The sequence below is a fragment of the Pseudomonas antarctica genome, from assembly GCF_900624995.1.
In the GTDB taxonomy this organism is placed as follows: domain Bacteria; phylum Pseudomonadota; class Gammaproteobacteria; order Pseudomonadales; family Pseudomonadaceae; genus Aquipseudomonas; species Aquipseudomonas antarctica.
Map to the genome: position 1 here is coordinate 1 of NZ_UYXQ01000031.1, position 40,730 is coordinate 40,730.

Below are 40,730 nucleotides of genomic sequence, written 5' to 3' on the forward strand. Positions count from 1 at the left end.
AGAGTGGTTGAATCAAAGGCAGGGCAAGAACAGAGCGAAACAAGGGCACGACCTTGGCTAGATAATGAAACCAATGCCAAATGTGGGGCCGGGCTTGCTCGCGAGTGGGGTGGGTCATACAGCTCATGTGTAACTGCCCCACCGCATTCGCGAGCAAGCCCGCTCCCACAATTTTGAACGAGTTCGACTGCCAGCCCCGCAGTGCTCTGCTTTTCTGTGGGAGCTGGCTTGTCGGATCGCCGCACCGCTGCGATGCAGACACCTCAGTCCATCAAGTGCACCGAGTTGATGCCATCGCAGGCAAGCCACACACACATTAGATTGAGTTTCAGCTTCCAAGATCAGGTCGGCTGCCAGGCCGCCTCGGCTCTGTTCTTGATCTAACCACTCAGGTCGGCTACTAGGCCGCCGTGCTCTTGCTTTTGATCTTGATCTTGATCTGAGGCGCCCCGTTAACCACGCTGGCCGAACGCAGGCTTTGGAGCGGGGGTAAACCGGCAGGACGCCGGTTTAGCCGCGATGGGCCAAGGATGGCCCATGGCGGCGGCCCCCGCTCCAAAGCCGAAGTGAGGGCACACCGAGCCTAGGCGAGGTGCCGAGTGGTGGGGCAAGAGCGTTTTGGTTACTTTTGCGCTCTTTCAAAAGTGACCCGCTGTAAGAGCGGAACCCATAGCCGCCGTTACCCAAATAACGGATATGTACCCAGCCCCCCGCGACAACCAAAGCATCCAACCCATAAAAAGATGTGTAGATACCTAAGCTGCGATGGCGGTGAGTCAGCAACACCATTATCGACTGACAGATCGCTATCGCAGGCAAGCCCCACAGGTTTAGATCTCAACCGTCAGGTGGGATTGTGCAAATCTCTGCAATTCAGGATAGAACCGCCGAAAGTCTTCACTCAGCGGCTCATACAAAACCCGTAACTCCTGCATGGCATGCCGCAGTTCCTCGGGCTGTGTCAGACGCCGCGAGATCCCACGCAACACCGGCTCCATGACCGCGAACTCACGGTACGAGCCCAGCCAATCATCCGCTGCCATATACGGCGCAATCTGCGCCAGCCGCCCCGGCAATTGCGGTTCGGCCGCCAGCACACGGTAGACCTGCGAGGTGAAGTGCTCCAGAGGCTGGTTGGCATACAGCGCCCAATCCCGCGCCAGGCAGTGGTCGAAAAACACATCGAGGACAATCCCGGCGTAGCGCTTGCGGGTCAGGCTGAAGCGTGACAACGCCTCACCTACCAGCGGGTGGCTGTCGGTGAAGCGGTCGATGGCGCGATGCAGCTGGATCGCCGACTCGATTTGCGGGCTGAACTGGCCCTGCAGGCGGCCTTTGACGAAGTCGCCATAGAGGCTGCCCAGCAATTGCGCAGGAAGTTGGCCGCCCAGGTGCAGATGTGCGAGATAATTCATGCCGCGCAGTCTACCACTGCCGACCACGTATCGTTATAACCCGATATACCGAAATAGCCTGACCTAAGACCAAAAGCATATTGGTATATCGAGATACAACGATTTAAAGTTCGCCTCATCGCGATATAACGGTTTACGAAAACGAGCATCTGCCATGTTCATCGACCTCGACGAAATAATAAAAGCCCTGGCGCACCCAGTACGACGAGACATTCTCACCTGGCTCAAAGACCCGAAAGTGCAGTTCCCAGAGCAAGTGCACCACCACGAATACGGCATCTGCGCCGGGCAGATCGACCAGCGCTGCGGCTTGTCCCAGTCAACCGTGTCGGCCCACCTCGCCACCCTGCAACGGGCCGGGTTGATCAGCAGCCAGAAGGCCGGGCAGTGGCACTTTTTCAAGCGTAACGAGGAAGTGATCCAAGCGTTCCTCGCGGCGCTCACGACTGAACTCAGCGCTGAAATCATCGAACCGCTGTAACCAAGGAAACGCTAATGCCCCTCTCGCTACTCATACTGGCCCTGAGCGCCTTCGCCATCGGCACCACCGAGTTCGTTATCATGGGCTTGCTGCCCGATGTGGCGGCGGACTTGGGCGTGTCGATTCCCGGCGCCGGCTGGCTGGTCACCGGCTACGCCCTGGGCGTAGCCATCGGCGCGCCCTTCATGGCACTGGCCACCGCCAAGCTGCCACGCAAGGCCGCCCTGGTAGCGTTGATGGGCATCTTTATTGTCGGCAACCTGCTCTGCGCCCTGGCCAGCGACTACAACGTGCTGATGGTTGCCCGTGTAGTCACTGCGCTGTGCCACGGCGCGTTCTTTGGGATTGGTTCGGTGGTTGCGGCCAACCTGGTACCGGCCAACAAGCGTGCTTCCGCTGTAGCCTTGATGTTCACCGGCCTGACCCTGGCCAACGTGCTCGGCGTGCCGCTGGGTACCGCGCTGGGTCAGGAAGCTGGCTGGCGCTCGACCTTCTGGGCGGTGACGGCGATTGGTGTGGTCGCCTTGATCGGCCTGATCCGCTTCCTGCCGGCCAAGCGTGACGAAGAAAAACTCGATATGCGCGCCGAACTGGCTGCCCTCAAAGGCGCCGGCATTTGGTTGTCGCTGACCATGACCGCGCTGTTCGCCGCGTCCATGTTCACCCTCTTCACCTACGTCGCGCCGTTGCTCGGCGACGTCACTGGCGTCTCGCCCAAAGGCGTGACCTGGACGCTGCTGCTGATCGGCCTGGGCCTCACCGTGGGCAACATTGTTGGCGGCAAGCTGGCGGACAAACGCCTGGCGGCCACCTTGATCGGCGTGTTCATCAGCATGGCGGTGGTCTCCACGGTGCTGACCTGGACCAGCGTTGCGGTGATCCCGACTGAAATCACCCTGTTCCTGTGGGCCACCGCCTCGTTCGCCGCCGTGCCAGCACTGCAAATCAACGTAGTGACCTTCGGCAAGGCCGCACCGAACCTGGTGTCCACCCTGAACATCGGCGCCTTCAACATCGGCAACGCCCTCGGCGCCTGGGTCGGCGGCAGCGTGATTGCCCACGGTTTCGGCCTGACCAGCGTGCCGTTGGCAGCTGCTGCTCTGGCAATCCTGGCCCTGCTGGTCACCCTGATTACTTTCCGTCAGAACGGCGATGCCGACCTGGCGCCTGCGACCCACTGAGCAATTCACTTAAAGAGAAGGGTGTTATCCCATGACGACTATTTTTGATCCGATCACACTGGGCGACCTGGAATTGGCCAACCGCATCATCATGGCGCCGCTGACCCGCTGCCGCGCTGATGAAGGTCGCGTGCCTAACGCGCTGATGGCCGAGTACTACGTACAACGCGCCTCAGCCGGCCTGATCCTCAGCGAAGCCACCTCCGTGACGCCGTTGGGCGTGGGCTACCCGGACACTCCAGGCATCTGGTCCAACGACCAGGTACGCGGCTGGGCCAATGTGACCAAGGCCGTGCACGGCGCAGGCGGCAAGATTGTCCTGCAACTGTGGCACGTCGGCCGCATCTCCCACGCGTCCTACCTGAATGGCGAAACCCCGGTGGCACCGAGCGCCATCCAGCCCAAAGGTCACGTCAGCCTGGTGCGCCCACTGGCCGACTACCCAACGCCACGTGCCCTGGAAACCGCCGAAATCGCCGACATCGTTGATGCTTACCGCGTCGGCGCCGAAAACGCCAAGGCCGCCGGTTTTGACGGCGTGGAAATCCACGGCGCCAACGGTTATCTGCTCGACCAGTTCCTGCAGAGCAGCACCAACAAACGTACTGACAACTACGGCGGCTCACTGGAAAACCGTGCCCGCCTGCTGCTGGAAGTGACCGACGCGGCCATCGAAGTCTGGGGGGCCGGCCGTGTGGGTGTGCACCTGGCACCGCGCGCCGACGCCCATGACATGGGCGACGAGAACTTGGCGGAAACCTTCACTTACGTCGCCAGCGAATTGGGCAAGCGTGGCATCGCGTTCATCTGCTCGCGTGAAAAAGAAGCCGGCGACAGCCTTGGCCCACAATTGAAAAAAGCCTTCGGCGGCGCGTACATCGCCAATGAACGTTTCACCAAGGACAGCGCCAACGCCTGGCTGGCTTCGGGCAAGGCGGATGCGGTGGCCTTCGGCGTACCGTTCATTGCCAACCCGGACCTGCCGGCGCGCTTGAAGGCCGATGCGCCGTTGAACGAAGCGCATCCGGAAACCTTCTACGCCAAGGGTCCGGTCGGTTACATCGACTACCCGACGCTGGCGATCTAAAGCAACAAGCTGAAACGAAAAAGCCCCGGCTCGCAGGAACCGGGGCTTTTTCGTTGGGGCCGGGAAACATTCCTTCACAGCATTGCAACAATATCGCTACAAAATACTTAGTCGGCTACCTATCAACCGCCCGCGTGCCCGTATATAAAGTCACCCCACAAATCCTGCGAAGGGACGATTGACTGTCTCTGGTCTTTACTGTTGACACAACTGGATGCAATTACGCATTTTGTCTTAATTGCGTAGGCTGGGGCTCAAGCGCAGCATGTCCAGCCCCGCATCAACCCAGCGTTCGGCGTCCTGATGCAGTTGGAAGCTGTCGGGTACCAGTAGCCACTGGCCAATCAAGCCGTGGATGTAGGCATGGATGCACACAGCTCCACGTGCAGTGTCCAGGTTTTCCGGAAGTTGCCCGCGATGGACCGCATTGCGCAAGGTCAGGCCGATACGCAGGTTGCATTCCAGGCTGTGGGTTTGACGTTGGCGCCGCATGTCACACATTTCATCCGTGAACTCGCACTTATGAAACAGGATTTCGTTGATGCGCCGGGTTTTCGGGTCCAGGGCTACTTGATGATAAAGATGAATCAACAGCTTGCGCATACAGCCCAGCGGGTCGGCTTCTTCCTCGCTTTCACTGGCCCGGGCCAATTCATCCAGGGGCTCGTGCAGCGTGTCGAGCAGTGCCTGCAGCAAATCGGACTTATTGCTGAAATGCCAATAGATAGCACCGCGCGTCACACCCGCCAACGCCGCAATGTCCGCCAGCGTGGTCCGCGCGACGCCGCGGTCATAAAACGCCTGTTCGGCGGCGGCAAGAATTTGGCTGCGCGTTTCCTGAGCTTCCTCTTTGGTGCGACGAACCATGGCAGTAAAACCTCAATCAGAACACGTTGGACGATCGGTAACGCGGCTTTAATAGGCGATAACGATCATCTGAATAATTGTGGGACGACACCGTCATGGGCGCCGAACGTACTAAAATCGAGGCTTTGGCAGTTGCTTTGTCAACAATCCGCGAAGCCTGTCAAGAGTTTACAAACAACCATGAACGTAAGTATATTGCGTAGCAAGCTACTTATCCACTCACGGCTTGATTTTTACCCTTCCACACTGCTTGTGCGCATTGTGCGCGCCTGACCCGAGGATCTTCATGCAACTTAAGCCAGCTGTTACCGCTCTGGTCACTGCCGTCGCCCTGGCATCGCTGCTCAGCGGATGTAAAAAGGAAGAAGCGGCTCCGCCCGCTCAAAACCCTCAGGTCGGCGTGGTCACTATTCAACCGCAAGCCTTTACCCTGACCACCGAACTGCCGGGCCGCACCACGGCCTACCGCATCGCGGAAGTTCGGCCGCAGGTCAACGGCATCATTCTCAAGCGCCTGTTCAAAGAAGGCGGCGACGTGAAGGAAGGGCAACAGCTCTACCAGATCGACCCGTCGGTGTATGACGCCACCCTGAAAAGCGCACAAGCGAGCCTGACCCAGACCAAATCCATCAGCGACCGCTACAAGCAGTTGGTCGATGAGCAAGCCGTCAGCCGTCAGGAATACGACACCGCTGTCGCCAATCGCATGACCGCCGAAGCCAACGTTCAAACCGCCCAGATCAACGTGCGCTACACCAAAGTGTTCGCGCCGATCTCCGGGCGCATTGGCCGCTCCTCGGTCACCGAAGGCGCACTGGTCAGCAATGGCCAAGCCGACGCCATGGCCGTGATCCAGCAACTGGACCCGATCTATGTCGACGTCACGCAGTCCTCGGCTGAAATGCTGAAACTGCGCCGTGACCTGGCAAGCGGCCAGTTGGAAAAAGCCGGTGAAAACGCTGCCAAGGTCAAACTGACCCTGGAAGATGGCACCGCCTACAGCCAGGACGGCAAGTTGGAGTTCTCCGAAGTGTCGGTCGACCAGACCACCGGTTCCGTGACCCTGCGCGCCGTGTTCCCGAACCCTGACCACACCCTGTTACCGGGCATGTTCGTCCACGCCCAACTAAAAGCCGGTGTGAACAGCAAGGCCATCCTGGCGCCGCAGCAAGGCGTAACCCGTGACCTGAGAGGCATTCCAACGGCGCTGATCGTCAACGCCGACAACAAGGTCGAGCAGCGTGAGCTGGTGGCCAACCGTACTTACGGCGCCTACTGGCTGGTGGAAAAAGGCCTGAACGCCGGTGACCGTGTGATCACAGAAGGCTTGCAGTACGTCAAGCCGGGCGTCGAGGTCAAGGTCAAGGCGGCCGACAACGCTAAGCCTGCTGACGCTAGCAGTGCTGCTCCTGCTGCCGCTGCCGGCAAAGGGGAGTAACCCATGTCGAAATTTTTTATCGACCGCCCCATTTTCGCCTGGGTTATCGCCCTGGTGATCATGCTGGTCGGGGCACTTTCGATCATGAAGTTGCCCATCAACCAATACCCGGCTATCGCGCCGACCGCGATCGACATCCAGGTGACCTACCCAGGCGCGTCCGCACAAACCGTGCAGGACACCGTGGTGCAGGTGATCGAGCAACAGCTCAACGGTATCGACAACCTGCGTTATGTTTCCTCGGACAGTAACTCCGACGGCAGCATGACCATCACTGTGACGTTCAACCAGGGTACCAACCCGGATATCGCCCAGGTTCAAGTGCAGAACAAACTGAACCTGGCCACCCCACTGCTGCCGCAAGAAGTGCAGCAGCAGGGTATCCGCGTGACCAAGTCGGTGAAGAACTTCCTGATGGTGATCGGTCTGGTGTCGGAAGACGGCAGCATGACCAAGGACGACCTGTCCAACTACATCGTGTCGAACATCCAGGACCCGATTTCGCGGACCGCGGGTGTAGGTGACTTCCAGGTGTTCGGTTCGCAGTACGCCATGCGTATCTGGCTCGACCCGGCCAAGCTGAACAACTACCAGCTCACGCCGGTGGATGTCAGCGCTGCGATTTCCGCACAGAACGTGCAGGTCGCGACCGGCCAGCTGGGCGGCTTGCCTGCCCTGCCCGGCACCCAGTTGAACGCCACTATCATCGGCAAGACCCGCCTGCAGACGGCCGAGCAGTTCGGCAACATTCTGATGAAGGTCAATACAGACGGTTCACAGGTACGCCTGAAAGATATCGCCCGTATTGAACTCGGTGGCCAGAACTACAGCATCGCTGCGCAGTTCAACGGCAAGCCGGCTTCCGGTATGGCGATCAAGCTGGCTTCGGGCGCCAACGCCCTGGACACCGGCAAGGCCATCCGTGCCACCGTCGCGTCGCTTGAACCGTTCTTCCCGCCAGGTATGAAGGCAGTGGTGCCGTATGACACCACCCCCGTCGTGACCGAATCGATCTCCGGTGTAGTCGACACCCTGGTCGAAGCGATCGTGCTGGTGTTCCTGGTGATGTTCCTGTTCCTGCAGAACTTCCGCGCCACCATCATCACGACCATGACCGTACCGGTGGTGCTGCTGGGTACCTTCGGGATCCTGGCCGCGTTCGGTTTCACCATCAACACCCTGACCATGTTCGGCATGATCCTGGCTATCGGCTTGCTGGTGGATGACGCCATCGTCGTGGTGGAGAACGTCGAGCGGGTGATGGCCGAGGAGCACTTGTCGCCCAAGGAGGCGACGGTTAAATCCATGGGCCAGATCCAGGGCGCCCTGGTGGGTATTGCCTTGGTTCTGTCGGCGGTACTGTTGCCGATGGCGTTCTTTGGCGGTTCTACCGGTGTGATCTACAAACAGTTCTCCATCACCATCGTTTCGGCCATGGCGTTGTCGGTACTGGTTGCGCTGATCTTCACCCCGGCCTTGTGCGCCACCATGCTCAAGCCGATCGACCCGGAAAAACACGGCCAACCCAAACGTGGTTTCTTCGGCTGGTTCAACCGCACCTTCGACCGTGGCGTACTGAGCTACGAGCGCGGCGTGGGTAACATGATCAAGCACAAGATCCCGGCGTTTCTGGTGTACCTGCTGATCATCGTCGGCATGATCTGGCTGTTCATGCGCATCCCTGCAGCGTTCCTGCCCGATGAAGACCAGGGCGTGATCTTTGCCCAGGTACAGACGCCGGTCGGTTCTACGGCTGAACGTACACAGAAAGTCATCGACGATATGCGTGCGTACCTGCTCAACGACAAGGAAGGCGAGCCGGGCGAAGGCAAAGGCGTGAAATCGGTGTTTACCGTAAACGGCTTCAACTTCGCCGGTCGTGGCCAAAGCTCCGGCCTGGCATTTGTGATGCTCAAGCCGTGGGGCGAGCGTGACGCTTCCAACTCGGTGTTCGAGATCGCCAAGCGCGCCCAGGGCTACTTCATGCGGACCTTCAAGGACGCCATGGTATTTGCCATTGTGCCGCCGTCTGTACTGGAACTGGGTAACGCCACCGGCTTCGACGTATTCCTGCAAGACCAGGGCGGTGTCGGCCACGATAAATTGATGGCCGCGCGTAACCAGTTCCTCGGTATGGCAGCACAAAGCAAGATTCTGGCAGGCGTGCGCCCCAACGGCGTGAACGATGAGCCGCAGTACGAGCTCACCGTCGACGACGAGAAGGCCAGCGCCCAAGGCATCACCCTGTCGAATATCAACCAGACCCTGGCGATTGCATTGGGTGGCAGCTACGTCAACGACTTCATCGACCGCGGTCGGGTGAAGAAAGTGTACGTGCAAGGTGATGCCGCCAGCCGCATGTCGCCTGAAGACCTGAACAAATGGTACGTGCGCAGCGACTCCGGGAAGATGGTGCCGTTGTCCTCCATCGCTTCGGGCAAGTGGATCTTCGGTTCGCCGAAACTCTCGCGCTACAACGGTGTAGCGGCGATGGAAGTCCTTGGTACGCCGGCTCCGGGCTACAGTACCGGTGACGCCATGGCCGAAGTCGAGCGTATTGCCAAGCAATTGCCGGCGGGTGTTGGCTATGCGTGGACGGGTTTGTCGTATGAAGAACGTCTGTCCGGCTCCCAGGCACCTGCGCTGTACGCCTTGTCGCTGCTGGTGGTGTTCCTCTGCCTCGCAGCACTGTACGAAAGCTGGTCGATCCCGATCGCCGTCATCCTGGTAGTGCCGCTAGGGGTTGTGGGTGCGTTGATTGCAACCAGCATGCGCGGGTTGTCCAACGACGTGTTCTTCCAAGTGGGCCTGTTGGTGACTGTGGGCTTGGCGGCGAAAAACGCCATCCTGATCGTGGAGTTTGCCAAAGAGCTCCACGAACAAGGCAAAGGCATCGTCGAGGCGGCCATCGAGGCGTCCCGCATGCGTCTGCGGCCGATCATCATGACCTCCATGGCGTTCGTGCTCGGCGTATTGCCACTGGCGATCTCCACCGGCGCAGGCTCAGGCAGCCAGCACGCAATCGGTACCGGCGTCATTGGCGGTATGATCACCGCCACCGTCCTGGCGATCTTCTGGGTGCCACTGTTCTTCGCAACCGTATCGGCTGCTGGCGAGCGTAAAAAGAAAGTTACTCCTGAAACTCCTAAAGAGGCTGGCCAATGAGCAAGTCGCTACTTTCCCTAGCCGTCACGGCATTCGTGCTCAGTGGCTGCTCGCTGATACCTGACTATCAGCGCCCTGAAGCACCGGTGGCTGCCCAGTTCCCGCAAGGGCCGGCGTATTCGTCGGCCCAGGCGCCGGGCCAGGCCGCTGCCGAGCAGGGCTGGAAGCAGTTTTTCCATGACCCTGCCCTGCAACAGCTGATCCAGACCGCGTTGGTGAACAACCGTGACCTGCGTGTCGCGGCGCTGAACATCGACGCCTACGCGGCGCAGTACCAGATCCAGCGCGCCGACCTTTTCCCGGCCGTATCGGCCACGGGCAGCGGCAGCCGTTCGCGCACCCCGGCCAAGCTGTCGCAGACCGGCGAATCGACCATCAGCAGCCAATACTCGGCCGGCCTCGGGATCAGCTCGTATGAGCTGGACTTGTTTGGTCGCGTGCGCAGCCTGAGTGAAGAAGCCCTGCAAAAGTACTTCGCCACTGAAGAAGCGCGGCGCAGCACCCAGATCAGCCTGGTAGCCAGTGTGGCTAACGCCTACCTGACCTGGCAGGCCGACAAGGAACTGCTCAAGCTGACCCAGGACACCCTCGGCGCGTTCGAGCAAAGCTACAAACTGACCTCGCGCAGTAACGAAGTTGGCGTGGCCTCGGCCCTCGACCTCAGCCAGGCGCGGACCTCGGTGGAAAACGCGCGGGTGGCACTGGCGCGTTATACCCGCCAGGTGGCCCAGGACGAAAACAGCCTGACCCTGCTGCTGGGCACCGGCCTGCCGGCGAATATCGCCAGCAAGCCGCTGTCGGATGACCTGCTCAGCGAAGTACCTGCCGGGTTGCCATCGGACCTGCTGCAACGTCGTCCCGACATTGTGCAGGCCGAATACAACCTCAAGGCCGCCAACGCCAATATCGGCGCGGCGCGTGCAGCGTTCTTCCCAAGCATCAGCCTGACCGCCAGTGCCGGCACTGCCAGCCCAACGCTGGGCGGCCTGTTCAAAGGCGGCTCGGGCACCTGGTCGTTTGCCCCGCAGATCAACATCCCGATCTTCAACGCCGGCAGCCTGCGCGCCAGCCTGGACTACTCGAAGATCCAGAAAGAGATCAACGTGGCGAACTACGAGAAGGCGATCCAGACCGGCTTCCAGGAAGTCTCCGACGGCCTCGCCGCGCGGGAGACCTACAAGCAGCAGTTGGATGCACAGCGTGGCTTCGTCGCGGCCAACCAGGATTACTACCGCCTGGCCGAGCGTCGCTACCGCATTGGTGTCGACAGCAACCTGACCTTCCTCGACGCCCAACGCCAGCTGTTCAGTGCCCAGCAATCGCTGATCACCGACCGCCTGGCGCAGCTCAACAGCGAGGTCAACCTGTATAAGGCCCTCGGCGGTGGCTGGAACGCGCAGACCGCGAAGAACGAACCGTTGAAAGAAGAAGCACCGGCACTGAAGTTGTTCTGATCGTGCTGTTGTAGATAAAACCGCTTCCCTCACCGGAAGCGGTTTTTTTTTGCCATTTAATTAGTTTGTTTGTCTGCGATGGCCATAGGTATGTACTCTTTTTTTGGGAGGTATCGTGGGCTCGCTGCGTACATATCCGTTGTTTGAGTGATGGCTTAAATTGGTTCCGCCCTTACGGCGGGTCACTTTTGGAAAAGACCCCGGAATGCCGGCCCAGCCAAAAGTAACCAAAAGGGCTCTTGCCCCACCACTCGGCACCTCGCCTAGGCTCGGTGTGCCCACTCCGGCATCACGAAGCGGGCCGCCGCCATGGGCCATCCTTGGCCCATCGCGGCTAAACCGGCGTCCTGCCGGTTTACCCTCGCTCCAAAGCCTGCGTTCGGCCAGCGTGGTTTAACGGGGCGCCTAAGATCAAGATCAACAGCAGATCAAGATCAAAAGCAGAGCACGGCGGCCTGGTAGCCGACCTGATCTTGGAAGCTGAATTCAATCAACTGTGGGAGCTGGCTTGCCTGCGATGGCATCAACTGGGTGTACCTGATGGACCGAGGTGTCTTCATCGCAGCGGTGCGGCGATCCGACAAGCCAGCTCCCACAGAAAAGCAGAGCACTGCGGTGCTGGCAGCTGAACTCGGTCAAAATTGTGGGAGCGGGCTTGCTCGCGAAGGCGGTGGGTCAGTCAGCTCATGTGTAACTGACCCACCGCCTTCGCGAGCAAGCCCGCTCCCACATCTAGAGTTCGGTACATCAGACAGAGAGTGTGCTGCTCTGCTGTGCTTTTGCCCTGCTTTTGATCTGCTTTTGATCTTGATCTGACAGGCCCCGTTAACCACGATGGCCGAACGCAGGCTTGAATCCGTGGCGGCCCACGGATTCAAGCCTGCGTTCTGGCATGCCGAGCCTAAGCGAGGCACAGAGTGGTGGGGCAAGAGCCCTTTTGGTTACTTTTGGGGCGTTTGCCAAAAGTGACCCGCTGTAAGAGCGGAACCATAAGCCGCCGTTACCGCAGCAACGGATATGTACTCATATCTACATAACCCACCCAAAAACCACCAAGCCCCCCCATCAAGTCTGCACCTTGCTTTCTGCCGAACCTTTCAGGGTAAAATTGGTAACAGATTCTTACAGACCACAGAGGGAGCTTGTCGTAATGATCGTAGGAATCGACCTGGGCACGACCAATAGCCTGGCCGCCGTATGGCGCGGCGATGCCGCCGAAATGGTGCCCAATGCCCTTGGCCAGTTGCTGACCCCAAGCGTGGTCGGCCTGGATGATCAAGGCCGTATCCTGGTCGGCCAAGCCGCCAAGGAACGCCTGCATACCCACCCGCACCTGACCACGTCGCTGTTCAAGCGCTACATGGGCAGTGCCACCGAAGTGCGCCTCGGCGACCGCTCGTTCCGCCCCGAAGAGCTGTCGGCGCTGGTCCTCAAAAGCCTTAAAGAAGACATCGAACGCACCTACGGCCAAACCGTCACTGAAGCGGTAATCAGCGTGCCCGCCTACTTCAGCGACGGCCAACGCAAAGCCACGCGCATCGCCGGCGAACTGTCCGGGCTCAACGTCGAAAAGCTGATCAACGAACCCACCGCCGCTGCCTTGGCGTATGGACTGCACCAGCGTGACAAGGAAACCTCGTTCCTGGTGTTCGACCTCGGCGGCGGCACCTTTGACGTGTCGATCATCGAGCTGTTCGACGGTGTGATGGAAGTACGCGCCAGCGCCGGCGACAACTTCCTGGGCGGCGAAGACTTCGACACCCTGTTGCTGGAACACTTCGTCGACAGCCAGCGCAACGCTCAGGGTTTCCCGCCCACCAGCAGTGTGTTGCAGGCCCTGCGCCGCGAAGCCGAGCGCGTGCGCAAAGCCTTGGGCCAGGACGACAGCGCCGAGTTCGCCCTGCGCGTCGACGGCCAGCAGTGGGCCAAAACCATCACCCAGGCCGAACTCGCCAAGCTTTACACGCCCTTGTTGGAACGCCTGCGCGCCCCCATCGAACGCGCCCTGCGTGATGCACGAATTCGGGTCGGCGACCTCGATGAAATTCTGCTGGTCGGCGGCACCACGCGCATGCCGCTGGTGCGCAAACTCGCCGCAGGTTTGTTCGGGCGTTTCCCGTCCATCAGCCTCGACCCGGACCAGGTGGTCGCCCACGGTGCGGCGATCCAGGCGGCGCTCAAAGCTCGTTCGGCGGCACTGGAAGAGATCGTGCTGACCGACGTCTGCCCCTACACCCTGGGCATCGAAACCTCGAACCAGTACGGCGGCCATATTGAAAGCGGGCATTACCTGCCGCTGATCGAACGCAACAGCAGCGTGCCGGTCAGCCGGGTCAAGAGTGTGGTCACGCTTCACGACGACCAAACCCGCGTGCTGCTCAAAATCTATCAGGGCGAAAGCCGCCTGGTGAAAGACAACATCGAACTGGGCCAGCTGGAAATCCCCGTACCCAAGCGCAAGGCCGGTGAAGTCTCGCTGGACGTACGCTTCACCTACGACAACAACGGCTTGCTCGAAGCCCAGGTGAACATCCCGCTGACCGGCGAGCAGCATTCGCTGGTGATCGAGAACAACCCCGGCGTGCTCAGCCCGCAGGAGATCCAGCAACGCCTGCAAGCCTTGGCGCTGTTGAAGATTCACCCGCGCGACCAGCAGGTCAACACCGTGCTGACCGCCCGCCTCGAACGGCTCTACCAGGAAAGCCTCGGCGAGCTGCGCGAGCAACTCGGGCACTGGGCCGCGCAGTTCCAGCAAGTGCTCGACACCCAGGACGAACGCCGCATCCGTGAGGCCCGCAGCGAACTCACCCGTCAACTAGAGCAACTCGACAACGGGTTCTGGCGCTGAGAGATAACGACATGGACTGTTGGACAGTGTTGCAACTGGCAGACGATGCCGACGAGCGCACCATCAAGCGAACCTACGCGCGGCTGCTGAAAAGCTGCCGCCCGGACGATGACGCCGAGGGTTTCCAGCGCCTGCGCGAGGCTTATGAACAGGCGCTGAATAGCGCGCGCTGGCGGGCCGAGAACGACGACGAAGACGCCCACGTGATCGAGGCGCCAGTGGCCGAACTGGCCCATGCCGACCGCAATGAACGCACGGAATCTTTCGATGTGCGCCCCGTCAGCCCTGCCCCGTTCGACCCGCCAGCCGAGCAGACGCGCGCGCAAGCGCTGATCAACGGGCTGGGCGCTCACAACCTCGACGAGCGCTGGGAACAGGCCCAGCATCAACTCTGCGCCGATGCATTCCAGGCAGCCCTGCTGCGCCACTGTTTCGATGCCCCCGGTGAGCGCGCCAGCATTGCCGCCTGGGCGGTGCAGCACCTGGAATGGCTGACCCCTTGGCAACGTGTGTCGATGAGCCCTTGGCAACACGAAACGCTGAGCGGCGAGCGGCTGCAGGCTTATCGCCAGGCTCTGCAGGAACAGCTGGAGCAAAAGGCCGAGCGCGAGTTCGTCAACCAGCTCAAAGCCTACAATCAGCAACCCTGGCTGCGCGTGTTCGACCTGCAACAACAATGGCAACGCATCGTTCTGCAACTGCTGCATGACAGCACCTGGAGCGTGCCGTTGTTCGAGCGCGTGTGCCAGACCTTTGGCTGGGATGACCAGAAAGGCGTGCACCCAGAGCCCGCGTGGATGTGGCGCACGCTGGTCGAGCGTTGCGAGCAGCAAAGTTTCTACGACAACCTGCTGGAAAAAGCCCAGAACGGGCCACGCAATGCACTCGACACCTTGGCTGCGCGTCTGTTGCTGACGCCGATGTCCACCACCGAACAGCATCGACTGACTTCCCAGTTTGGCGCAGACCAATGGAACGCCTGCCAGCAACTGTCGGAAAAACTCGCCTGGCGTTACCCGTCGTTGCTTGAACGCCTGCCCCAGCCCGATGTGTTTTTCTGGCGCAAGTTTCTGCCGCGTCCAGTCACCCAAAAAAGCTGGGCCAGGGTATGGGGCGGGCTGGCCATCGCCACCTGCCTGGCCTCCATCCACCTGAAAAAAAGCCCGGTGCCGGTCGAACTCGTCATGTTCATGCTGCTGACCTTTCTGCCGGCCACCGTCGCCATACGCGCCACCCAGGCCTGGGCGGCATTCACCTCGTGCTTGCGCGTTGCGGACCTGTGGCTGAGCGAGCGGGTGTTGCCCAAACGCGTCAACCCGCGCCAATACTGGCTGGTGCTGCGCCACGGTGTGCCGCAAGTAGGGATGCTGTGGATGTTCGGCTTTGTGCTGGGGCTGATGGGCATGTTGACCTACTTGGGCATGATTCTGATCCACCTGTTCAGCCACCGGCGCATGGGTGAGGTCGACGAATCCTTTAATGCCAAATGGCCGTGGATCAGCGGCCTGCACTGGAGTTACTGGAGCCCATGGCAACTGGTGTTCCTAGTGGTGATGGTGGTCGTGACGCTCGCCTGCCAGCTGTACCTGCCCGGCTTTCCTTTGACCCGCTTGATTGAGTCTCGACTGTAAGCCGCCCGGTGGCGGGCCAGCCGTTGCAGCGGCGGCCCGTCAACTTGCGTTCGATCATCGCCCACAACCCGCCTTCCCCCACTTTCATCGCGCCCACACCGCCAAGCAACATGGCCGGCACCTGCATAACCCCAATAACAACAGGTCCTACACCATGAGCACTTTGCACCCGCGCCAGCTGTTGCTGGCGACCGCTGTCGCCAGCCTTGCCTTGCCCGTCGTCGCCGAAGAACACGGCTTTCTCGAAGACGCCAGCGCCAACCTCAACTTGCGCAATTTCTTCATCAACCGCAATTACACCAACCCGACCAAAGCCCAGGGCGGCGCGCAGGAGTGGACGCAAAGTTTCATTCTCGACGCCAAGTCCGGCTTCACCCAAGGCACGGTGGGTTTCGGTCTGGATGTGCTGGGTTTGTACTCGCAAAAGCTCGATGGCGGACGCGGCACCGGTGGCACCCAGTTGTTACCACTGGACCACGATGGCCGCCCGGCGGATAACTTCGGGCGCTTGGGTGTGGCGTTCAAAGCGCGGATTTCCAAGACTGAGGTCAAGGTTGGCGAGTGGATGCCGGTGCTGCCGATTTTGCGTTCAGACGATGGCCGGTCCTTGCCGCAAACCCTGCGCGGCGGGCAGATCACCTCCAAAGAGATCGACGGCCTGACCCTCTACGCCGGCCAGTTCCGCGCCAACAGCCCGCGCGATGACAGCAGCATGACGGATATGTCGATGTCCGGGAAAACCGCTTTCACGTCCGACCGCTTCAACTTCCAAGGCGGCGAATACGCGTTCAACGACAAACACACCCAAGTCGGCCTGTGGAATGCCCAGCTCAAGGACATCTACCGCCAGCAGTTCGTCAACCTGATTCACAGCCAGCCCCTAGGCGACTGGACCCTGGGCGCCAACCTCGGGTTCTTCTACGGCAAGGACGACGGCAGCGCCCGCGCAGGGAGCCTGGACAATAAAACCTGGTCCGGGCTGTTCTCTGCCAAATACGGCGGCAACACCTTCTATGTCGGCCTGCAAAAACTCACCGGCAACAGCGCGTGGATGCGCGTCAACGGCACCAGTGGCGGTACGCTGGCCAACGACAGTTACAACGCCAGCTACGACAACGCCCAGGAAAAATCCTGTCAAGTGCGCCACGACTACAACTTCGCCGCCCTCGGCATACCGGGCCTGACCCTGATGAACCGCTATATCAGCGGCAGTAACGTGCATACCGCCACCCTCACCGACGGCAAGGAGTGGGGCCGCGAGACCGAACTGGGCTACACGGTGCAGAGCGGCACATTCAGAGATCTGAACGTGCGCTGGCGCAATTCGACTATGCGTCGGGACTTCAACAACACTGAATTCGATGAAAACCGCTTGATCGTCAGCTACCCCATCAGCCTGCTATAAGCGCCCAGGTCAGCCCAGGTGATAGCCGCGCATTGATTGAGCGCGGCTGTTTTGTAGCAAGTTGCCTCAATTGCAGTAGGAACGTTCAACCCTAATCGCTCGACTGACGGATACCTGCGCCGGCGTCGCAAACGCCGACTCTAAAAACGCTAAAATCCGACAGGAAGGTAACCCCCATGAGTTCAGTAAGGTCGCATCACAGCCACTTCATGGCGCCATCCCCACCCACCGTCAACCGCAACCAACTCACACCGCCCTCCAAACCCCCCCCCACTCAAACCACGACAAAAATACTGGTGGATGACGGCAACCTACGTTCCCGTCAGGTGCTGATCAAAGGTCTCAAAAACCCTGAACGTCCTGAGACGCTGGCTAATATTCTGCTCCTCGAAACGGGCGATAAATCCGACCAGATCCACATCAGCCAACGTCCTGACGGCCAACTGTATGCGCAGGTGAACGGTCGCTACTACGCCTTCAACACGCCCGACGGCCAATCAAATGTTCCGACCTTCCTGCACATCAAAACCGGGGCGGGTAACGACCGTATTACCATCGACCCCAATGTCACTGTGCGTGTGGAGATCGAAGCCGAGGACGGTGATGACTTTATCCAGGCAGGCGGCGGCCACACCAGCGTCTACGGCGGGCGCGGCAATGACCATATTCGGCTTGGCAGCGGCATAGGCTATGCAGAAGGCAATGAGGGCGACGACACGATGATGGGTGGCACTGGCCACGCCGTCATGTACGGAAATAGCGGCAAGGACCGCATGTATGCAGGCAGCGGGCCGGCCAGTAAACACAGCCACCTGGATGGCGGCGCCGACGACGACCAGCTTTACGCAGGCAATGGCCATACAGTGCTCAACGGTGGGCTGGGCAATGACTTATTGGTGGGCCATGACGACACCACTTTTTATACTGGGAAGGGCCAGAACATCGTTCGGGCCAACGCCATCAAGGCGCGTATCTACGCACAAAAAACCGATCGCGTGATGGGCACCCAAGGTTCAACGATCACGCGTGTGATGCCAAACGAAGCGGGCCGACAAGCCTTCAGAGTCATGGGGCCACCCGATTTCATTCAGCGGGTCGAAAACGATCTGGAATTACTGCGCGCATCGCCCCAAGGGCAAAAAATGTTGGCGGCGCTGGATAAGGCGGCGCTGCAAAACGGCGGTCCCGTCAACATCGTACCCTCCGATGGCCCCGGTAATTCCTACCTATTCTGGAGTACCGAGCTGCAAAAACTGGACGATACCCGGCAGCTTGGCGACGGGCCAGATGACCCCAAACGCGGTTATATCAAGGATGGGTTGCCGGGTTCGCGGGCGGACAAAGGTACAATTTTCTATAACCCGTCATCTATCTATGGCACCGACGACCCGACTTCGCCCCTGGTCCAGCTGTACCATGAGATGGCGCACGCCTGGAACGGCGCCAATGGCACACTCCTGCCCGGCGCGAGTGAGCCGACCCTTGCTCATCCTGAGCGCCCTGGCCCACCCAACGACGAACTGCAGGCCGTCGGCCTGGCGAGCAAAGCGGCGCCCTTCGATTTCGACAACGACCCCTCCACCTCTGCGACCACAACCAACCCCGCGCCATTTACTGAAAACACGCTGAACAAAGAAATGGGTAAGGCCCCGCGAACACACTACGCCTGACACCTGAAAGCGGGCTGACGCAGCAGCCCGCCCCCCTTAAGACAAGCGGCAGTATTTAGCGGTGATGACAGGCGCAATCATGCTGTATCGTGCACGCGCCCTTCACCCGGTACACGGACCCCTCGACACGGATGACGACCTCTGAACCCAGGCTGCCATGAAATACCTGACTGTCATTCTGTCGATTCTGCTCAGCGGCTGCATAAGCGCGCCCATTGCCCTAACGCCGCAGACCGAGCAGCGTTTACAGGCCCAGGCCCCCATTCGCTTCTTGCTGACGTTCGATGACGGCCCCAGCGCCTCGGGCTACAACAACCCGAGCCGTTCGGTGATAGCCGATCTTGCGCAGAACCCGATAATGCCGGGAATCAAAGCGGTGTTCTTCCTGCAAACCGAATCCTCCCGCGCAGGCGGCAGCCCTCGGGGGCGCAAGACCATTGCACGTGAATACGCAGCCGGTCACGTCCTGGCTTTCCATACGGCCACGGGGTTTCACACCAACCACCGCTGGCTGAGTGACGCCGAGCTTGAAAGCACCCTTAGCCAGGGCGCAGCGGATATTGCCTCGATCACCGGTGCGCCACCTACACTGGTGCGCCCGCCCTTCTGGAACTACGACAAGCGCACCTTCGCCGCCTACCAGCGCCACGGCATGCATGTATTGCTGACTGACCTGAGTGCCAATGACGGCAAAATCTGGGGTTTCAATGGCAGCCCGCGCCGCCGCGCGAATTTGTATCGGCAACTGTCGGTGGTACGCGAGCGCATTGCCTTGGGCGAGTTACCGACGGTGGACGGCGTGATACCGGTGGTGGTGACCTTCCACGATATCAACCGCTACACCGCGCGGCATTTGCAGGAGTACCTGCAGATTCTGATGGACAGTGCCCAAATAAACGGCATGAAAACCGCGGCCGAGCCGTTCTACACCGACCATGCCACGCTGGAACGCGCGGCGCTGGCGCGCACGGTGAAGGATGTGAATGAAGTGGTGCACTTGCCGGGTGTATGGAGCTGGATATGGGATGCGGACTCCCACTGACACACGCCAACCCCTGTGCGACCGTGTTTCAATTCAGTCTTGGCCAGACTCCACACCCAACTCATCCCACACCGACTCCGCCAGGTGAAACGTTGCATTCGCTGCCGGGATGCCGCAGTAAATCGCACTCTGCATCAGCACTTCCTTGATCTCGGCGCGAGTGACACCGTTGCTGGCGGCAGCGCGCAGGTGCAACTTCAGCTCTTCACTGCGGTTCATGCCGATCAGCATCGCAATGGTGATCAGGCTGCGGGTATGCCGAGGCAGGCCGGGGCGAGTCCAGATATCCCCCCAGGCGTGGCGGGTGATCATTTCCTGGAACTCGCAGTTGAATTCAGTCAAGGCGTTGAGGCTGCGGTCGACGTGCGCGTCGCCCAGCACTTCGCGGCGCACTTGCAGGCCGTCGGCGTAACGTTGTTTCTCGTCCACAAAAAGCTCCTGGTTCAATGAGATGGCTGCCCGATCACCCGAGGCGAACCCACTTGTTGTGATGAATGGGCTTGTTGTGGCCAACGGGCTCGCCACAGGGGTTTAATCAGCCAGCAAAAAAGCCAATACACGGTCGCTGAACTCAGCCCCGGCCTGGACGTTGGACAGGTGCGCCGCATAGAACTCGGCGTACTCGGCGCCCTGCACATGGTTCTGGATAAAGCGTCCACCGGCGGGCGGCGTGACGGCATCTTCCGTGCCTGCAATCACCAGCGTCGGCACTTTGATCAATGCCAATTGCTGACGGAAATCCGCATCACGCACCGCGGCGCAGTTGGCCGCGTAACCTTCAGGACTAGTCGCTGCGAGCATGTCGGTAATCTGCTTGGTCTGGTGCGGGTTGGCGGCGGCGAAATCGGCGGTGAACCAGCGCGCAATCGACGCATCGCGCAACGCCACCATCGCGGCCGGGCCATCGCGCAGGACCGTCTCGATACGTGGGTTCCACACCTCAAGCGTGCCGATCTTGGCCGCGGTGTTGCACACCACCAGCCGCTGCACACGGTCACCCGCGTGAATGCCCAACCATTGGCCGATCAAGCCGCCCATGGACAGCCCGCAAAAATGCGCGCGCTGGATATCCAGTGCATCCAGCAGCGCGATCACGTCGCGGCCAAGCTGCTCAATGCTGTACGGTCCCTCGGTGACCAAGGATTGGCCATGGCCACGGGTATCGAAACGCAACACGCGAAAATGCGCGGTAAAGGCCGGCATCTGGATGTCCCACATATGCAGGTCGGTCCCCAGGGAATTGGACAACACCAGCACCGGTGCGTCGAGCGGCCCGTCCAATTGGTAACGCAATTCGCCCTCGGCGAGTTGTACAAAAGCCACAGCGGTCTCCTTACGCGGTCAATGCAAAATGGTCGGCCACCGCGCGGGTGACCCACGTGTGTGCCTGGCCCAGGTAGTGGGCCGGGTCAAGCAGACGGTCAAGTTCAGTCGCTGACAGTTCAGCGGTGACTTGCGCTTCGTCCGCGAGTACCGCGCGCAAATGTCGCCCCTCGGCGACGGCGCGCTTGCAACATTGCTCCAGCAGATGGTGCGCTGTTTCGCGGCCCAGACGTTGGGCAAGCACAATGCTGACGGCTTCGGCCAGCACCAGGCCTTGGGTCAGATCGAGATTGCGCGCCATGCGTTCAGGGTCAACTTCCAGTCCCTCACTCATCAGCAACGCGTGCTTCAAGGCGCCGGACACCAACCGGCAAATGTCCGGCAAGGTTTCCCATTCAGCGTGCCACAGGCCCAGGCTGCGTTCGTGCTCCTGGGGCATGGCGCTGTACATCGTCGCCACCAATCCTGGCACGCGGGTGGCCGCGCTGATCAGCACGGCGGCGCCCACCGGGTTACGCTTGTGCGGCATGGTCGACGAACCGCCCTTGCCTGGCGCCGACGGCTCGAACACCTCCGCCGCTTCAGTCTGCATCAGCAGGCTGATATCACGCCCCACTTTGCCCAGGCTGCCGGCAATCAGGCCGAGCACGCTGGCGAACTCCACCAGCCGGTCGCGGTGGGTGTGCCAAGGCTGCTCGGGCACACTCAGTTGCAACTCCGCGGCCAATGCTTCGGCCACCGGCATGGCGTGTTCGCCGAGCGCCGCCAGGGTGCCGGACGCGCCGCCGAATTGCAGCACCAGCAAGCGCGGCTTCAACTCGCCAAGGCGCTGGCGACTGCGCGTCACCGCGCCCAACCAACCGGCGATTTTCATTCCCAGGGTCACCGGTGTCGCGTGCTGCAACCAGGTACGTCCGGCCAACGGCACGCGCGCATAGCGTTGCGCCTGCACGGCGAGAATCTCGCCCAACTGCGCCAAGTCCGCTTCGATCAACGCCAAGGCGCTGCGCAGTTGCAGCACCAGGCCGGTGTCCATCACGTCCTGGCTGGTTGCACCCAGGTGCACATAACGTTCGGCACCGGCGTCTTCGCTGGCGATCAACTTGCCCAGCGCCTTCACCAGCGGAATCGCCGAATTGCCCGCCGTGGCAATCGCCACGCCAAGCGCATCCACGTCGTACAAAGACGCCAGGCACGCCTGGGCAATCGGTGCGACGGCGGCCTGGGGAATCAACCCGACCTGGGCCTCGGCCCGGGCCAGCCCCGCTTCAAAATCCAGCATGCCCTGCAAACGTCCCCTGTCGCAGAACACCTCGGCCATGCTGTCAGCGGTGAAGTAAGCGTCGAACAGTTGGTTGCTCGTGCGCAGTGTCATAACTCATCCCTTACAGATCGTGATGCAAGTACGCCGCCTCTTTCGGCAGGCGCAAGCTGAACAGGAAGGCCACCGCCATCATTACGGTGACGTACCAATAGAAGGCGTTTTCCATGCCGATGGATTTAAGGCTCAGCGCGACGACTTCCGCCGAACCGCCGAACACCGCATTCGCCACCGCATAGGCCAGGCCCACGCCCAGTGCACGCACCTGAGGCGGGAACATTTCCGCTTTGACCAGGCCGCTGATGGAGGTGTAGAAACTGACAATCGCCAAGGCCAGGGTGATCAGCACGAAGGCCAGGAACGGGCTGCTGATGGTTTTTAACGTCAACAGGATCGGCACTGTGAACAGTGTGCCAAGGCCGGCAAACCACAGCATCGAATTACGCCGGCCGATCTTGTCCGCCAACATGCCGAACAACGGCTGCATGCACATGTAGAGGAACAGCGCGCTAGTCATGATGTAGCTCGACGTCTTGGCGTGCATGCCGACGGTGTTGACCAAATACTTCTGCATGTACGTGGTGAACGTATAGAAAATCAGCGAGCCACCGGCGGTGTAACCCAGTACCGTAACGAATGCTTTACCGTGGTCGCGTAACAACGCGACGATGCTGCCCGCGTCCTTGTCCTCGCGCATTTCCTTGCTGGAGGTTTCTTTCAACGTGCGACGCAGCAGCAGAGAGATCACCGCCGCGATGGCGCCGATCACAAACGGAATCCGCCAGCCCCAGGCACGCAGTTCGTCTTCACTGAGGATCTGTTGCAGGATCACGACGACCAGTACCGCCAGCAGTTGCCCGCCGATCAGGGTCACATACTGGAACGAAGCGAAGAAGCCACGCTGGCCCTTGAGCGCGATTTCACTCATGTAGGTGGCGGTGGTGCCGTATTCGCCGCCCACCGACAACCCTTGGAACAAACGCGCCACCAGCAGCAAGGCCGGGGCCCAGGCGCCGATGTCTTTGTAAGTGGGCAAAAAGGCGATGACCAAGGAACCGGCGCACATCATCAGCACCGAGATCATCATCGAGCTCTTGCGCCCGTGCTTGTCGGCCACCCGGCCAAATAGCCAGCCGCCGATAGGACGCATCAGGAACCCGGCGGCGAATACGCCGGCGGTGTTCAGCAGTTGGACCGTGGGGTCATCCGACGGAAAAAACGCCGGGGCAAAATAGATCGCGCAGAAGGCATAGACATAGAAGTCGAACCATTCGACGAGGTTGCCGGAGGATGCGCCGACAATTGCAAAAATCCGTTTGCTGCGTTCTTCTCCGGTGTAGTGAATCGTTTTTGTTGTCATGTTTTTTCACTCAGTGGGAACGGTTATAGCCTAGACATACTTTGCAACAATCACGTTCCGCAAGCAGACTTTTCGATAATTGATGATCGTTCCCACGCTCCGCGTGGGAACGATCAGATCTCAAGCCAACTCAATAGTCGAAGAACACCGTTTCCTTATCGGTGCCCTGCAAAATCACATTCCACTGGAACACCCCGTCCGCATCCTTCTTGGCAATCAAGGTGCTGCGCCGTTCAGTTGGCACACACGCCAGCAACGGGTCATCCCCATTCAACGCCTCACCGTCAAAATAAATCCGCGTCAGCAAGTGCTTCACCAACCCGCGTGCAAACACCAGCACCACCAGGTGCGGCGCCTGGGTGGTGCCCGCCAGCCCCGGCACGCTGCCCGGCTTGATGGTGGTAAAGCGAAAACGTCCTTCGGCATCCACCGGCACCCGGCCAAAGCCCTCGAAGTTGGGGTCGACGGCTTTGTCCTGTTCATCTTCCGGGTGGTCGTATTTGCCGGCGGCATTGGCCTGCCAGACTTCAAGCATGGCGTCGTTGACGACATCACCGTTGCCGTCCACCACTTGCCCGCTGATCGCCACGCGCTCGCCGAGGGTAGCCGACACGGTGAGGTCTTCGCGGTTCAGCCAAGTCAGGCCGATGTGGTAATACGGCCCAACGGTGTGGGACGTGGTCGCATAGAGTGTCATCTCATTTCTCCATCGGCGTAGCGTCGCGGCCGCGCAGGACGATGTCCCAGCGGTAGCCGAGGGCATAGGAAGGAATGGTTTTTTCCAGGTCGAAGCGGGCGATCAGGCGCTGCTTGGCCGAGGTGTCCGGCACGCAGTTGTAGATCGGGTCGTATTCCAACAGCGGGTCGCCGGGGAAGTACATCTGCGTGACCAGGCGCGTCAGCACGCTCGGGCCAAACAGCGAAAAGTGAATATGCGCCGGGCGCCACGCGTTGGGGTGGTTGCCCCATGGGTAGGCGCCGGGCTTGATGGTCTGGAACTGGTACCAGCCATCGGCGTCGGTGACGGTGCGCCCGGTGCCGGTGAAGTTCGGGTCCAGCGGCGCGTCATGCAGGTCGCGCTTGTGGTTGTAGCGGCCGGCAGCGTTGGCCTGCCAGATCTCCACCAGAATGCCCGGCACCGGCAGGCCATTCTCATCCAGCACACGGCCGTGAATGATGATGCGCTCGCCTTGCGGCTCGCCCTCATGTTGGGCGGTGAGGTCATTGTCCTTCTCGTTAACCCGTTCGGCGCCGATAGTCGGGCCGGTGATTTCCGACAAGGAATGCGGCAGAAACACCAACGGCTGGGACGGCGAACGCAGGTTCGTCGACTGATAGGCCGGGTGCAGGTAATCAGGTTGAGTACCCGCTTGCGGGCGCCGGTATCCGGGCTTGTCACTCATGGAGCAATCCTCTCTTATTAGATGCGTTCAATCGCCAGGGCCAAGCCTTGGCCGACACCCACACACATGGTCGCCAAGCCTTTGCGGCCAGCGGTTTTTTCCAACTGGTGCAAGGCCGTCAACACCAACCGCGCGCCGCTCATGCCCAGCGGATGGCCGAGGGCGATGGCGCCGCCGTTCGGGTTCACCTGGGGCGCGTCGTCGGCGATGCCCAACTCACGCAGCACCGCCAGGCCTTGGCTGGCGAAAGCTTCGTTGAGCTCAATCACGTCAAAGTCGGTGACCGCCAGACCGAGGCGCTCCACCAGTTTGCGCACCGCCGGCACCGGGCCGATGCCCATCACACGCGGCGCGACCCCGGCGCTGGCCATACCTAGCACTCGGGCGCGGGCGGTCAGGCCATGTTTTTTTACCGCGTCGGCGGACGCCAGAATCAGCGCCGCCGCACCGTCATTCACGCCCGAGGCGTTGCCGGCGGTGACGGTCTTGTCGGGGCCATTCACTGGCTTGAGTTTGGCCAGCGCTTCCAGGCTGCTGTCGGCCCGCGGATGCTCATCCTGATCGACCACGGTTTCGCCTTTTTTATGCACGACGCGCACCGGCACGATTTCCTCAGCGAAAAAACCGGCGGCTTGCGCGGCGGCAGCACGTTGCTGGCTGCGCAGCGCAAAAGCGTCCTGGTCGGCACGGGACACGTTGTAGTCGTCGGCGACATTATCGGCGGTCTGTGGCATCGCATCCACGCCGTACTGGGCCTTCATCAACGGGTTGATAAAACGCCAGCCGATGGTGGTGTCTTCCAGTTTCATGTTGCGTGAAAACGCTGCGTCGGCCTTGCCCATCACGAACGGCGCACGGGACATCGACTCGACGCCGCCGGCAATCGCCAGCGCCATCTCGCCGCTGGCGATGGCGCGAAAAGCCGTGCCGATGGCGTCCATGCCCGAGGCGCACAAACGGTTGAGGGTGACGCCGGGAATGCTCTCCGGCAGGCCCGCCAGCAACAGCGCCATGCGCGCGACGTTGCGGTTGTCCTCGCCGGCCTGGTTGGCACAGCCGAGGAATACTTCGTCGACGGCGCTCCAGTCCACCGACGGGTTACGTGCGATCAGCGCCTTGATCGGCAAGGCCGCCAAGTCATCGGCGCGCACCGTGGACAGGCCACCGCCAAACCGGCCGATGGGCGTGCGGATGGCATCGCAGATAAATACGTCACGCATCAGGCGGCTCCTGGCGCTTGGCCATGGGCGGCAGCGGTGCGAGCTTCGAGATCACGCAGGGCCGTCAGTTCGGTTTCAGTCGGTTCATCGGTGATGCTTACGTGGTCTGCAAACCGAATCGCCCAACCAGTGGCCGCGACCACTTGCTCGCGCGTCACGCCCGGGTGCAGCGCGGTGACCACGAATTCATGGCTGCCCTCCTCCGGCTCCATAATGCACAGGTCGGTAATAATCCCTACGGGGCCCGCGCCCGGCAGGCCCAGGCGTTTACGTGAGTCGCCGCCTTCGCCGTGGCCGACCGAGGTGATGAAGTCCAGCTTGTCGACAAACGAACGCGCCGACTGCTTGAGGATGATCAGCACGCTCTTGGCCGAGCCGGCAATCTCCGGCGCGCCACCGGCACCCGGCAGGCGCACTTTGGGCTGGTGGTAATCGCCGACCACAGTGGTGTTGATATTGCCGAACCGGTCGACCTGGGCGGCGCCGAGAAAGCCGACGTCGATGCGCCCGCCTTGCAGCCAGTAGCGAAAGATCTCGCCGGTCGGCACCACAGTGTCAGCGGTTTCCGCCAGCTCGCCGTCGCCGATGGACAGCGGCAGTACGTTGGGCTTGGCGCCAATCGGGCCGGACTCGTAGATCAGCACCACATCGGGCGACGAGGTCAGGCGCGCCAGGTTGGCGGCCTTGGAGGGCAAGCCGATGCCGACGAAGCACACCGAGCCGTTCTTGAGGCGGCGCGCGGCGGCGACGGTCATCATTTCATTGGTCGAGTAAGCCATTACTTGGCCTCCTGCGCGGCGGCCAGCTTGGCCTGGAATTCACTGAAATCGACGGTGCCGTGGATGTATTCGTCGATCCAGGCGGTGAAGGTCCCACGATCGCGGGCGATCGGGTCCCACGCTTGGTAGAAGCGGTTATCACGCTCGTTGTAGCCGTGAGCGTAGGACGGGTGTGCACCACCGGGTACATGGCACACCGCCGTCAGCGCCCAGGTCGGTAGCACGCAGCTGTTCATCGGCGCATTCAGGTCGTCAACGATTTCTTCGACAGTGACGATGCAGCGCTTAGCCGCCAATGCCGCTTCCTTCTGCACACCGAGAATGCCCCAGAGCAACACGTTGCCCTTGCGGTCAGCCTTCTGTGCATGGATCACGGTGACGTCCGGGCGCACCGACGGCACCGCCGCCAGCACTTCGCCGGTGAACGGGCAGGTCACAGTCTTGATCAGCGGGTTGACCTTGGGCAGGTCGGAACCGGCGTAGGCACGCAGTACGGCAAACGGCAGGCCGGAAGCACCGGCGACGTAGGCATTGGCCAAGTCGGCGTGGCTGTGCTCTTCGATCTCCAACGATTGCGGCCAGTGTTTTTCCACCGCATCACGCAGGCGATGCAAGGAGCCCACGCCGGGGTTGCCGCCCCAGGAGAAAATCAACTTGCGCGCGCAGCCGGCACCGATCAACTGGTCGTAGATCAGGTCGGGCGTCATACGCACCAGCGTCAAGTCTTTCTTGCCCTGACGAATGATTTCATGACCCGCTGCCGTAGGAATCAGATGGGTGAAGCCTTCCAGTGCGACGGTGTCGCCGTCGTTCACGAATTGCTTCACCGCGTCACGCAGCGCAAGAATTTCAGCCATGGGTTGGGCTCCCAGTGTTGATCGAAAAAGGCGCTGAGGTGGCGCCGAAGTGCTTGAAGATTAAGTCGGGCCAATGAGTCGAACAATCCGATAATCGACTCAGTGTTCGATTATCGAACAGATTGTTGCCTAGCTAATCTTCTGTGCGAAACACGCAAACGCAACGGGCCTCGGTCACTGTGGTCGCTGGCCGCCATAAAATCGCGCCAGACCTCAGGTCGCATCCGCATGGCTGACCATGCCCTTGATCACCACCGCAGCCGTGGCCAATGCAGCCGGAATCACCAGCGCCGTCAGTACCTGTTCGAAATTCCAGCCCAAGCCCAGCAACGTCGCGCCCATCCATGCACCAAGGATCGCGCCGAAGCGGCCGATGCCCAGCATCCACGACACGCCGGTCGCGCGGCCCTGGGTCGGGTAGAAGCGTGCGGCCAAAGACGGCATTGCTGATTGCGCGCCGTTGACGCACATGCCGGCGACCAGCACCAAGGTCGCAAGTAACGTGATATTGCCCAGGCTTTGCCCCACCGCGTAGGCAAACACTCCGGCCAACAGGTAGAAAATGCCGATGACTTTGTGAGGGTTGAACCGGTCCATCGCCCAGCCTACACCGACCGCACTCAGCACCCCGCCAAACTGGAACAATGCACCGATAAACGCCGCCTGTTCCATGCTGGCACCGCTGTCGCGCATCAGGGTCGGCAGCCAACTGGTCAGCAAGTACACAATCACCAGCCCCATGAAGTAGGTGAGCCACAGCAACAAGGTGCCAGCGCTGTAGGTGCCGGAGAAGATCACCGCGAACACGTTGCGCGCCTTGACGGTTTTTTGCTCAGGCACGCTGAAATGGGTGGCTTGGGCGACGAGGTTGGGCTCGATGGGCGACAAGGTCTTGCGCACTTTGTCGCTGCCGCGATTGCGCACCACCAGGTAGCGCGCGGACTCCGGCAGCCACACCAGCAGCACCACGGCCAGGATCAACGGCAGGATGCCGCCGATCATCAGCAGGCTGTGCCAGCCGAACGCCGGAATCAGTTTGGCCGAGATAAACCCGCCGCCGGCCATGCCGAGGTTGAAGCCGCAGAACATGCTGGTCACCAGCAGCGACTTATGACGCTCGGGGGTGTATTCGGAGAGCAGCGTGGTGGCGTTTGGCATCCCTGCGCCCAAACCCAGCCCAGTGAGGAAGCGCAATACCAGCAACTGGTCGATATTCGTGCTGTAGGCCGAGGCCAGGCTGAACGCACCAAACACCAGTACCGCACTCACCAACACCACTTTGCGCCCGAAGCGGTCGGCCAGCGGGCCTGAACCCAGTGCGCCGAACACCATGCCGATCAACGCGGCGCTCATCACCGGGCCGAGGCTGGCGCGGTCGATGCCCCAATCCTGGGACAGCGCGGGCGCGATAAAGCCCATGGCGGCGGTGTCGAGGCCGTCGAGAAAGACGATAAGGAAACACAGGATCACCACGCGCCACTGATAGCGTGACAGCGGCTGGGCGTTGATAAAGGACTGCACGTCCAGGTTAGTACCGACAGAGGGCTGATTCATTATTGTTATTTCCACACCGATGGGCGGGCGAACGGCTTGGGGCCGTCATTATTATTGGGGCGGCGCTCAGAGCGCTGCCGCACATTAATAAGCCGCAGGAAACATCGTCAATCGATCAGGCCGGGATCTGTGCGGTCACCGAACACCTTAGGCAAACAACTGCGTACTCAACTCGCAACTGGCGCTGAGCATGCTGGGCAAAAATCGTTGCTCAAGCTCACTGCGGCTGACCCGGCCCGCGTGAGTGCTGACGTTGAGCGCCGCCAACACTTGGCCGGACGCGTCATACACCGGCACGGCAATGGAACGCAGGCCCTGCTCCAACTCCTGATCGACGATGCACCAACCTTGCTGACGCACTTGTTGCAGGCATTCGAACAAGGCTTCGGGTGTGGTCAGGGTGCGGCTGGTCTTGGTCTGCAGGTCGGCGTGGTCGAGGTAGTCCTTGAGCGAGGCGTCGTCGAGCGCCGCGAGCAGGATGCGGCCCATGGAGGTGCAATACGCCGGCAAGCGCCCGCCTACCGACAAGTCCACCGAAATCAGGCGCTGGGTGGTGGCGGAACGCGCGATGTAGAGAATGTCGTCGCCTTCCAGGGTCGCCATGTTGCAGGCTTCGTGCAGTTGCTCGCTCATGCGGTCCAGGTACGGTTGGGCCGAGACCGCCAAAGGCGTGGAAGATAAATAGGCATGGCCCAGGGTCAAGACTTTGGGCAATAGCGAATAGGTACGCCCATCAGTGGTGGCGTAGCCAAGCTTGATCAAGGTGTGCAGGCAACGTCGCACGGCAGCGCGGGGGATTTCGGTGCGATGGCTGATTTGGGCAATGGTCAGGTGACGCTTGCGTTCCTGGAACGCCTGCACCACGGCCAGGCCACGGGCCAGAGAAGTCATGAAGTCCGGGTCACCGGTAAACGCCTGGATGCGCTTGGCCGGTGAAGCCACGATCGGCGGCGCCACTGACGCGAAGGAGTTGCGCAATTGATCGTTCATTTCAGGGTCCTTTCTCTTATTTTCAACCGCTGGGAGGGTTGGCCGCTATTACAAGCCGCGCCGGCCGTGATGCACAAGGCAGGGCCTGCAACATTGGGCGATTATCGGACGATCATTCGATAATCGCAATTTCTCGGGTAGTGGCGAATACCCATCACTGAAGTTTCAGGTTTGCCTGATCGATCCCTAAAATGTGTGCGCGCATTTTTTCCTCTAAAAAAGTGCAGTCTTTATGACGATGGTTTTCACACAGACTGACGCGTGTATGTAACAAAGCGCTCATACCGCGTTGACGCTTTTTAACTTTATGGTGATAGTGTTATTCAAATACGCCGCTATAATGCAGGTTGTGCAGAGGTCAGCCCGTTATCTATATCGGGATTGGAGCTCGCCAGGCGTTGCGGGCTGTGTGCATCGCCGGTCACAAGTAGTCGCTTAAAAGATTTGCCCTTTGGCCCTCTTTCAAACTTGAACGGTTGCACTGTTCAATTTGAAATAACCTGGGGACGACTTTCAGGCACGACGCTGCACAATCAATAAACTCAACTTAATTAGGTAACACTGTGACGAAAGACGAACTGCGCGCGGAACTTGAGCGCCAGGAGCAACGTTACAAGGACGTTTACGGCGGGGAAGTCACCACCTACGCCGCCCAGCCTGAGCCCGAGCGCAAACCATGGCGCAAGCGCGCCAGTTTGCTTGATCAGGCATTTGCCCAGGAAATCCAAAAGATTGAACAGGAACTCAAAACCGAAGAGCCATAAGCGCTTTGAGTTGAGCTTCCCGGTTTTGCCACCACCGCTGGCGCATTGCCAGTGGTGGGCAACCTGATTTTCGTCAGCCCCCTAAAGCCCTAAGCGAAATTTCGTACAAATGTTTCAAACGTGGCATTTCGGTCAAAAAAACCCGCCTTTTCGATCCCGCGCTTTATAAATCAAAGACTTGCCAAAGCCCCGAAAACCCTGGGATGCGTGCCTGTGCCCGATGATTTTTCAGTGAAGATTGTTACCGATGAGCAGCTAATGCATCGATTACTGAGGTTTTCTGGCATAATCGCGCCCCCTTACGACCGGGTCAGAAAACCTTCATGATCGATTTATTCAGCGGACTGGATGCTTGGGTTCTCGTGAGCCTGTTGCTCGCCCTCGCCTTTGTCCTCGCCTTCGAGTTCATCAATGGCTTTCATGACACCGCTAACGCGGTGGCCACAGTCATCTATACCAAAGCCATGCCGCCGCACCTGGCCGTGTTCTTCTCCGGGGTGTTCAACTTCCTCGGCGTGTTGCTCGGCGGTGTGGGTGTCGCCTACGCCATCGTGCATTTGCTGCCGGTGGAGTTGCTGATCAATGTGAACACCGGCCATGGCTTGGCGATGGTCTTCTCTTTATTGGCCGCGGCGATCACCTGGAACCTGGGCACCTGGTACTTCGGTATCCCGGCCTCCAGCTCCCACACCCTGATCGGCTCGATCCTCGGCGTGGGCCTGGCCAATGCACTGATCAACGATATCCCGCTGGCTGACGGTGTGAACTGGCAGAAAGCGATCGATATCGGTGCGTCCCTGGTGTTCTCGCCGATGGCCGGTTTCCTGGTCGCAGCCCTCGTGCTGCTCGGCCTGAAATGGTGGCGCCCGCTGTCGAAGATGCACAAAACCCCGGACCAGCGCCGCAAGCTCGACGACAAGAAGCACCCGCCCTTCTGGAACCGTCTGGTCCTGGTAATTTCCGCCATGGCCGTGAGTTTCGTGCACGGTTCCAACGATGGCCAGAAAGGCATCGGCCTGATCATGCTGGTGTTGATCGGTATCGTGCCAGCGCAGTTCGTGCTCGACCTGGGCAGCACCACCTACCAGATCGAGCGCACCCGTGACGCCACCCTGCACTTGAACCAGTTCTACCAGCGCAACCACGAGACCCTCGGTGAGTTCCTGGCGCTGGGCAAGAGCGTGAAGGACGACCTGCCGGGCAAGTTCCAGTGCAACCCGCAGCAGACCGAGCCGACCATCAACGCGTTGCTGGGTACATTAAAAGGCGTCTCCGACTACCATTCGCTGACCTCCGAGCACCGTATTGAAGTGCGCCGCTACTTGCTGTGCCTGGACGATACCGCGAAGAAAGTCGGCAAGCTGCCGGGCCTGGATGCGCGTGAGAAGTCCGATCTGGACAAGCTGCGTAAAGACCTGACTGCCACCACCGAATACGCACCGTTTTGGGTGATCCTCGCAGTCGCACTGGCCTTGGGCCTGGGCACCATGGTGGGTTGGAAACGTGTGGTATTGACCATCGGTGAGAAGATCGGCAAGCAGGGCATGACCTATGCTCAGGGCATGTCGGCGCAGATCACCACGGCGAGCATGATTGGCTTGGCCAACATCTTCAGCCTGCCGGTTTCCACGACTCACGTGTTGTCTTCGGGTGTCGCCGGGACCATGGTTGCCAACAAAAGCGGCCTGCAAGGCGGCACGGTGAAAACCATTCTGATGGCTTGGGTGTTGACCTTGCCGGCAACTGTGGGCCTGTCGGCCGGGTTGTTCTGGCTGGCGTCCAAGGCGCTGGGCAACTGATAGTCTGCGGCTGAGAAAGAAGGCGCAACCTCTTTGGGGGTTGCGCCTTTTTTATTGATCGCTCCCACGCTCTGCGTGGGAATGAGCGCGTCGCAACGATCAATCCACACTAAACCGCAGCCAAAAAAAAGGGCGACCGAAGTCGCCCAAAATGCCTTGCGTGCTCATGTAACCCAGAAGAACTTACGGTTCTTTACGCTTATTAGCGTCCTTCCAGATAAAAATCCCAAACCCTACAAAAAACAGCACCATGAGGCTGACAGTCAGCACCCCGGCAAACACCACATTATCGAAAAACATGACCGGCCTCCTGCTCGTGCCCTGTTGCGATAGGGCTAAGTTAAAGGAGAAGGCGGATTGGAAAATTGACGAGGATCAATGTCGCCCGCAACGAGCCGTAAAGAAGGGCAATAACTGACCTGCATCAAAAGATGCAGGCTGTTTCAACGTTTTTTGGGTTTTTTCTTCGGCTTTTTCTTAACGTTGCCCAGTGGCATGGCTTGTTCAAACGCCTGGCGCACTTCATTCAGGCGCTTGTCATTCAGGTCATGCACACGCTTGGCACGTTCGGCATTCAGGTCGATCAGCTTGTCGTCATCACTCATGGCTTGGCTTACGTCGTGGCGGGAATGGCTCAATAATGCGGCCTCCCCCACCAGACGGCAAATGCCGGGGTGAAATTCCCCACGCCGCACACGCATTGGCTTATTGATCGCGCTCAAACGTAATGATCGAGCGAGTGGTCCCCGGCCAGTTCGGCATTTGCCGCCAAGGTGTCAGCACTTCAAGCGTGTCACCCTCGATGTGAAAGTCGCGGCACTGCACAGTGCCGACCCACTCTGGGTTCCAGGCAGCATCGACTTGCGTGCACCATTGGTTCCCCTCGACCCGTTCAATACCGGTGTAGGCAATCAGGGTACTCAACAGCGCTGATTTTTCCGCGTCCGTAGAGCCCGCCTGCCGTCCCTCACCGGTCAACACGAACGCCACCCGATGATCCGCGGTAAAAATAACCCGCCCGGAAGGACTGCCGCCCATCGCAGGAATTTTCTTGCGGGTATCCTGGGACTCAACCTGATAGCCGACCAGCTTCCAAGCCCCGACCAGCGGTGACTCACTCGCTGCTGCGGCGCCGCAAAGGCCGACAGCAATGCCCAACCCGATCACACTTGCCTTCATTTGGTTTTTCATCGCTCTACCGTGTCAAAAAACGACGCAGAGCTTTGCGCACTAATGCCCAAGGGGGATGTAAGAAATGTCGCCAAGCTACGACAGTAGAATCAGAGGGCGACAAAAGGTAGGACATTGCTCAAAATCCACATTCCCCAATGATCTGTAGGCGCATTCAGTTGGCACTGCACCATGACCTTCCGCCATTGCTGGCCCTGCGCGCTTTCGAAGCCGTGGCGCGGCACTTGAGTTTTATCAAGGCGGCGAACGAGTTGTCGGTCACCCAGAGCGCCCTCAGCCACCAGGTGCAAAAGCTCGAACAGCACCTGGGCAAACCGCTGTTTATCCGACGCACCCGAGCGATCGATCTGACCGCCGATGGCCAACGTTACTACGCCGAAATCCGCCCCGCCCTTGACGCAATCGCCGCCGCCACGCGCGCCCAGAAAGCAACGCCCAGTACCACCGTGCTTCGGGTCGGCCTGCTGGCATCCTTCGCCACCCTGTGGCTGGCGCCGCGCCTGGCCGGCTTTCTCAACCGTTACCCGCACATCCGGGTGGAATTGCTGCCGGCGATTCAGTTGGCCAACGTCGCCGCTGCCGAGGTTGACCTGGCTATTCGCTATGGCAAGGGCGATTGGCCTGATGTGCAGGCCACGCGGCTGATGCCTGAAGTGATCTCGCCCGTGTGCAGCCCGGCTTTCAAGGCCAGCCAACGGCCCAACGGCCCATTACTGATGGCCACCTCGCACCGCCCTTTCGAATGGACAGATTGGTCCGCGCACTATCAAGTCGATCTCGAGCGCCATCCCCGCGTGATGCTGCACGACTACAACATCGTGGTCGAAGCCGCCGTGGCCGGCCAGGGCATCGCCATGGGCCGGCACCGTTTGATCGAGCGCAAATTGCAGGATGGCAGCTTGGTGGAAGCCTTCGACTGGCCGCCCTATCACAGCGAAATCGGTTACTGGCTGATCGCCCCTCACGGCCGCGCCAGCGAAGCGGCAGACTGCTTTAGCCAGTGGTTGAAGGCCACCTGCACCGATGCGTGAGTTATTTCGATACGTCAGGTGAGATCTATCAGTTTGTCGCGCAGCGCCGCAGCCAACATGCTGAAGCCTTCTTCACTCAAGAGTGATTCAACATGAGCGACTCCATCCGCCAACGCGTGCAAGCCCTTGGCCTGACGCTGCCGACGCCCAGCCAGCCGGCGGCCAACTACATCAATCATGTGATCAGCCAGAACCAGCTGTTTATCTCCGGGCAAATTCCCATGATTGATGGCAAGCCCGCCTACATCGGCCGCGTAGGCGAAACCCTCAGTGATGACGACGGTGCCCAGGCTGCAGAGCTGGCGGCGTTGGGCCTGCTCGGGCAATTAAGCGCTGCAGTCGGCGATGATCTATCGCGCGTGGTGCGTATTCTGCGCCTGGGCGTGTTCATCGCCAGCAGCGGCGACTTCCAGCGCCAGAGCGGGGTTGCCAACGGCGCATCAAACCTAGTAGTCAATGCCTTGGGTGACAAAGGTCGGCATGTGCGCACCGCCGTCGGTGTTTGCAGCCTGCCGGCCGGTGTAGCAGTGGAGGTTGATGCGATTGTCGAGTTGCAGCCGTGAGCCCGCTCGACGTCCAGCAACTGCGCGACAACACCCCCGGCTGTCAGTCGGGCATCGTGCACTTCAACCACGCCGGCGCCTCGCTGCCCAGCCAGGCCAGCCTTGACGCGATCATCGACCAGTTGCAACGCGAAGCCCGCGACGGCCCGATGGAGGCCGGCGAGCATGGCGCCATCCTGGCGGAAAAAGCCCGGCGTGCGGCCGGGCAACTGCTCAATGCGCCCACCTCCTCAATCGCCTTTGCCAGCAGCGGCTCTGCGGCTTGGAGCATGGCGTTCCAGGCGCTGGGCCCTTGGCAGCCGGGCGAGCGGATTCTGGTCGGTCGTCACGAATGGGGCGCCAACCTGGCGAGCATGCAACTGGCGGTGCAAGCCGGTGCACAGATAGAGGTGATTCCCTGCGATGAAACCGGCGCGGTCTGCCCGAGTGCGCTGGCGTCGATGATCGATGCCAACGTCAAGCTGATCGACCTGACCTGGTTGCCCGCCAACGGCGGCCTGATCAATCCTGCCGAGGCGATCGGTGCCGTGGCCAGGCGTCACGCCATCCCCTACTTTATTGACGCCGGCCAAGCCGTCGGCCAACTGCCGGTGGATGTGCAGGCCCTGCACTGCGACGTACTCAAATCGGCTGGGCGCAAACACTTGCGCGGGCCACGCGGTACAGCGTTGTTGTATGTGCGGCCGACGTTTCTCCAGCGCCTGAATCCCGCCCAGCGCGACGTGTTTTCGGCGCCATGGAGCGCCGAAGGTTTCGACCTGCGTAACGACGCCCGGCGCTTTGAAACCAGCGAAGTGTCCTACGCCTTACTGGCCGGTTTGGGCAATGCCTTGCAGGAGGTCAATCGACTGGGCGTGGAGCGGACGTGGGAAAGGGTCTTGCGGCTCAGTGAGCGAATCCGTGAAGCGTTGCGTCAGATTCCAGGAGTTTCCCTGCACGACTTGGGCACTCATCATTCAGGACTGATCGCGTTCAACCTCGCCGGCTGGGATGCCTTCGAACTCAAACGGCGTTTGGGGTTGAAACGCATTAACATCGGTGCCAATGGCGTGGCCTATACGCCGCTGGATATGCGGGCGCGGGATCTTATGAGCATTGCGCGGATTTCCGTCAGCCCACTCAACACCGAGCAGGACATTGAGCGGCTGATCGGCGCATTGCGCGAGTTGCGCGATTAAACCTCGACGTCCACCCACAGGCCCTGGCGCGGCGCGTCTTCGATCAACGGCACCACCGGCACGGTGTTGTCGGCATTAAGCAGATCGCCGGGAATCGCCAAGTGCGCGTCAGGGTCTTCGTCGGCTTCGCGCCGGCGTTTCTGCTGTTCCTGCTGGCGGCGTTGTTCCTCGCGCAGCAGCAAGGTCGACTGCTCGGCATCGCCCTTTTTCAAGTCGATCGTGCTTTCGTTGGAGCCCGCCTGCACTGGCACCACGGGCGGTATATCCGGCTTCTGGCGCACGGGGTCGAGTTGTGACGTGACCGGCACAACACTCACGGGCAGCATGGGTGGCAGCATAATATTACTCTCCTGATCAACAGGCTTTCGGCGGGTTGCAGGGCGACTTGAGGGCAAGCACGCCAAGCTGTGACCCAGTCGACACCCGCAAGTGCCCGCCACCTGTCGATCCAGCTTCCGAACAGGTGCGTTAACGGAGTAGTTTTTGTCAGAGTCCTTTGGCTGAGGGCCTTGTTCCGTTAAGATAGTCGGCTTTTTCACGGCGGGAGTCAGGCAGCATGGCGCAGCAGTATCAACCGGGGCAACGCTGGATTAGTGACAGCGAAGCAGAGCTGGGGTTAGGCACCGTTCTGGCACAGGACGGCCGCTTGTTGACCGTGCTCTATCCGGCCACTGGCGACACTCGCCAGTATGCGCTACGGAATGCGCCCCTTACTCGCGTGAGGTTTTCGCCGGGTGACAGCATCACCCATTTCGAAGGCTGGAAAATGACCGTACAGGAAGTCGACGACGTCGACGGCCTGCTGGTCTACCAAGGCCTCAATGGGCAGAACGAGCAGGTCACCCTGCCGGAAACCCAATTGTCCAACTTCATCCAGTTCCGTCTGGCCAGCGACCGTCTGTTCGCCGGCCAGATCGACCCGCTGGCCTGGTTCTCGCTGCGCTACCACACGCTGGAACACACCAGCCGCCAGTTGCAGTCCTCGCTGTGGGGCCTGGGCGGCGTGCGTGCGCAACCTATTGCTCACCAACTGCACATCGCCCGCGAAGTCGCCGACCGTATCGCGCCGCGCGTATTGCTGGCTGACGAGGTGGGCCTGGGCAAGACCATCGAAGCGGGCCTGGTGATCCATCGCCAGTTGCTGTCGGGCCGCGCCAGCCGCGTGCTGATCCTGGTGCCGGAAAACCTGCAGCACCAGTGGCTGGTAGAAATGCGCCGCCGCTTCAACCTGCAAGTTGCGCTGTTCGACGAAGAACGTTTCATCGAAAGCGATGCCACCAACCCGTTCGAAGACACCCAGCTCGCCCTCGTGGCCCTGGAGTGGCTGGTCGACGACGAAAAAGCCCAGGACGCGCTGTTCGCCGCTGGCTGGGACCTGTTGGTGGTCGACGAAGCGCACCACCTGGTCTGGCATGAAGAGAAAGCCAGCCCTGAGTATTCGCTGGTAGAGCAACTGGCCGAGGTAATTCCCGGCGTGCTGCTGCTCACCGCCACCCCGGAGCAACTGGGCCAGGACAGCCACTTCGCGCGTCTGCGCCTGCTGGACCCGAACCGCTTCCATGACCTGCACGCCTTCCGCGCCGAGAGCGAGAACTATCGCCCGGTGGCCGAAGCCGTACAGGAGCTGCTGGACAAGGGCCGCCTGTCGCCGACCGCGCACCAGACCATCCAGGGTTTCCTCGGCAACGAAGGTGAAGCGCTGCTCACCGCCGTCAACGATGGCGACACCGAAGCCAGTGCACGCCTGGTGCGTGAGTTGCTCGACCGCCACGGCACCGGCCGCGTGCTGTTCCGCAACACCCGCGCCGCCGTGCAAGGTTTCCCGGAGCGCAAGCTGCATGCCTACCCGCTGCCAAACCCGGACGAATACCTCGAATTGCCGCTGGGCGAACACGCCGAGCTGTACCCGGAAGTCAGCTTCCAGTCGCAGCCGGACGTTGAGGAAGAAAACCGCTGGTGGCGCTTCGACCCACGCGTCGAATGGCTGATCGACCAGCTGAAAATGCTCAAGCGCACCAAAGTGCTGGTGATCTGCGCCCACGCCGAAACCGCGATGGACCTGGAAGACGCCCTGCGCGTGCGTTCCGGCATCCCGGCCACGGTGTTCCACGAGGGCATGAACATCCTTGAGCGTGACCGCGCCGCCGCCTACTTCGCCGACGAAGAATTTGGCGCCCAAGTGCTGATCTGCTCGGAAATCGGCAGTGAAGGCCGCAACTTCCAGTTCTCCCACCACTTGGTGCTGTTCGACCTGCCGTCTCACCCTGACCTGCTGGAACAGCGGATCGGGCGTCTGGACCGGATCGGCCAGAAACATGTGATCGAATTGCACGTGCCGTACCTCGAGACCAGCCCGCAAGAGCGCCTGTTCCAGTGGTACCACGAAGCGCTGAACGCGTTCCTCAACACCTGCCCAACCGGCAACGCCTTGCAGCATCAGTTCGGCCCACGCCTGCTGCCGCTGCTGGAAAACGCTGACGACAGCGAGTGGCAAGCCCTGATCGACGAGGCCCGCGCCGAGCGCGAGCGCCTCGAACAAGAGCTGCACACCGGCCGCGACCGCTTGCTGGAGCTCAACTCCGGCGGCGCCGGTGAAGGCGATGCGCTGGTAGAAGACATCCTGGAGCAAGACGACCAGTTCGCCCTGCCGATCTACATGGAAACCCTGTTCGACGCGTTTGGCATCGACAGCGAAGACCATTCGGAAAACGCGCTGATCCTCAAGCCCAGCGAAAAAATGCTCGACGCCAGCTTCCCGCTGGGCGACGACGAAGGCGTGACCATCACCTATGACCGCAACCAGGCGCTGTCACGCGAAGACATGCAGTTCATCACCTGGGAACACCCGATGGTGCAGGGCGGCATGGACCTGGTGCTGTCCGGCTCGATGGGCAACACCGCCGTGGCGCTGATCAAGAATAAGGCGCTCAAACCTGGCACCGTATTGCTCGAACTGCTTTACGTCAGTGAAGTGGTTGCACCGCGCTCGTTGCAACTGGGCCGCTACCTGCCACCGGCCGCCTTGCGCTGCCTGCTGGATGCCAACGGCAATGACCTGTCCGGCCGTGTGTCGTTTGAAACCCTGAACGATCAGCTAGAAAGCGTGCCACGCGCCAGCGCCAACAAGTTCGTCCAGGCCCAGCGCGACCAACTCACGCCGCGCATCAATGCCGGCGAAGAGAAGATCACCCCGCGCCACGCCGAGCGTGTGGCCGAGGCCAAGCGCCGTCTGGCGGCGGACACTGACGAAGAGCTGGCACGCCTGAGCGCGTTGCAAGCGGTCAACCCGACCGTACGCGACAGCGAGCTGGTTGCCCTGCGCCAACAGCGCAAGCAAGGGTTGGCCATGCTCGACAAGGCGGCGCTGCGACTGGAAGCGATTCGGGTGTTGGTGGCGGGCTAATCACTGCCCTGCTAATAACAAGGCCCGCGCAATGCGGGCTTTTTTTTGCTTGGCTTACGGGCCTCATCGCGGGCAAGCCCGCTCCCACAGGGGAATGCAGTTCCAAGCTGCAACTCAGTCCCCTGTGGGAGATTCTATGGTTGAGGGGAAGCCTCCAAAACCGCTTTTGACTGGTATTCGCTTTGATTTTTCATGAGTGAAAACGCAATACGTGCCAGCTTGCGGGCGATGATGACCAGGGCCTGAGTCGTTTTCAGGCCCCTGGCCAGGTAACCTTCATACAGCGGCTTCCAAGCTTTTGACCTGATGC

Annotated in this window: 34 protein-coding genes and 1 pseudogene; 17 read left to right on the top strand and 18 right to left on the bottom strand. The window is 60.6% G+C overall.

Annotated elements, in window-relative coordinates:
* Nucleotides 1–830: 830 nt before the first annotated feature.
* Nucleotides 831–1,415 carry an acyl carrier protein phosphodiesterase gene (locus tag E0F99_RS16775; protein ID WP_083359712.1) on the bottom strand — a complete coding sequence of 195 codons (585 nt, stop codon included), beginning with the start codon at nucleotides 1,413–1,415 and terminating at the stop codon, nucleotides 831–833.
* A gap of 154 nt (nucleotides 1,416–1,569) precedes the next feature.
* Between E0F99_RS16775 and E0F99_RS16780 the strand changes: the two genes are divergently transcribed.
* The 3 genes from E0F99_RS16780 to E0F99_RS16790 are packed head-to-tail and all read left to right on the top strand — an operon-like array spanning nucleotide 1,570 to nucleotide 4,164.
* Nucleotides 1,570–1,896 (top strand): ArsR/SmtB family transcription factor, encoded by a 327-nt coding sequence (locus tag E0F99_RS16780; protein WP_083359713.1) that lies wholly within the window; start codon nucleotides 1,570–1,572, stop codon nucleotides 1,894–1,896.
* A 14-nt stretch (nucleotides 1,897–1,910) separates the two neighbouring features.
* On the top strand, nucleotides 1,911–3,077 hold the full coding sequence (locus tag E0F99_RS16785; RefSeq protein ID WP_083359714.1) for an MFS transporter: 1,167 nt from the start codon (nucleotides 1,911–1,913) through the stop codon (nucleotides 3,075–3,077).
* 31 nt (nucleotides 3,078–3,108) lie between these two features.
* Entirely contained in the window at nucleotides 3,109–4,164 is a 1,056-nt protein-coding gene (locus E0F99_RS16790; RefSeq protein WP_083359715.1) for an alkene reductase, read from the top strand.
* A gap of 234 nt (nucleotides 4,165–4,398) precedes the next feature.
* On the opposite strand, the gene E0F99_RS16795 is transcribed toward E0F99_RS16790, so the two are convergent.
* Complete coding sequence (locus E0F99_RS16795) at nucleotides 4,399–5,031, bottom strand: TetR family transcriptional regulator (RefSeq protein WP_083359716.1); 633 nt, start codon at nucleotides 5,029–5,031, stop codon at nucleotides 4,399–4,401.
* Nucleotides 5,032–5,317: 286 nt separating this feature from the next.
* Here E0F99_RS16795 and E0F99_RS16800 point away from each other — a divergent pair, with 286 nt between their 5' ends.
* From E0F99_RS16800 to E0F99_RS16840, 8 genes are all read left to right on the top strand, one after another.
* The gene (locus tag E0F99_RS16800) at nucleotides 5,318–6,469 is read left to right on the top strand and encodes an efflux RND transporter periplasmic adaptor subunit (RefSeq protein WP_083359717.1); all 1,152 of its coding nucleotides are present in this window, start codon (nucleotides 5,318–5,320) and stop codon (nucleotides 6,467–6,469) included.
* 3 nt (nucleotides 6,470–6,472) lie between these two features.
* Nucleotides 6,473–9,634: an efflux RND transporter permease subunit gene (locus tag E0F99_RS16805; RefSeq protein WP_083359718.1), complete on the top strand. Its 3,162-nt coding sequence runs from the start codon at nucleotides 6,473–6,475 to the stop codon at nucleotides 9,632–9,634.
* Nucleotides 9,631–11,088 (top strand): AdeC/AdeK/OprM family multidrug efflux complex outer membrane factor, encoded by a 1,458-nt coding sequence (adeC, locus tag E0F99_RS16810; RefSeq protein WP_083359719.1) that lies wholly within the window; start codon nucleotides 9,631–9,633, stop codon nucleotides 11,086–11,088. The genes E0F99_RS16805 and adeC overlap by 4 nt, the downstream gene beginning before the upstream one ends.
* Before the next feature lie 1,150 nt (nucleotides 11,089–12,238).
* Nucleotides 12,239–13,936: a molecular chaperone HscC gene (locus tag E0F99_RS16820; RefSeq protein WP_083359720.1), complete on the top strand. Its 1,698-nt coding sequence runs from the start codon at nucleotides 12,239–12,241 to the stop codon at nucleotides 13,934–13,936.
* An 11-nt stretch (nucleotides 13,937–13,947) separates the two neighbouring features.
* The gene (locus E0F99_RS16825) at nucleotides 13,948–15,567 is read left to right on the top strand and encodes a J domain-containing protein (RefSeq protein ID WP_083359721.1); all 1,620 of its coding nucleotides are present in this window, start codon (nucleotides 13,948–13,950) and stop codon (nucleotides 15,565–15,567) included.
* A 154-nt stretch (nucleotides 15,568–15,721) separates the two neighbouring features.
* Complete coding sequence (locus E0F99_RS16830; protein ID WP_083359722.1) at nucleotides 15,722–16,972, top strand: OprD family porin; 1,251 nt, start codon at nucleotides 15,722–15,724, stop codon at nucleotides 16,970–16,972.
* Between the two features lie 296 nt (nucleotides 16,973–17,268).
* Nucleotides 17,269–18,642: a M91 family zinc metallopeptidase gene (locus tag E0F99_RS16835; protein ID WP_239557362.1), complete on the top strand. Its 1,374-nt coding sequence runs from the start codon at nucleotides 17,269–17,271 to the stop codon at nucleotides 18,640–18,642.
* A 157-nt stretch (nucleotides 18,643–18,799) separates the two neighbouring features.
* Nucleotides 18,800–19,684 (top strand): polysaccharide deacetylase family protein, encoded by an 885-nt coding sequence (locus E0F99_RS16840; protein WP_083359724.1) that lies wholly within the window; start codon nucleotides 18,800–18,802, stop codon nucleotides 19,682–19,684.
* Nucleotides 19,685–19,717: 33 nt separating this feature from the next.
* Here E0F99_RS16840 and pcaC read toward each other — a convergent pair whose 3' ends face one another.
* From pcaC to pcaR, 11 genes are all read right to left on the bottom strand, one after another.
* Entirely contained in the window at nucleotides 19,718–20,113 is a 396-nt protein-coding gene (gene pcaC, locus E0F99_RS16845) for a 4-carboxymuconolactone decarboxylase (RefSeq protein ID WP_083359725.1), read from the bottom strand.
* A gap of 102 nt (nucleotides 20,114–20,215) precedes the next feature.
* Nucleotides 20,216–21,007, bottom strand: a complete 792-nt coding sequence (pcaD, locus tag E0F99_RS16850) for a 3-oxoadipate enol-lactonase (RefSeq protein WP_083359726.1) — start codon at nucleotides 21,005–21,007, stop codon at nucleotides 20,216–20,218.
* A 10-nt stretch (nucleotides 21,008–21,017) separates the two neighbouring features.
* A complete protein-coding gene (locus E0F99_RS16855) occupies nucleotides 21,018–22,382 on the bottom strand; it encodes a 3-carboxy-cis,cis-muconate cycloisomerase (protein WP_083359727.1) in 1,365 nt (454 codons plus the stop codon).
* Nucleotides 22,383–22,392: 10 nt separating this feature from the next.
* Entirely contained in the window at nucleotides 22,393–23,688 is a 1,296-nt protein-coding gene (locus tag E0F99_RS16860; RefSeq protein WP_083359728.1) for an MFS family transporter, read from the bottom strand.
* A gap of 130 nt (nucleotides 23,689–23,818) precedes the next feature.
* Entirely contained in the window at nucleotides 23,819–24,385 is a 567-nt protein-coding gene (pcaG, locus tag E0F99_RS16865) for a protocatechuate 3,4-dioxygenase subunit alpha (protein ID WP_083359729.1), read from the bottom strand.
* A 1-nt stretch (nucleotide 24,386) separates the two neighbouring features.
* Complete coding sequence (gene pcaH / locus E0F99_RS16870; protein ID WP_083359730.1) at nucleotides 24,387–25,091, bottom strand: protocatechuate 3,4-dioxygenase subunit beta; 705 nt, start codon at nucleotides 25,089–25,091, stop codon at nucleotides 24,387–24,389.
* Between the two features lie 17 nt (nucleotides 25,092–25,108).
* Entirely contained in the window at nucleotides 25,109–26,314 is a 1,206-nt protein-coding gene (gene pcaF / locus E0F99_RS16875; protein WP_173667158.1) for a 3-oxoadipyl-CoA thiolase, read from the bottom strand.
* Nucleotides 26,311–27,090 (bottom strand): CoA-transferase subunit beta, encoded by a 780-nt coding sequence (locus E0F99_RS16880; RefSeq protein ID WP_130908825.1) that lies wholly within the window; start codon nucleotides 27,088–27,090, stop codon nucleotides 26,311–26,313. Before E0F99_RS16880 ends, pcaF begins: the two co-directional genes overlap by 4 nt.
* A complete protein-coding gene (locus tag E0F99_RS16885) occupies nucleotides 27,090–27,947 on the bottom strand; it encodes a CoA transferase subunit A (RefSeq protein ID WP_083359733.1) in 858 nt (285 codons plus the stop codon). The genes E0F99_RS16880 and E0F99_RS16885 overlap by 1 nt, the downstream gene beginning before the upstream one ends.
* Before the next feature lie 213 nt (nucleotides 27,948–28,160).
* A complete protein-coding gene (pcaK, locus tag E0F99_RS16890) occupies nucleotides 28,161–29,501 on the bottom strand; it encodes a 4-hydroxybenzoate transporter PcaK (protein ID WP_083359734.1) in 1,341 nt (446 codons plus the stop codon).
* A gap of 147 nt (nucleotides 29,502–29,648) precedes the next feature.
* A complete protein-coding gene (gene pcaR, locus E0F99_RS16895; protein WP_083359735.1) occupies nucleotides 29,649–30,491 on the bottom strand; it encodes a pca regulon transcriptional regulator PcaR in 843 nt (280 codons plus the stop codon).
* Between the two features lie 563 nt (nucleotides 30,492–31,054).
* On the opposite strand from pcaR, the gene E0F99_RS16900 reads away from it, so the two are divergent.
* Both E0F99_RS16900 and E0F99_RS16905 read left to right on the top strand, forming a co-directional pair.
* Nucleotides 31,055–31,255: a hypothetical protein gene (locus E0F99_RS16900; protein ID WP_003189295.1), complete on the top strand. Its 201-nt coding sequence runs from the start codon at nucleotides 31,055–31,057 to the stop codon at nucleotides 31,253–31,255.
* Between the two features lie 323 nt (nucleotides 31,256–31,578).
* Nucleotides 31,579–33,054 (top strand): inorganic phosphate transporter, encoded by a 1,476-nt coding sequence (locus E0F99_RS16905; protein WP_083359736.1) that lies wholly within the window; start codon nucleotides 31,579–31,581, stop codon nucleotides 33,052–33,054.
* A gap of 183 nt (nucleotides 33,055–33,237) precedes the next feature.
* On the opposite strand, the gene ccoM is transcribed toward E0F99_RS16905, so the two are convergent.
* The 3 genes from ccoM to E0F99_RS16915 all read right to left on the bottom strand — a co-directional run bounded on the left by ccoM (nucleotide 33,238) and on the right by E0F99_RS16915 (nucleotide 34,245).
* The gene (ccoM, locus tag E0F99_RS30875) at nucleotides 33,238–33,354 is read right to left on the bottom strand and encodes a cytochrome c oxidase subunit CcoM (RefSeq protein WP_017137226.1); all 117 of its coding nucleotides are present in this window, start codon (nucleotides 33,352–33,354) and stop codon (nucleotides 33,238–33,240) included.
* Nucleotides 33,355–33,497: 143 nt separating this feature from the next.
* Nucleotides 33,498–33,692 carry a hypothetical protein gene (locus E0F99_RS16910; RefSeq protein ID WP_130908826.1) on the bottom strand — a complete coding sequence of 65 codons (195 nt, stop codon included), beginning with the start codon at nucleotides 33,690–33,692 and terminating at the stop codon, nucleotides 33,498–33,500.
* A gap of 67 nt (nucleotides 33,693–33,759) precedes the next feature.
* Nucleotides 33,760–34,245: a lipocalin-like domain-containing protein gene (locus tag E0F99_RS16915; RefSeq protein ID WP_083359737.1), complete on the bottom strand. Its 486-nt coding sequence runs from the start codon at nucleotides 34,243–34,245 to the stop codon at nucleotides 33,760–33,762.
* Nucleotides 34,246–34,403: 158 nt separating this feature from the next.
* On the opposite strand from E0F99_RS16915, the gene E0F99_RS16920 reads away from it, so the two are divergent.
* The 3 genes from E0F99_RS16920 to E0F99_RS16930 all read left to right on the top strand — a co-directional run bounded on the left by E0F99_RS16920 (nucleotide 34,404) and on the right by E0F99_RS16930 (nucleotide 37,017).
* Nucleotides 34,404–35,276: a LysR substrate-binding domain-containing protein gene (locus E0F99_RS16920; protein ID WP_083359738.1), complete on the top strand. Its 873-nt coding sequence runs from the start codon at nucleotides 34,404–34,406 to the stop codon at nucleotides 35,274–35,276.
* 92 nt (nucleotides 35,277–35,368) lie between these two features.
* Entirely contained in the window at nucleotides 35,369–35,839 is a 471-nt protein-coding gene (locus E0F99_RS16925) for a RidA family protein (RefSeq protein ID WP_083359739.1), read from the top strand.
* On the top strand, nucleotides 35,836–37,017 hold the full coding sequence (locus E0F99_RS16930; RefSeq protein ID WP_083359740.1) for an aminotransferase class V-fold PLP-dependent enzyme: 1,182 nt from the start codon (nucleotides 35,836–35,838) through the stop codon (nucleotides 37,015–37,017). Before E0F99_RS16925 ends, E0F99_RS16930 begins: the two co-directional genes overlap by 4 nt.
* Here the strand turns inward: E0F99_RS16930 and E0F99_RS16935 are convergent.
* Nucleotides 37,014–37,355 carry an aspartate-semialdehyde dehydrogenase gene (locus E0F99_RS16935; protein WP_083359741.1) on the bottom strand — a complete coding sequence of 114 codons (342 nt, stop codon included), beginning with the start codon at nucleotides 37,353–37,355 and terminating at the stop codon, nucleotides 37,014–37,016. The genes E0F99_RS16930 and E0F99_RS16935 overlap by 4 nt on opposite strands.
* A 218-nt stretch (nucleotides 37,356–37,573) precedes the next feature.
* Between E0F99_RS16935 and rapA the strand changes: the two genes are divergently transcribed.
* Nucleotides 37,574–40,420: an RNA polymerase-associated protein RapA gene (gene rapA / locus E0F99_RS16940; protein WP_083359742.1), complete on the top strand. Its 2,847-nt coding sequence runs from the start codon at nucleotides 37,574–37,576 to the stop codon at nucleotides 40,418–40,420.
* A gap of 134 nt (nucleotides 40,421–40,554) precedes the next feature.
* Here rapA and E0F99_RS30455 read toward each other — a convergent pair.
* A pseudogene (locus tag E0F99_RS30455) lies at nucleotides 40,555–40,730 on the bottom strand (IS110 family transposase); the annotation flags it as partial.

What these genes read in the sequence shown, in the direction of transcription:
- E0F99_RS16775 (WP_083359712.1), bottom strand. Translation starts at nt 1,415, where the DNA reads ATGAATTATCTCGCACATCTGCACCTGGGCGGCCAACTTCCTGCGCAA.
- E0F99_RS16780 (WP_083359713.1), top strand. Translation starts at nt 1,570, where the DNA reads ATGTTCATCGACCTCGACGAAATAATAAAAGCCCTGGCGCACCCAGTA.
- E0F99_RS16785 (WP_083359714.1), top strand. Translation starts at nt 1,911, where the DNA reads ATGCCCCTCTCGCTACTCATACTGGCCCTGAGCGCCTTCGCCATCGGC.
- E0F99_RS16790 (WP_083359715.1), top strand. Translation starts at nt 3,109, where the DNA reads ATGACGACTATTTTTGATCCGATCACACTGGGCGACCTGGAATTGGCC.
- E0F99_RS16795 (WP_083359716.1), bottom strand. Translation starts at nt 5,031, where the DNA reads ATGGTTCGTCGCACCAAAGAGGAAGCTCAGGAAACGCGCAGCCAAATT.
- E0F99_RS16800 (WP_083359717.1), top strand. Translation starts at nt 5,318, where the DNA reads ATGCAACTTAAGCCAGCTGTTACCGCTCTGGTCACTGCCGTCGCCCTG.
- E0F99_RS16805 (WP_083359718.1), top strand. Translation starts at nt 6,473, where the DNA reads ATGTCGAAATTTTTTATCGACCGCCCCATTTTCGCCTGGGTTATCGCC.
- adeC (WP_083359719.1), top strand. Translation starts at nt 9,631, where the DNA reads ATGAGCAAGTCGCTACTTTCCCTAGCCGTCACGGCATTCGTGCTCAGT.
- E0F99_RS16820 (WP_083359720.1), top strand. Translation starts at nt 12,239, where the DNA reads ATGATCGTAGGAATCGACCTGGGCACGACCAATAGCCTGGCCGCCGTA.
- E0F99_RS16825 (WP_083359721.1), top strand. Translation starts at nt 13,948, where the DNA reads ATGGACTGTTGGACAGTGTTGCAACTGGCAGACGATGCCGACGAGCGC.
- E0F99_RS16830 (WP_083359722.1), top strand. Translation starts at nt 15,722, where the DNA reads ATGAGCACTTTGCACCCGCGCCAGCTGTTGCTGGCGACCGCTGTCGCC.
- E0F99_RS16840 (WP_083359724.1), top strand. Translation starts at nt 18,800, where the DNA reads ATGAAATACCTGACTGTCATTCTGTCGATTCTGCTCAGCGGCTGCATA.
- E0F99_RS16855 (WP_083359727.1), bottom strand. Translation starts at nt 22,382, where the DNA reads ATGACACTGCGCACGAGCAACCAACTGTTCGACGCTTACTTCACCGCT.
- E0F99_RS16860 (WP_083359728.1), bottom strand. Translation starts at nt 23,688, where the DNA reads ATGACAACAAAAACGATTCACTACACCGGAGAAGAACGCAGCAAACGG.
- pcaG (WP_083359729.1), bottom strand. Translation starts at nt 24,385, where the DNA reads ATGACACTCTATGCGACCACGTCCCACACCGTTGGGCCGTATTACCAC.
- pcaH (WP_083359730.1), bottom strand. Translation starts at nt 25,091, where the DNA reads ATGAGTGACAAGCCCGGATACCGGCGCCCGCAAGCGGGTACTCAACCT.
- E0F99_RS16880 (WP_130908825.1), bottom strand. Translation starts at nt 27,090, where the DNA reads ATGGCTTACTCGACCAATGAAATGATGACCGTCGCCGCCGCGCGCCGC.
- E0F99_RS16885 (WP_083359733.1), bottom strand. Translation starts at nt 27,947, where the DNA reads ATGGCTGAAATTCTTGCGCTGCGTGACGCGGTGAAGCAATTCGTGAAC.
- pcaK (WP_083359734.1), bottom strand. Translation starts at nt 29,501, where the DNA reads ATGAATCAGCCCTCTGTCGGTACTAACCTGGACGTGCAGTCCTTTATC.
- pcaR (WP_083359735.1), bottom strand. Translation starts at nt 30,491, where the DNA reads ATGAACGATCAATTGCGCAACTCCTTCGCGTCAGTGGCGCCGCCGATC.
- E0F99_RS16905 (WP_083359736.1), top strand. Translation starts at nt 31,579, where the DNA reads ATGATCGATTTATTCAGCGGACTGGATGCTTGGGTTCTCGTGAGCCTG.
- ccoM (WP_017137226.1), bottom strand. Translation starts at nt 33,354, where the DNA reads ATGTTTTTCGATAATGTGGTGTTTGCCGGGGTGCTGACTGTCAGCCTC.
- E0F99_RS16915 (WP_083359737.1), bottom strand. Translation starts at nt 34,245, where the DNA reads ATGAAAAACCAAATGAAGGCAAGTGTGATCGGGTTGGGCATTGCTGTC.
- E0F99_RS16925 (WP_083359739.1), top strand. Translation starts at nt 35,369, where the DNA reads ATGAGCGACTCCATCCGCCAACGCGTGCAAGCCCTTGGCCTGACGCTG.
- E0F99_RS16935 (WP_083359741.1), bottom strand. Translation starts at nt 37,355, where the DNA reads ATGCTGCCACCCATGCTGCCCGTGAGTGTTGTGCCGGTCACGTCACAA.
- rapA (WP_083359742.1), top strand. Translation starts at nt 37,574, where the DNA reads ATGGCGCAGCAGTATCAACCGGGGCAACGCTGGATTAGTGACAGCGAA.